Genomic DNA, 54,687 nt, shown 5'->3' on the forward strand with positions numbered 1-54,687 from the left:
AACCTGCACCACGCCGACCCGACCTGCGCCCGCCACGGTGTGCTCAAGGGCCAGATCGACATCTCCGCCCGGGTCATCTGGATGTTCGAGAAGTTCGGCTGGGCCACCAAGGTCCGCTGGCCCAAGAAGGAACGGCTCGCAGCCAAGCGGGTCAAGGCCGCCTAGAACGCAACCACCACCCGCCGATCCCTCCGATCGCCGGACAGGGCGGGATCGGCGCAATCCATTCCCGGGCCACCGTAAAGAGTCCTTGCTCACTCTAGGACTCTGACCTGGCTTTATCTTTGCCCTACACGCCCGAGTCGCATACATTTCGACGCGTGAACGTTACCTCTTTGATGCACAAAACCCGTTTCGCCGCGGTCAGCGGGCTTCTGATCGCCTCGGGGCTCGTCGTGGGGCCTGCGGCACCCGCCGCGGCCGCACCCGCCGACGAGACCCCGGACTGCACCGAGGACAAGTGTGTGGCACTGACCTTCGACGACGGCCCCGGCCAGTACACCGACGAGCTGCTCGACATGCTCGACGAGCACGACGCCAAGGCCACCTTCTACGTGCTGGGCTCCAACGTGGACAGCTTCACCGATGAGGTGGAGCGCATGGCCGAGGACGGCCACGAGGTCGGCAACCACACCTGGGACCACGCCGACCTGACCACGATCTCCGCCGAGGAGATCGAGGAGGACCTCGACCGCACCGACGAGGCCATCAGCGAGATCACCGGCGAGGACCCCGGCACCATGCGGCCGCCGTACGGGGCGCTCAACGACACCGCCCGCGACGCCATCGACCACCCCGTGCTGCTGTGGGACGTGGACACCTTGGACTGGCAGAGCCGCGACAGCGACAAGATCCTCGACGTCACCTTGGACGAGACCACCGACGGCAGTGTGGTCCTGTTCCACGACATCCACGAGACCAGCGTCGACGCCATCCCCGACGTCCTCGAGGAGCTGGAGGACGAGGACTACGAGTTCGTGACGGTCAGCGACCTGTTCGACGACGAACTCGAACCGGGCACGGCCTACACCGACGCCCGGTCCAAGTAGACAGAGTCCTGCAGGACCCCCGTCAGAGCATCTTCCGCAGGATCTTCTCCTTGACCTGGGTGATGGGTGCGTAGGCCACCCGCATGGTGTCCATCAGCAGGGACTTGTCCAGGACCGATTTGGTGTGGGAGAACGTGTCGATGGACGCCGCCGAGTGGTAGGCGCCCATGCCGCTCTCCCCCACCCCGCCGAAGGGCAGGTCCGGCACGGCCAGGTGGGCGATCGGCAGGCCGAAGCCCAGGCCGCCCGAGGAGGTCTCGGTGGTCAGCCGGCGCTTGGTGGCCTCGGAGTTGGTGAAGCCGTACAGGGCCAGGGGCTTGTCGCGCTCGTTGACGAACCTGATCGCCGCGTCCAGGTCCGGGACCCGCACGACCGGCAGGATCGGCCCGAAGATCTCCTCCGCCATCACCGGGGTGTCCGGCTGGACGTTGCCGAGCACGGTGGGCGCGATGTAGAGGTTCTCGCGGTTGGTCCGGCCGCCCGCGACCACGTCGCCACTGTCCAGTAGCGCGCTGAGCCGCTCGAAGTGGCGCTCGTTGATGATGCGCCCGTAGTCGGCACTCTGCGCGGGGTCGGAGCCGAACATCTCACTGATGGCTTCGGCCAGCTCCTTCTGGAGCTCCTCGGCGGTGTCCCCGACGGCGAGCACGTAGTCGGGCGCCACGCAGGTCTGGCCCGCGTTGGTGTACTTGCCCCAGGCGAGTCGGCGGGCCGTGGTGGCCAGGTCGACACCCGGTTCGACGACCGCCGGGCTTTTGCCGCCCAGTTCCAGGGTCACCGGCGTCAAGTGCTTGACCGCGGCGGACATGACGATGCGTGCCACCGCCGAGTTCCCGGTGTAGAAGATGTGGTCGAAGCGTTGCTCCAGCAGGGCGGTGCTTTCCGCGATGCCGCCCTCCACCACGGCGATCGCTTCACTGTCCAGGTAGCGCGGGATCAGGTCGGCCAGCGCGCTCGAGGTGGCCGGGGAGATCTCGCTGGGCTTGACGACGGCGCTGTTGCCAGCGGCGATCGCACCGACCAGAGGGGACAGGGCCAGGTTGATCGGGTAGTTCCAGGGGCTGACGATCAGCACGGTGCCCAGGGGTTCGCGCACTCGGCGGGCCTTGGCCGGGGCCAGGCTCATCGGCACGGACACGCGCTGCGGGCGCAACCAGGAGGCCAGGTTCTTGAGCGTGTGGTCGATCTCGTTGACCACGAACCCGATCTCGGTGGTGTGGGCCTCCACGGAGGATTTGCCCAGGTCGGTCTTGAGCGCGCTCTCCAGGGTGGTGCGCTCCTCGGTGAGCATGCGCCGTAGGGCGCGCAGCTGGGCGCGGCGCCAGGAGAGCGGCTTGGTGCGGCCGCTGTCGAAGGTGGCGCGCAGCTTCGCGACGATCGGCGGGATCTCGGTGGTCAGCGTCAGGGGTTCAGGAGTCTGGGTGTTGGCCATGCCACAATGCTAAACGAAAATGTTTCGTTTCCAATAGGTGAACTGGCATAAGATTCACCCATGACGACGGACCATCTGCCGGACACCACCGCAAAGGCACCCAACCGGGGCCGGCCGCGGGACGTGAGCCGGGACCGCGCGCTGATGGACGCGACCCTCGCCGAACTCCAGCTGCACGGATACAGCGGCCTGACCACCGCCGCCGTGGCCCGCCGGGCAGGGGTCTCCACAGCCACCCTCTACCGCCGCTGGCGGTCCAAGGAACACCTGGTCGTGGGGGCCGCACAGGCCTGGGCCGAGAACCTGGGCCCCGATGCCGACACCGGCTCCCTCCGCTCGGACCTGGGTAAACTCCTGCACGACAAGGCCACCGCGCTGGAAGGCTCTTCGGGCCGTCTACTGCGCGCCGTGCTCGGGGAAGCCGCCCACAACCGGGCGCTGGCCGACGTACTCTTCGAGCACTTCGTGCTCCCCCTGCAGGAACGGGTCCTCGCCCTGCTGGAGAGAGGTGTGCAGCGCGAGGAGATCCCGCCGGTGGACGATCCGCTGGTCGTGGCGGAGATGGTCATCGGCCCGATGGTCAGCCACACCTTCCTCGTCCCGCCGCAGGCAAGCGGCGATCCCGAGACCAGCCCGGGCAGCGATATCGCCGAACGACTGCTCCCCTACCTGCTGCGGGCTTTGGGGCACAGCTGAGCTGAGGTTGCCTCGACTGGATGGTGTGGCATGACTGGAACCGCTACCTTTACGACGTAGATTGTGTACGCCCGGCCAGGACCTGGATCCGCACGCGGAGCAGCCGTTGGAGCATGACCGGGTACACGTGCAGGAGGACCCCTAGGCCCACCAGCCACAGTGCACCCGCCCAGGAGCCCATGGATACGGCCGCCGCGGCCAGGACCGAGGCAACCACCAGGCACAGCAGGTGCCCGGCCTCCGAGCTCCGAGTGTGCTGGTCGAGGCCGGTCAACCCTGCCCGTGTGCCGTCGAACCCGCGGCCGCGCTCGACGACCCTGTTCCACCCGACCGCGTCCAGGGCCCGCCCGTACAACCGCGCGCCGAGCCTCCCGTACAGGGGGACTTCCCAGCGGCGTACTCGGAACCACGGGTGTTCGAGCGGCCTGCTGCGAGCGTCGAGGGCTACGGAGACCCCGGCCATCAGCACGAAGTGCGCGATCCAGGCGAAGACGAAGCCCGTCGGGCCGATCATGATCCACGCGGCGGCGACGGCGGCAGCGGTACTCCCAGCGGCGGCCACAGAGACCATGGCGGCCCGCGCCCGTGGCGGAGGCGCGACCGCCTCGTGCCCCGTGCCCTCGTCCCGCTCGTTATGCCCGCCACTCCCCCGTCGTGTCATCCGGAACACCCTACAGACCGGCCTGGTCAACGCGCCGACACCGGTCCCGTTGCAGGTATGGCGGGACCCGGACGTGGAGGATGGTGGATACACGAGGACGGACTGTCGGAGGGTGCCAGTATGGCCGAGCACAAACCGGAGCGCCCCCTGGTCATGCGGATCGGCCACCACGAACTGGTCATCCGGCAGCGCTACGAGGCGGTGAGCATCGCCAACGACATCCTTATCGCGCTGTGGTTCATCGCGGGCAGCATCCTGTTCTTCTTCCCGGACCAGATGACCCTCGGAACATGGTGCTTCCTGGCGGGCAGCGTGGAATTGCTCATCCGGCCCCTCATCCGGCTCAGCCGCCAGATCCACCTGCGGCGCATGCGCACGCGAGGACGGCTCCACGGACTGCCGCCGGAATCAGCGCTCGACTTCTGATCGCGGCGGCCAGCGAACCACAGCATCCGGAAGGAAACCTTTCGGTAAGGCTTGATCTGGAGCGCGCTCCATGTCCCAGACTCCCGTTCGAGGGGCCGCGAAGAGCGGCCCACCGACAGGAGGAACGCCATGCGATACCGCACCATCGGCACCGGCCCCACCACCCGCCGCGAGGTGAGCGTGCTGGCACTGGGCACCATGCTCATGGGGTGGCGGACCGACGAGGAGACCTCGTTCAGGATCCTCGACCGCTACGCGGAGGCGGGCGGAACGTTCGTCGACACGTCCAACAACTACGGCACCGACGGCGGTTGGAACGGGGAGAGCGAACACCTGGTGGGCCGCTGGCTGCGCAGCCGGGGCATAGGCGACGAACTCACCGTCGCCACCAAGCTGGGCGCCCGCCCGGCAGCCCCGGGCACCACGTACGTGGAGAACCGCGAAGGACTGTCGGCCAAGGTCGTCCGAGAGTCCACCGCGCGCAGCCTGGAAAGGCTCGGCCGGGACCGGATCGACCTCATGTACGCGCACATCGAGGACCCCGAAGGTTCCGCCCAGGAGACTGTGGCAGCTTTCAGCGACGAAGTCCGCAGCGGAACGGTAGGGCTGCTGGGCGTGAGCAACCACCCCGCCTGGCGGGTGGAGCGCGCCCGGGGCATCGCCGCCGCCTACGGTCTGCCCGGGTACGAGGTACTCCAGTACCAGCACAGCTACCTGCGTCCGCGCACCGACCTTGGCGACGCGGTCTGCCCGGACGGCAACATCGGCGGGGCCGGTCCGGACGTGCTGACCTACCTGCGGTTCAATGACGGCCTGGTGCTGGTGGCCTACACGCCGCTGCTCAGCGGTGCCTATGTCCGAAAGGACAAGCCCGCCCCGCACGACTACGAGCACCCGGGGACCGAGGCGCGCCTGCGCGTGCTCAGGGAGGTCGCCGAGGAGACGGGCGCGACCCCGAACCAGGTGGTGCTGGCCTGGCAGCTGGGCCACGACCTGCCGATCCTCCCGTTGGTGGGTGCCTCGTCCGTGGCGCAGCTGGAGGAGAGCCTGGCCGCCGTCGACCTGGAACTGACCGCCGACCAGCGGGCCCGGATGGACGCCGCGCGCTGACCGACGGGCGGGCCCGGAGGTCGGCCACGGCCCGGGAGGTGGGGCGCCCTCCCCGACCGAGTTCCGCGGTCGGGCTCCACTCCGTCCCGGGCACCTCCAACGCTCCCTAGGGTCGGGAACATGGCAACCACACAGTCCACCGAACAGATCCGGCGCATCGCCATGGAACTCACCGCACAATCGGAGTCGGGGCTCGCCTACTGCACCGACGGGTTCGACATCGAGCGCTTCCACCGCATCGGCGCACTGGCCCGCGACCTGATGCAGACGGTGGCGCGCGACGACCTCCCGGCCTACGAGCCCGACGTCGCCACCACCGCCGGCTACACCACCCCCAAACTCGACGTGCGCGCGGGTGTCTTCGACCCGTCCGGCCGGGTGCTCCTCGTCCGCGAGGTCTCCGACAGGGGCCGGTGGACCCTGCCCGGCGGCTGGTGCGACATCCTCGAGAGTCCCAGGGAGGCGATCGAGCGCGAGACCAAGGAGGAGGCCGGCCTGCCGGTGCGCGCGATCCATCTCGCGGGGGTCCTCGACCGCCACCGGTGGCCGCACGTACCCGTCTACGACCGGCACATCTACAAGCTCCTGTTCGTGTGCGAGCCCCTGGCCGAGCTCGATGCCGCCTTCACCAGCACCGAGACCAGCGAGGTGGGGTGGTTCGCCGTGGAAGACCTGCCGGAGTTGTCCGTGGCGCGGGTCCTGCCGGAGCAAATCGCCCTGCTGCACGAGCACTGGTCGTCGCCCGGCCCGGCGCACGTGGATTGACCGCGAAGAAGCCTTGGCCCCGCACTGACCAAGGGGAGCGCTACGCCGCCGAACGAGTCCGAGGCCGGTTCGCCGTCCAGGGCCCCTTCCAGGCTTCGGACGGCATCAACCGCCCGCCCGTGGACCGCCGGTGGGGGCCACCCGGGACGGGCGTTCGAGTTCGGCGTTGATCATCGCCCCGAGCAGCACGATGAGCGAAGACAACCACAGCCACAGCATCAGCACGATGACCCCGGCGATCGTTCCGTAGGTCGCCCCGAAGTCGCCGAACCGCTGCACGGAGAACGTGAAGAGCAGGGACCCGACCAACCACAGCAGCATGGCGATGAACGCACCCGGTGTGACCCAGCGGCCCGCCTGCCTCGCACGATGGGGCGCGACCCGGTAGACGACACCCAGTCCCACCACGGTCAGCAACGCGAGCAGGGGCCACTGGCCGATCCGGATCGCGAGCATCGCCGCGTCGCTCAGACCGACGTAGCCGAGCAGTAGCGGAAGCCCCGCCATGACCCCGACTCCGAAACAGACGAAGGTGCCCACACCCAAGGCCAGGAGCAGGGCGATGCCCCGCCTGACGGGGTAGGAACGACCGTCCACCACGTTGTAGGCCGCGTTACAGCCCTCCATCAGGCCGTACATGCCTCCGGACGCACTCCACAGGGCGATCAGCACAGAGGTCACGAACGTGAACCCGAGGGTGCCGGTCTCGGTCGCGGCGATGGTGGTGAGCTGCCCCTCGATCAGTGTCCTCACCTCGTCCGGGACGGCGACGAGCCAATCGCGGATCTGGTCGGTGAGGTCATCCGGATCGGCGACGATCCCGAAGAGGCTGACCGCGGCGAGCAGGGCCGGGAACAGTGCGAGCAACGCCCTGAACGCCATGCCCGCGGCGAGCAGACCGGCATGGCCCTTCTGGAACTCCAGCCAGACCCGTGCGGCGACGGCACGCCAGGCCGATGCGGGGGCCGGGGAGGGCAGCGGCGCTGCGGCGCCCGCACTGCGTCGTGTACCGTCCTGCCCGTCCTGTGCTCCCACCGTCCACCATCCGTCCATTGCGCTCACGGTGTCGGCGGGTCGCGCAACAGTAGCGGACCTTGATAGACACGGCGCCGGTCAAGACTCGGCTGCCCGCGACCAGACGCTTTCAACCATGGAGGACGCTCATTACGACAACCACGGTCGGCTCGCAGAGCCCTCACCGGGCTCACCCCCATTGTCCGCCACTAGCCGCCGGAGAACCACACGGCCGGGCCGAGGCCGGGCGTGCCCGGTCCTCGGAGCCCCCTCACAGTCGCACGCGCAGCTGAGCGGGCACCGGTCCCGCGCCCGACGGTGGTTTTCGGCCGCGCGCATGTCAGCCGCGGACCCCGCGCATAGCACGGCTACTCTGGTGCCCGCTGCGTGACCAGGAGGTATCCCCGCTCCGGCCGGGAGCACGACGGATCAACCCCCGGCACTCGGCGGCACCGATCCCGAGACAGGGGAATCCTCATGCGCTCACCGATCCTCGACTACCTCGACGGCATCATCGCCGGTACGGGCCACGTCGGCTCCGGCGCCCTGGCCGACTACATCCCCGAACTCGCTGCCGCGGACCCCGACCGGGCGGCGGTCGCGCTGTGCACCGTCAACGGCACCGTGTACGCGAGCGGGGACGCCGACCACCGGTTCAGCATCCAGTCGATGTCGAAGCCCTTCGCCTACGCGCTCGCGGTCGAGGACCGCGGACTCGACGACGTCCTGGACCGCATCGGCGTCGAGCCCAGCGGTGAGGCCTTCAACGAACTGTCGTTGGACCCGGAGACCGGCAAGCCCCGCAACCCCATGATCAACGCGGGTGCGATCGCCACGCACGCGCTGATCAGACGTGACGACCAGCCCGCTGTGGACCGCGTGCTCGCGCTGTTCTCCCAGCTCGCCCAGCGGCCGGTCGAGATCGACGAGGCGCTGGCCGCATCCGAGCTCGCCACCGGCGACCGCAACCTGGGACTCGCCTACCTGCTGCACGCCTCGGGGAGGCTGGACCACGACCCGGCCGCGGCAGTCGAGGGCTATATCCGCCAGTGCTCGGCGTCGGTGACCGTGCGCGACCTCGCGCTCATGGCCGCGACCCTGGCCAACGGCGGGGTCCAGCCCAACACCGGCCTTCGGCTGTTCAGCAGGCGCAACACCAGACACCTGCTCAGCGTGATGGCCTCGTGCGGTATGTACGACGCCGCCGGCGACTGGCTGACCAGCGTCGGCATCCCCGCCAAGAGCGGGGTCGCCGGGGGCATCATCGGGGTGCTTCCGGGCCAGGTGGGCGTGGCCGCGTTCTCGCCCCGCCTGGACGCCCACGGCAACAGCGCCCGGGGCGTGGCCATGATGGAGAAGCTCTCGGAAGATCTGGGCCTGCACCTGATGGAGGCGGGCCGGCCGGCGCGCTCGTCGCTGCGCGAGACCCGCACGGTGCGGGTCGAGGGCCGTCCCGCGACCGTCTACGTGCTCCAGGGCGACATGGTGCTCAGCAGTATCGAAGCGCTGACCCACGAGCTCATCGAGAACCCGCCCACCACCGACCTCGTGGTGTTCGACATGAGCCGCGTGGACGAGGTGCTGCAGGTGGCCCGCCGGACCTCGGCGGCAATGGCGGCCAAGCTCATCGACGCCGGACACCGGATCATCCTGGTCGACCCCGAAGAGACCGTGGCCGGTTTCCAGGACAGCCAGGGCCGCGCCGTGGAACGCTGGTCCAGTGAACGCCTGGGGCGCGGCCAAGACTCGTAGGCGGCCCCTTCCAGGGAGCTGCCCCTTCTGCGTCCGTCACCAGGACTCGATGAGGGGGTCACCGTGTTCGCTCCTCCGCCAGGACTCGGCGAAGCGCTCGAGCCTGTCCTGGGAGGCGACACCGACCACGTCCGTGATCTTTCCATCCCGGGCCACGAAGGCCACCACACCCAGGACCCGGTCCCCCAGGGCCGCGACCATGGCGGGGGATCCGTTGACCACGGCGGCGTGGATCGACGGGGAGCCGCCGACCAGTTTCCGCTTCGCGGGGGTGGGTTTGAAACCGGCCCGCAGGAAGGCGGCGGCCTTCTCCGCCCCCGAGCGCCGCCGCACTTTCCTATCGAGTCCCGCAGCGTCGCCGGTCACGGTGGCGTCATCGGTCAGCAGCGCCACCAGCCGTTCGGTCTGACCGGAGGAGGCAGCGTCGACGAACGCCTCCACCACGCGTCGGGCCGCAGCCTGGTCGGTCTTCCCGGACCTGCCGTCGGCCGCGACACGGCGCCGGGCACGGTGGGCGTGCTGCTGGCTGGCGGACTCGCTGATGTCGAGGATCTCGGCGACCTCGGCGTGCGTGTAGGAGAAGGCCTCCCGCAGAACGTAGACCGCCCGCTCCACCGGGGTCAGGCGTTCCATGAGCAGCAGCACCGCCAGGGTCACCGACTCGCGCTGTTCGACGGTCTCGGCCGGGCCGAGCATCGGGTCGCCGTCCAGGAGCGGTTCGGGAAGCCAGTCGCCGGCCGCGCGTTCGCGCCGCGCGGTCGCCGACCGCAGGCGGTCCAGGGCCAGGTTGGTGACCACCTTGGTCAGCCAGGCCTCGGGCACCTCGATGTGCCCGGGGTCGGCCGCCTGCCAGCGCAGGTAGGCGTCCTGCACCGTGTCCTCGGCGTCGGCGGCCGATCCGAGCAGGCGGTAGGCCAACGAGGCCAGCCGGTCCCGGTTGGCCTCGAAGCGCTCCACTGCGACGGTGTCCACGAAGGCCACGTTAGTCGGCGACCACCTTCCCGGTGCGGAAGGACTCGTCCGACAGGCGGCGCCTGCGCGTGGGCAGTCCGTAGGTTGGATGGCCCATGATCCAGGCGACGGTTCTGAGCACGAAGTTCTTGAAACGGGTGGCCGGCCAACCGCGCATCGCCCAGGACTTCGAGCGTGCCTGGCCGTCGACCACCTGCAAGAGCGCGTCCTTCTGTCCCAGGCTGACGCAGTTGCCGAAGTAGCCGAGCGAGACCTTGGCGGCCCGGTGGCCGGTCAGGTCACCGATGATCGCGGCGGTGGCCTGCAGCCTGGTGAACCCCGCCGAGGCGCAGGACATCGGTAGCGGCGCGCCGTTGTTCCCGATGGCGTGGGCGCTGTCGCCGGCGGCGTAGACCTGCGGGTGCGAGACCGAGCGCATCAGCCGGTCCACGGTGATCTGGCCGTTGCCCTCCACTTGGAGTCCGCTCGCGGCGGCGATGGGGTGGACGGCGAATCCGCCCGCCCACACCGTGACGCCGGTGTCGAGTACGTTGCCGTCGGCCGCGACGGCCTTGCCCTCTTCGACCCGTTCGATCCGGGCGTGCTCGTGGAGCTCGATGCCCAGCCGTTCGAAGGCTTTCAGCAGGTGGCGGCGGGCCTTCTCGCCCAGCCAGCCGCCCGCCTCGCCGCTGGTGGCGAGCGAGACCTGAAGGCCGGGCCGGGATTCGGCGATCTCGGTGGCGGCCTCGATACCGGTCAGGTTGCCGCCCACGACCAGGACCCGGCCCCGATCGTCCAGCTGGTCCAGGCGCTGCCGCAACCGCAGGGCGGCGGCCCGCTCGGCGATGTGGAAGGCGTGCTCGCGCACCCCCGGGACGCCGCCGTCCGCGGAGGTGCTGCCCAGCGTGTACAGCAGGGTGTCGTACTCCAGCCGTTCAATGCCCTGCTGCCCGTCGACGGTGACCACGCGTTGGTCGGCGTCGACCGCGCTGACCCGCGCGACCTTCAGCCGGATCCCGGTGCCCGCGAACATCTCCGCCAGCCCCATCCGTCGCAGTTTCTGTCCGGTGGCCAGCTGGTGCAGGCGCATCCGCTCCACGAAGTCGGGTTCGGCGTTGACGACGGTGATCTCGACGTCGCCGGGGTACAGGTGTCGAGCGAGGTATCCGGCCGCGGCGGCTCCGGCGTAGCCAGCCCCGAGGACGATGATGCGGTGCCGCATGTTCGTGCTCCTGTCCGTTTGCGTGACCTTTGAACGAGACAGCTCCCGGGTCCCTGACAGAACCTTGGTGTGACCTGGGTCACTAAGAACGGAACGGCCACCTTTACGACGTAGATTCTAGTGGAGGAGTCTAGGGTCTGGCCCGCTGCTAGCGGCTCACCATCTCGTTGCTCCAGACGGGGGCGAACGGGGACGTGCGTCCCCGTGCCTCTCTCACCGCGCGGACCTTGGCGTCGTCAAGTGCGGCCGACTCGGCCATGACCTCGTCCACCGTCGTCTCACTCATCCCGGCCTCCCCTCCCCCACTGTGTGGGGACCAACCTAAGCCGCGGCTCTGACAACCGTCCTCCGCCGCCCGGCGACATCCAAGGACGCGGCCATGCGTTCCAGCAACTCCGGGTCCAGGCCCTCCCTCGGGACATCCGGGTCGCTTACCCCGCGGACAGGCTTCTGCACTTCAGCGGGATCGGGGTGGCCGGAGGGTTCACTCACGTCGGGTGTCTTCCGTGTCGGCTCGTGTATGAGCTCTCCAGGCACCGAGCGGCACCGCCTGCCGCAGATGACGCAGGTACTACCGGGGGCGTTGCGCGTGGCGTCGTGCTCAGGGCAGGTGCGGTTGGCCCGCCCTTGGGAGTCCAACGGAAACTGCTCCGGCTGGGCGAACGCGTCGTCCCCGACCGGCACCGGCCACGAGGGCACAAGCGTGCCGGGTGCGTGGATGCCTCGGCCCAGCGAACCGTCGAGGAAGGCACGTGCGGCCCGCGGGCTGCGCAGCCGGTGCATCAGCGCGGGGAACGGGCGCCCGAGCCGCTCGATCCCTGAGAACAAGGTGCGGAGAGTGCCCGCACTCAGCCCTTGCCTGAGAAGGTTCTCCACAGCCCGCCCCAGGCGTTCCCGGTCCGTCTCCGGATCGGACAGGAATGCGTCAGGGATTCGATCGATAATCCCGAAAAGCCCGCTACGGAGCTTTTGCCGGTTTTTCTCACCTGTACTTGCGCTGCCACGGACGGAACCAGGGGCCTCGTCTTCAGAAGAGTATCCAGGGGAACAGTCTGTGGGCCGATCTGAGCTGGGGGTGGGCTCAGTGTGAGCTCGGGTCCAGCGCCGAGTCAGCGGGGGCCGGTTGTGCGCGTTGAGGGGTTCCTCCCCCAGCTCCGCGCGGCAGGCGTTGATCTCGGCGAGCACCAATTCGGGATAGTCCTCAGCTGGGACGAGGAGTTCCAGCACACACGGCAGCTGGTAAACGGAGCGGCCGCGGTTGATGTCCTCGGCGAAGAAGCCGAGGGTCTCCGAACGGGTCAGTTTGCGGACCACACCTGCCGCGGCCAGGTCGTCGATGGCGCGTTTGAGGCTGCTGACGCTGAGGGTTCCGCCGGAGCGTCCGGCCAGGTTCTCCAGGAGAAAGAAGCACCAGCGACCGTCCGCGTCGACCGCGTCGGAGATGGCCAAGAGCGCAGACAGGGAGCGCAGCGTGGGGAGCAGGCCAGCACGGTGCATCCGCTGCACCCAGATCGCCAGGATGAACCCGATCCCCTTGAACGCGCCCCGGGGGCGCTTGCGGGGCGGAGAGAACTTGGCCGGATTCGGGGTTTCGGATGTGTTGGATAGGTTCGAGGCGGTAGACTCCATGACGAGCCGCCCTTCTTGGTCTAGGGAGCGAGGTGGCTCAGTCGACAAACCTGTTTGTGCAGGCGTCGGCCACAACCCGGCCAGGTGTTCACGCACCCGGTCGGGTTTTTTCTTGTCGGGATTCAAGCTAGCGGAACGAACAGGAGTTCGTCGGGCTTTCCCGCAAATCCGCACATGAGTGAAAGCAACGGAACAACCCGCAGGCCTGAAATGAGAAAGTTCCCCCCTTTGTCCAATTTATGGGGACGCGCCAGTCAGCTCGGTCAGAGCCCCGAGCTGTTCGAGTACCTTGCCGAGCAGGCATTCGATGCCGACCGCGTGCGGATGGAGATGTTCAACGGGAAGGTCTCGGTCCGCAAAGGGACCGACGGAGCGCACGCTGGAATTCTCGCGTGGCTGATGCGCGAGTTCGTGGCGCATCGCCCCGACCTCGACCTGATCACCAGCGGGCTCGGGCTCAAAGTCGATAGCTACCGCACAGGGCGGTCCCGACCCGACGGTGTTCTCGCCCCGGTCGGCCATTTCGACGATGCGGGCGAGTGGGCCGACCCCGAACGCGTTCTCGCCGTCGTCGAAGTGACCTCGTGGGATGCCGACACCCACGCCCGGGACCGCGTTGAGAAACCCGCCGCCTTCGCGGCGACGGGCATCGGCGCCTACCTGCTCGTGGACCGCGACGCAAACGCGGTCGTGGTCCACAGCCGTCCCGTTCAGGGCCAGTACCTGGACCGCAGTACCCATCCCTACGGCGAGGCCGTCCCGGTCCCGGACACCGGGGTCGTTCTGGACACCGAGCCGCTCAAACGTTTCGCCCGCTGACGTCCGAGTGACGAAGCCTCACTCCTGAGGGCAGTAGCCGTGTTCGGCGAGCCACTTCCGGGCACGGCCCAGCGCACGTTCTTCGCCGAAGACCGTCCATGCGGACAACTGGTCCCCGCCCGCGTCGTGGATCGTGTCCTTGAACCTGCGGAACGCTCCTCGCCCGTCCAGTGCTCTGCGCAACCGCTCCCGCAGCTGAGGGTCCGCGACCGTCTCCGCGAAGTCCACCATGTCCAGGTAGGCCTCCCGACTTCCAGGAGCGATCTCGATCTGCCGCTCTTCGGCCGCCTCGTCGAGGCCCTCGTCCTCGAAGTCGCCGAAGGACAGTACCACCCCCAACAGGACGTCACCGGTCAGCGGGTCGAAGGAGCCCGCACCCTCGGCGGGGTCGGCGTCCAGGGCTTCGACGAGCATCTCCAAGTCCACGGGGGTGGGAACCAGTTCGCTCTCCCCTGGCCTGTCCCCCAGGGCCCATTCCAGCTCGTCGGCGAGGAAGTCGTCCCCGACCCAGTCACGTTGCCGCAGCCCGGCCGCGCAACGCCGCGCCAGTACGGTCAGCCCGGTCGAGCCGGAATGGAGCCCGCTGAGCACCGCGGCACCCGCCCGCTGCAACACCGGTTCAAGCGGCCGGTCTTCCAGCGAGTCGGCGAGGCCCTGACCACTGGATCGAAGCCGACGGTACTCCTCGGGCACCCACTGTGGGCGGGTCTCGTCACTTCCGATTACCGGATCCACCGATTCACCGAACCATTCCGTCAGCTTAGGGTGAACACGGCCCGGTAACACGGAGATGATCTCGTAGGTCGCCACCCCGTGGCGAACGAAGGGATCCTCTGCGGCGACCCGGTCAACACGGGCACGATCGCCCCGGGCCAGGATCACGCCGCCGTCCTCAACCGGTTCAGTCTGCCCTGAGAGCAAGAAGACACCATGGGAATGCTGGCGTTCCAGGTAGGCGACATGTCCGTCGACATGGGGCGTGACGTCGGTCGGCGAGCCGGAATAGCGCAATATCAGCACGTGCAGCATGCAAACCATCATCCCGCGCTTCACCGCGCTCCGAACACACAGCGGAGGGAACTCTCCAACGCTTGCCCAGTGCGGCGGCGCGGAGCGGTTGCGCCCCCACCAAACACGGGGATAATCGAAAGAACGTTCGATTCCAACTGCCAGGAGGGTCCACTCATGTCCATCCGCCGGGTCATGCCCGATATCCGTTCCGAGGCCATGGAGGAGAGCCAGGAGTTCTACGGCCTGCTGGGGTTCGAGACCGTCATGAACCTCGGGTGGGTCATGACTCTCGCCTCTCCCTCCAATCCCACAGCGCAGGTCACGTTCATGGGCGAGGACAAGTCCGCCCCTGTCGTGCCCGATATGAGCGTCGAGGTTGACGACGTGGACGCCGTCTACGCGGTCATGCGGGAGAAGGGTGCGGATATCGTGCACCCGTTGCAGGACGAGGAGTGGGGCGTGCGCAGGTTCTTCGTGCGCGACCCCAACGGGAAAGTGGTCAACGTACTGAGCCACCGGTAAGCCCTTCCGGGTACCGATACAGGACAACGGCCACGTCCTGAGGCTCCATGGTGTCGATACTCCAGAGCCCGGGGGCTGGGATCACCCTTCCAGCCAGGCATTTATCACTGGGGAGTCCGACGTTTAAGGTCGCCCCATGAGCGACGTCGAACACCCGATACGCACGGCCGCACCTGGCGACGTATCAGCGTAGGGCGCCTGAGTTCGGTCAATCCGCTGTGTCCGACGGTGTGCGGAATTGGAGAGCATGCGCGTGGTGCCCGAAGCGCGCGGCGGCGGGGTGGGTTCAGCACTGGTCCGCCGCTTCCTGGGCTAGGCGGCCGGGCGCGGCGCGAACGAGGTGCGGGTGCGGGCGTTCGCGGCCAACACCCGGGCCCTGGACTTCTACCACCGGGGGGTTCGTCTCTACCCACATGGACCTGGCCCTCCGTTCCGGGGTCCTGCGCGGGGCCGCTGTGCCCCAGCGCTTCTGAGAATCCCCGCGAAAAACTCTCCCGGAGCTTCTGGGTAGCGGGATTTCCCGGACCGAGCCAGCCAACGGCCGGCCTCAGGTCACGGCACAGAAGAAAAGAAACTGTATGATGGGATCGCGAACTATTGAGCTCGATATCGTCGTCTCCCGACCTGCTCGGCGCGCCACCCCCGCCTGGGATATAATTACCCTGACCCGTAACTCATTCGAGAGTCGCCTGAACGATCAGTGATTCCCGCCGGCACAGAAAACCCCAGAACACAGAGAACGGAACTATCTTGGACCGAGAAGACCGCCTGTCGCGACTGATCGACTACATTGTCGCGGAGGGTTCGGTGAGAATCGAGGAGATCACCGAGAAGTTCGGTGTCTCCATGCCCACCGCCAGGAGGGACCTGGATGCGCTCGCTTCCCAGCAGCTCATCGTGCGGACCCGCGGCGGGGCGATGGCCAACAGCAGCTCCGGCGATATCCCGTTGCGTTATCGCACCTCACGCCAGTGGCGCGAAAAGAACACGATCGCCCGCAAGGTCGCGGAGATGGTCGAGCCGGGCAGCGTCATCGCGTTCAACGGCGGCACCACGACCACGGCCGCCGCGTTCGAGGTGGGGATCCGCGCGGCCGCCGAGGACCGGTTCGCGGATTCGGAGACGACCGTGGTCACCAACGCGGTCAATATCGCCAACGACCTCATCGTGCGACCTCAATTGCGCATCGTGGTACTCGGCGGAGTGGCCAGAATGCGTTCCTACGAGCTCATCGGACCACTGACCTCCCTCATTCTTCCGGAAATCACGATCAACACGCTTTTTCTCGGGGTCACCTCGATCGACCTAAAGAACGGCTTGTTCACCCATGACGAAGGCGAGGCCGCGATCAACGCCGCCCTGGCGAAAACAGCCCGGCGCGTGATCGTGGTCGCGGATTCGACGAAGTTTCACACCACGTCCTTCGCGAGGATCTGTGAGCTCGACACCGTCGATGCTCTGGTCACTGACTCCGGTGTGGAATCCGCAACCGTGCGGGAACTCGAAAAGCGCGGCATCGAAGTCGTCACCGCTTGAGCGGTCAGGTCCACTCCCCCTCGTCCGCGGCGATGACCCGCAGCATCCGCTCGGTGGCCGCCGTCATCGCGGCCCGTCCCGCCCCGAGGTACTTGCGCGGGTCGACCAGGTCCGGGTCTTCGCGCAGCCGCTCACGGACCGCTCCGGTGAAAGCGCCGTTGAGGTACGTGGAGACGTTCACCTTGACGATCCCCGACCGGATCGCGTCGCGGATACCCCGGTCCGGCACCCCGGATGAACCGTGGAGGACCAGCGGTACCGGCACCGACTCGCGAAGTTCTCCGATGAGCTCGTTGTCGAGCGCGGCCTCGCGCCGGGTCATCGCATGGGCGGAGCCGACCGCCACTGCCAGGGCGTCCACTCCGGTTTCACGCACGAAATCGGCCGCCTCGCCGGGGTCGGTGCGCACCCCCGGTATGTGGGCACCGTTCTTGCCGCCGATCTCCCCGAGTTCGGCCTCGACGACGGCGCCCGACCGGTGCGCGTACTCCACCACGTCCCGTGTGGTGGCCACGTTCTCCTTGTAGGGCAGGGCCGCGCCGTCGTACATGACCGAACCGAACCCGATGTCGACCGCGGCGCGTGCGAGTTCGGTGTCCTCGGCGTGGTCGAGGTGGAGGGCGAGGGTCGCGGTCGAACCCTCTGCGAGCTTGGCGACCGCTGCGGCCAGCGGCTCCAGGCGGCCTTGGTGGTAGGTGACGCAGTTCTGGGAGATCTGGAGGATGAGGGGGAGGGCGCTCGACTCCGCGGCGCTGACGAGAGCATGCGCCGTCTCCACATTGAGGACGTTGAAGGCCCCCACGCCGACGCCGCGGCTACCGGCGTCAGCGAGGAGGTGGGCGGTCGGGGAAAGTGGCACGGGTCCCTCTTTTCAGATCTCGGAGACGACGACCTCGTGGCGGAGGTCCGGGTAGCTCTCGTGGAGTGTTCCGGCGAGCGGGGCGAGCACCGCGGCGGCGGACCAAGCGACCGCGCGGCGCAGCACCTCGGGCAGTTCTGCGCGGGTGCCGCCGGTCGCGAGGGCGGCGACGGCGGCGTCACCCGCTCCGGTGGGGTTTCCTTGCAGGGTCCGTCCCAGGCGGGCGTGCAGTACGGCGGCGGCCCGGTCGGCGGGAACCGCGAGCATCCCTTCCTCGCCGAGCGAGACGATCACGAGGCCCGCGCCCTCGCGCTGCAGGGTTCGGGCGCCCGTGACCGGGTCGGTGGCCCCGGTCGCCGCGCGCAGCTCGTCGAGGTTCGGTTTGAGGGTGTGCGCTCCGGCACGGGCTGCCGACACGAGGGCGCGGCCGTTGACGTCGGCGATGACTCGGGCACCCGCACCATGTCCGAGGCCGACGATCTCGGAGACGAGGTTCCCGGGATGTGCGGGCGGGAGCGACCCGCTCAGCACGAGGGTGTCCGCCTTGTGGGCGTTCCGCTTGACCAGGTCGATGAACTGCCGCCACTCGGCGTCCGTTCGCTCGGGCCCGGATTCCGTGACCATGGAGGTGCGCCCGGTTTCGGATTCCACGAGGGCGTAGGTGCGCCTCGTGGCCCCCGCGCACGGCAGGAGATCGGTCTCCGCTCCCTGGCCGAGGTCGGCGGCGAACCAGGCGGCATCGTCGTGGCCGACGGGGGCGATGGCCCGGGTAGTGAACCCGGTCTGGGAGAGGACCCGCGCCACGTTCAGGCCCTTGCCGCCCGCGCGCTGGTGTGCCGGTGGCACCACGTGGGTGGTTCCGGGAGCGAACACCGGTGTGGTGATGGTGAGGTCGATCGCCGGGTTGGGGGTGATGGTGAGGATCATCCGTGTGGCCCGCCCGCCTGTTCCACGCTGTGGAGATCGCCTTCCCTCGCGCCGACGGCGGCGCCGATGACGCCGGCGTCCTCGCCGAGGAACGCTCGCAGGAGCGGGGTGGGCCGGAGCCGGAAGCGCTCGTTCAGGCGTTCCTGGAGGGGCACGAACAGGGCGTCGCCCGCTTCGGAGAGGCCGCCGCCGATGACGATCGCCTGCGGCGCGATCACGGCGCTGAGGTGCGATATTCCCAAGGCGAGGGCGTCGATGGCCGACGACCAGATCCTCTGTGCCGTTGGGTCGCCGGACTGGGCGCGTTCGAGGACGTCCCTGGCGCCTGTGACGGGGGTTCCGGACGCGTCGCCGTAGCGGCGTGCGATCGCGGCCGCGGACGCTGTGGCCTCCAGGCAACCGCGGTTCCCGCACAGGCAGGGCTCCCCGGCAGGGTCGACGACGGCGTGGCCGATCTCCCCGGCGTATCCGCCGGAGACACGGGGTGTGCCGTCGACGATGACCGCGGCGGCGATGCCGGTCCCCAGGGTGATGACGGCGACGTCACGCAGGCCGGTGGCCGCGCCGAGGCGAAGTTCGGCCAGGGCCGCCGCGCGTACGTCATGGGACACGGTGCTCGGGAGCTGGAGGCGTTCCGGCACGAGGGACCGGAAGTCGACGTCGTGCCAGTCCAGGTTCTCCGACCAGACCCCGATCCCGCGCTCTTCGTCGAAGATCCCGGGCAGGGCCACCCCGGCTGCCGCCACCCGGTCGGCACCCGGGATGTTCGAGGCCGTGGCGGAGATGGCGTCCAGGATGTCCCTCGGGGTGTCGGGGGTTCCCGACGGGGTCCGGATGCGCACGGGTGGGGAGACGCGGCCGGTCTCGTCCACCACGCTGACCTTCGTGACGGTCCCGCCCACATCGGCCGCCAGGACCGGTGCGCCTTCCCCGAGGGTGACGTGGTTCGCCATGGGTCACTGCTCGGTGAGGACGACGGAGCGGGTGAGCCCCCGGGGATGGTCGGGGTCGAGTCCGTTGCGTTTGGCGAGGGCCACGGCGAAGCGCTGTGCGACGATCAGGCTCGCCATCGCGTCGAATCCGTGGTGGACGAAGGTCGCGCCGGTGCCGGACACCTCGTCCGCGAGTCCTGCGGGGGTTTCGCCGAGCGCCCACACGAGTCGGCCCGGCTGGGCGATGGCGACGGGGCCGTGGCGGTAGTCCATGGCCGGGTAGGACTCGGCCCAGAACTGGGCGGCCTCGCGGGTCTTCAGCGCGGCTTCGGAGGCCAGGCCGACGCTCCAGCCGCGGCCCAGGAAGGTGACCTGATCGGCGTCCAGGAGCGGGGACAGGTCGGTTTCCAGGGCGCGCCGTCCGTCTTCGGCCACCTCGTCGATGTCCTCGCCGAGGTGGCTTCTGAGCAGTGCCAGCGTCGACGTCGCGAAGCGCGTCTGCACGACGGACTGCTCGTCGGCGAACGACAGCACGATCGTCTCGTCGGCCAGGCGTGCGGCGGGAGAGTCGTGGACGCCGGTGATGAGCAGTGTGGGGACCCCGTCGAGAGCGCGGAGGAGGTCGATGACCTCCGTGGTCGTTCCGGACCGCGAGATCGCCACGACCCCGTCGTAGCGGCGCCCGGTGGGAAATTCTGAGGCCGCGAAGGAGTCGGTGACCCCTGCACCGCGCGCTTCGCGCAACGCCGCATAGCTCTGGGCGACGAACCAGCTCGTGCCGCAGCCGACGGCGGCGATGCGGTGCCCGCTTCGGGGGAGTCGGCCCTCGACCTCCGGGAGGAGCGCGGAGGCTCGCTGCCATAGCTCGGGCTGGGACGCGATCTCTACATCGACGAAGGTGCCTGGCATGGATCCCACTTCTCTCGACAGCACGACGCCACCAGCAGATGACGCTATCTGACTCTAATGCAGAAAACCAATCAAAATCAATCACTAAGCTGGGCCTGTAGCCATGACCGTCGCGCAGCAGCAGCTCAGCGACGGCACACAGGGCTTCGACCAACCCGAGAAGGGGTGGCCCGGAAGCGGACGATGTACTCGCTCGGGGTCATGCCGAAGTGGCCTTTGAACACCCGGCGGAACGCGCTGGTGTTGGTGTAGCCCACCCGGCTCGCCACGGCGTCGAGGGTGGTGTGCGACCGCAGCAGGATGCCCGCCGCCTCCATCCGGTTGCGAATCCGCCACTGGCGGAGCGTCATGCCGGTCTCGGCGAGGAAGGCCCGTTCGATCGTGCGCGCGGAGGCGTGCGCCGACGCGGCGAGTTCGTCCACGCCGCGGTCGTCGCCGGGGTTGAACCGCAGGGACTCGGCGACGACCAGGGCCGACACGGTCGTCGGCAGCGGTAGCGCCGTGACCAGGACCGGGCGTTCCTCGATCAGGGCGAGGATCTGACGGGCGATGTTGATGTTGGGCTGGATGCGGCTGTAGGTCGCCTGGACGAACCCGAGGAAGAGCGTGCGCAGGCCGCGGTCGACGGTGATGACGGTGGGCCCCCGCAGCGTGGTGACGGTCAGCGCGACCTCGAAGAACATCGGCAGCAGCACCGAGTTCGGGTGCACGGTGAAGGCGTGCGGTGCTCCGGCCGGGACCCAGATCGCCTGTCCGGTCTTGAGTGCGTAGGGCTCCCCGCCGACGGTGAAGTCCGCTTCGCCGCGGGCCTGCCACAGCAGCAGGTGTTTGTCGTCCTCGCGGAGTCCGTCCAGGGAGACGGACGGCAGGTAGACGTTCCAGGGCGAGCCCGCGTCCGGCTCCGCCCCTCGTGTTCGTGGTTTCGGCATGGCTCCCACCTCGGTCAGTGGCGGCACCGGCGGGGACTCCTTGCCGGAAACTGCACCCCAATGAAGGCTAGGTTTACCTAACCTAATGTGGAGCGGTATCCCACTCGGCCACATCCCCCTCCCTGGCCTGGAGCGTCCGCATCCCGAACCTGAGAGGAACCCATGACCGCCACCATGCCCGGACTCCGGAGACCGCGGGCGCTCACCGCGATCGCGGTGGCCGCCCTGATCGCCCTGGCCGGCTGCGGCTCACCGGACGACTCGACCACCGAGGCCTCCGCCGCATCGGACCCCGGGAGTCTGCTTCCCGCCGCCGAAGGCACCACCGAGTACCCGCTCACACTGACGACCTGGGCCGGTGAGTCGGTCCTGGAGGAGCGCCCCGAACGGGTCGCCGTGATCGGTTTCTCCCCCAACCTGGACGCTGTGGAGGCGATGGGCGCGACCCCGGTCTACACCCAGAGCGACGAGGACTGGGAGTGGCGGGACGAGGACTGGGTGTCCGAGATCGAGTCCGTGGATTCCGCCACCCGCCGGGACCCGATCAACTTCGAGGGGATCGCCGCGTCCGACCCCGACCTGATCATCGCGACCAACTTCATCCTCGAAGAGGAGGACTTCGCGAAGCTCACCGACATCGCCCCGGTTCTGGAGAACGAGGAGCAGATCCCCGGTGACCACATCGACTGGCGGGAGAACCAGCGGCTGATCGGCCGGACCCTGGACCTCGGCGAGGCCGCCGAGGCAGCGGTCGACGCGGCCGAGGAGGAGATCGGCACCGCGGCTGAGTCACTTGAAGACTTCTCCGGCAGCACCATCACCATCGCCTACGACTACGACGAAGTCAGCATGGACTACTACACCGTGACCGGCGGTACCGCGGAGGACGTCGTCGGGCAGCTGGGCTTCGCACCGAACCCGCTCGCGGAGAACTTCGTCGACGAGGCAAGTGTCTCCGACGAGCAGATCGGCTTGTTGGACGCCGACGTGCTCGTCATGTTCTACAGCGACGAGGCCGACCGGGACGCCCGCGAGGAGACCGACCTCTTCCAGACGCTGCCGCCGGTCGCCGAGGACCGTTACGTCTCCGTCGTCGCAGGCGAGGAAGGATCCGGGGGCAACGCCTCCTGGGTGCTGCGCCGCGGGGCCAGCGCCCTGAGCCTGCCGTGGGCCGTGGACGTGATCGTCGACTGGATGGACGAGGTGGAGCCCTCCTGAGCGGGGGCCGGGACATCTGATGCCAGTACTTCCCATGCCTCGGGCCGTCCCGGAGAAGGCGGACCCCAACGGGCACACACCGCGTTCCAAGCGGGCGCTGGGCCTGCTGCTGTTCCTGGCCGCGCTGGTCGCCTCGGGGTTGGCGAGCCTGGCGTTCGGCGCCAACCCCCTGGCCTTGGACCAGGTGTGGTGGGGGCTGTGGCGGCGGGACGGCTCGGAGGCGTCACTCATCGTGTGGACGCTCCGCGTCCCCCGCACCGTGGTGGGCCTGCTGACGGGCGCGGCCTTCGGGGTGGCGGGCGCGCTGATCCAGGCGCTCACCCGCAACCCGCTGGCCGACCCGGGCATCCTCGGGGTGAACGCGGGGGCGGGGTTCGCGGTCACCCTCGGGGTCGGCCTCTTCGGCCTGACCGGTATCACCGGCTACGTCTGGTTCGCCTTCGGCGGTGCGGCCGCCGCCACGGTTCTGGTGTACCTGATCGGCTCGGCTGGAAAGGGCCCGGCCGCCCCGGTCACCATCGTGCTCGCCGGGGTAGCCCTGGGCGCGGTGCTGACGGGCTTCTCGACCTTCCTCACCCTGATCGACGAGGACACCTTCCGCTCGGTCCGCAACTGGGGGCTGGGCTCGGTCGAACGGGTGGATCTCGACGACACCCTCGCGGTGCTGCCGTTCCTGCTCCTGGGTCTGCTCATCGCCCTGGCGCTGGCCAGGTCCCTGAACTCGATCGCGCTCGGTGACGACCTGGCCGCCTCGCTGGGCGCCGGAGTGGCCCGCACCCGGGTTCTCGGGATCGTCGCGGTGACGCTGCTGGCCGGTGGGGCGACGGCACTGACCGGGGGGATCGCGTTCGTAGGGCTGATGGTGCCGCACGTGGTGCGCTGGTTCGTGGGCCCGGACCAGCGGTGGATCATCGCTTACTCGGCCCTGGCGGCGGCGGTACTGGTGCTGGCCGCCGACGTTCTGGGGCGGGTGATCGTGCGTCCGGCCGAGATCGAGGTCGGCGTTGTCACCGCGGTGATCGGGGCTCCGGCACTGATCGCACTGGTGCGGCGGAGGAAGGCGAGCGGACTGTGACCACCATGACCGAACCCCGCACCCACCGCCCGCCGACCCGGGTGGACTTCGGCTACGCCACCCGCACGGTGCGCACCCGGTTCTTCTCCGTACGGGTCCCGGTCCGGCCGCTGGCTGTCTCGGTGACCTTGTTCGCCGTCGCCACCGGGATCGCGGTGGGGGCGATCGGGATCGGGGACTACCCCCTGACCGTGCGCGAGGTCGTCGCGGCGCTCATCGGCGGTGGGGAGGCCTTCCAGCGGATCATCGTGGTCGAGTGGCGCCTGCCCGCGGCCATTGCGGTCGTGGTCTTCGGCGCGCTCCTGGGCACCGGCGGGGCGATCTTCCAGTCCCTGACACGCAACCCGCTCGGTTCTCCGGACGTGATCGGCTTCGACGCCGGCTCCTATACCGCCGTCGTGGTCACCGTCCTCATCGTGGGTTCGAGCGGCTACTGGTCCATAGCTTCGGCAGCGATCATCGGCGGGCTGGCCACGGCGTTCACCGTCTACGTGCTCGCCTACCGGCGGGGTGTCCAGGGGTTCCGCCTGATCATCGTCGGGATCGGCGTCTCCGCGATGCTGGGTTCGGTCAACGCCTACCTCATCACCCGCGCCGACATCGACGACGCGATGACGGTCGGGTTCTGGGGGGCGGGCTCCGTGACCCGGGTGACGTGGGACGGGATGCTGCCCTCGCTGGTGCTCGCGGCCGCCGTCGTCATCGCGGCGGCAGCAATGGCACCGGCACTGCGAAGGCTGGAGCTGGGCGACGACACCGCCGTGACCCAAGGGACCAGGACAGGACCGGCACGCCTGGGCCTGCTGGTGACGGGTGTGGCCACCACCGCCCTGGTGACTGCGGCAGCGGGACCGATCGGGTTCGTCGCGCTGGTGGCCCCGCAGCTGGCCCGACGCCTCACCCGCGCGCCGGGGGTGGGCCTGTTGTCGGCCGCAGCGATGGGCGCCGCGCTGCTCGCGGGCGCGCACCTGCTCTCACTGGTGCTCTCCCAGGTGTTCCGTCCCGTCCCGGTCGGTCTGATCACCGTGTGCCTGGGTGGCCTCTACCTGATCTGGCTTCTGGTCCGCGAGGCCCGGAAATAGGCGGTGCAACCGCCGTGGAACGGGGCGAAGGTCGAGGTGGTCGGGAATGGGCGAGTGGACTGCTCAGTGACTCAGTGAGTAGTGCGAGCCCCAGGCGATGACGAGGAAGGACAGCAGGGGGACCACGAACGCCGCCAGGTCGTACCTGGTCCGTTCGGGAGGCGGCTCCTCCTCCGGCGGCGGGCGGCGGTGCCCCTCGGCGAGGACCTGGTTCATCGCCCGCAGGGCACGCTGAGCGGACGTGCCGTACACCGCGCGGGCCAGCTTGGTGTCGGGGACATTGGTGAAGCCGGGGACGGTGCGGCGCCGGCCGTCCGTGAGCGCCAGTTGGATCCGGTGCTCGGTCTCGATCTCCGCCACCCGGTGGTAGGGCACCACCGCTTCGGTGAGGAAACCCCGCAACACGAAGCCCCGCGGGGTGAGGGCGACCGCAAGGCGGGACAGTTTGAAGGCGGCCCAGAAGCACAGGGCCGCGCCCAACGACACCGACGAGTAGAACAACGGTCCCACCTCGCCCTGCTGGGCGCGTGCGGCGAAGACCACCAGGACGAACAGCACGAGCGCGAACATCATGATCAGCCCGCGGTCGGTGATGTACGACTCCTTGAGTTCGACCGTGTCGGACACGGCGGGCCCCTTCCTGTCGGCCGTCTCCACCCCGAGCCTTCCCGCGGGCGGCCCCGTCATGCGGGTGGTCCAGGTGACCCGGGTGGCGGCCCCGGCGTGTGGCACCAACGAGCACGCCGCCCCGGATCGCTGGGGTTCGCGGGCCGCACCGCCGCCCGCTTCTCCTATGTGGCCGGGAGGATTCTTCCGGTGACCTCGCCGAAGTCGATCCGCGCGCCGTCCGGCCCCGGCGCGGTCGCCGAGATGGTGACCTCGTCGCCGTCCTCCAGGAAGGTGCGCTCGGTGCCGTCGGGCAGCTTGATCGGTTCCTTCCCGGCCCAGGTCAGTTCCAGGAAGCAGCCCCGCTGGCCCGGCTCCGCGCCGCTCACGGTGCCCGACGCGTACACGTCGCCGGTGCGCAGGGAGGCGCCGTTGACGGTCATGTGCGCGAGCTGCTGCGCCGCCGTCCAGTACATCTGGTCGAAGGGCGGGCTGGCGACCAGGTGCCCGTTGAGCCGGACCTCCAGGCGCAGATCCAGGCCCCACCGCTGTGTGCCCCGGAGGTAGGGCAGCGGCTCGGGGTCCTGGGCGGGCTGCTCGACGCGGGCCTGTTCCAATGCGGAGACGGGAACGATCCACGGCGAGACGGATGTGGCGAACGACTTTCCGAGGAACGGGCCGAGCGGCACGTACTCCCAGGCCTGGAGGTCCCGCGAGGACCAGTCGTTGAGCAGGAACACCCCGAACACGTGGTCGGCGAAGTCGTCCACCGCCACGCGGTCGCCCATGGCGCTGGGCGTGCCCACGACGAAACCGACCTCGGCCTCGATGTCCAGGCGCGCGGAGGGTCCGAAGACGGGCGTGGACTCCGCCGGGGGTTTGCGCTGGCCGGTGGGGCGGACGATGTCGGTGCCCGAGGCCACGACAGTGCCCGAGCGGCCGTGGTAGCCGATGGGCAGGTGTTTCCAGTTGGGGGTGAGCGGCTCCTGGTCGGGGCGGAACATGCGGCCGACGTTCGTGGCGTGGTGCTCCGAGGAGTAGAAGTCCACGTAGTCGGCCACGGTGAACGGCAGGTGCAGCGACACCGAGGCGCGGTCCACCAGGTGGGGGCGGACGGCCTCCTCGTGGGCGGGGTCGGTGAACCAGGACGTGAGCGCCGCGCGGACCTGGTCCCATACGGGCCGTCCGGCCGCCAAGAGGCCGTCCAGGTTGGGCCCGGAGACGGCCTCGGCGAACGGCGCGCCGAGGGCGCGGGCGGCCGCGCCCAGGTCCAGAACGCGGTCGCCGATGGCCACACCGGTGCGGGTGGCGGGGTCGGCCTCGGTGGAGAACACCCCGTAGGGCAGGGTGGCCGGGCCGAACTGCGTGTCCGGGGCGATGTCGAGCCAGCTGTCGGGCATGGAGTGGAGCTTTCTGCGAGTGGGTTGCGCGTGCGTGCGGTCAAACGGGGAGCGCCCCGAGGACAACGAGGTCCTCCAGGGGCTCGACGATGCTGCAGGTACCGAAGGAGCGGAAGCGCGACCGGATCCCGTCCGCCTCGGTGGCGGTGAGTGCCGCTGCGCGGGCCGCCAAGGCGCGGCCGTCGCGGTCGGCGAGCACGTCGGCGGCGTCCGCGGCCCCGCCCCCGGTGGTCAGGGTGTGTGTGGCCAGCAGCACGTTGAGGAAACCGTGCTGTTCGAAGCCCTCGGCCGTGGTGTGGCGGATGGCGTGGTGCAGTCCGGCCGTGCACTTGAAGGGCACCTTGGACCCGACCGCGGCGGCGAGGAGGGAGGCGAGTTCGGTTTCGGAGGGGTGGGCCTCGGCCCGTACCCCGCCGGTGCGGAACTTGGCGCTGGCACCGGTCCCGGCCAGGGCCTCGATGTCCGAGTCGGCCCGTTGCCCGCGGGTGACCTCCACGTAGGCGTCGGTACCTTCCGGGAGGGTTTTCGCGAGGACGGCAGCGGTCCCGGCGGTCTGTCCGGGTGGGGCGGCCACCTCGACCCCGGACAGGCTCAGCGCGGGGTCGGCGCGGACCGCGTCCACCGCCGGGGCGACACCGTCCGGCCCGCCGGGGACGGTGACCACCAGGGGCAGCGGGGTCCGGCCCTTGGTCGGGTCCACTCCCCCGCTCCGGTCGCCGTGTTCGCGGGACGGCACGGCACCCTCCTCACGGGACAGCAGGGCGCGTAGCTCGCCCAGTCGGCCGTCGGAGACCAGGAACGGTCCCACGTAGGGCGCGCGGTTCGACGCGCGGTGGGCCCGGTGGGCGGGCACGGCCTCGCCCATGGGCGCGTTGCCGGGCGGGAACAGCGCGGCGTCGTCGAACAGCTGGCGGTAGAGGACGCCGCTCACACCTGCCCCTGTCCCTTGGCCCAGGTCCAGGCGTACGAGCCGTCGTCGCTGGCGGTGCCGCCCTCGCCCAGGTCGAGCGGGCGGAAGGTGTCGACCATGACGGCGAGCTCGTCGAAGGCCTCGGCGCCCACGCTGCGCTCGTAGGCTCCGGGCTGGGGGCCGTGCGAGTGGCCGCCGGGGTGCAGGGAGATGGAGCCCTGTCCGATGCCCGATCCCTTGCGCGCCTCGTAGTCGCCGCCGCAGTAGAACATGACCTCGTCCGAGTCCACGTTGGAGTGGTAGTACGGCACCGGGATGGCGCTGGGGTGGTAGTCGACCTTGCGCGGTACGAAGTTGCAGATGACGAAGTTGTGGCCCTCGAAAACCTGGTGGACGGGCGGCGGCTGGTGGACGCGGCCGGTGATGGGCTGGAAGTCGTCGATGTTGAAGGCGTAGGGGTACAGGCAGCCGTCCCAGCCCACCACGTCGAAGGGGTGCGTGGGGTAGGTGTAGCGGGTGCCGGAGATCCCGCCGGGGCCGTCGCCGCGGTGCTTGATCAGCACGTCCACGTTCTCGCCCTCGACGAGCAGGGGCTCGGTGGGGCCGCGCAGGTCGCGCTCGCAGTAGGGGGCGTGCTCCAGGAGCTGCCCGTAGCGGGACAGGTAGCGCTTGGGCGGCGCGATGTGGCTGTTGGCCTCCATCGCGTAGGCGCGCAGGGGCTCGTCGCCGGTGGGCACCCAGCGGTGGGTGGTGGCGCGCGGCAGGATGACGTAGTCGCCGCGGCCCACTTCCAGCGCCCCGAAGACCGTCTCCACTCGGGCGGTTCCGGACTCGATGTAGACGCACTCGTCGCCGAGGCCGTTGCGGTACAGCTCCGAGGGCGCTCCGGCCACGACGTAGGAGATGCGTACGTCGTCGTTGCCGAGCACGAGGCGGCGCGACTCGACGACGTCGTTGGCCTTCCACTCCTGGCCCTGGAACAGGTCGTGGAGCTTGAGGTGGCGCGGCACCATCGGGGCGTTGCGCTTGCGGGACTGGTCGGGGACCTCCCACTCGGCGGCGTCGACGATCGCCGAAGGGATCGCGCGGTGGTAGAGCAGCGAGGAATCGGAGGAGAAGCCCTCCTCCCCCATCAGCTCCTCGTAGTAGAGGCCGCCTTCGGGGTTGTGGTGCTGGGTGTGGCGGGTGCGGGGCACCTCGCCGACCTGGCGGTAGTAGGCCATGTCCGGGTCCTCCTTGGTGGTCGGGTCAGGCTGGAACGGTGCTGGCTGTGTCGGTGGCCGGGTGGCCGAGGGCGGCGCGGACCGCCCTGCGGACGGCACCCGGGTCGCTGCCGGGGACGACGGCGGCGACGTGGGCGTCGGGGCGTACCAGCCAGACCTGGCCGGGTTCCGGGGTCAGGGCGCGGCGCAGGGCACCGGTCGCGTCGATCTCGTCGATGTGGAGGGTGGTGACGGGGGCCGGTGTGGCCTCGGTGGCGGCGGTGTGCACGGCGTCGCGGAGCAGTGCGGCGTCGGTGCCCTCGGGGGCGGCGCCCACCAGCAGCGTCATGCCCTCGCGCAGCAGCGGCCGGAGCCGGTCCAGGTCGGGGCGGTGGGGCAGGGCGACGGGCGCGTCGGGCAGGATCACGCCGGGGCAGGGCGCGGGGGCCTGTCCGCGCGGTGGGCGGCCGCCGAAGGGGCGTTCCGGGCAGGCGGTGGTGAGCGCGGACTCGGTATACCAGAAGGGTTCGGCCAGGCGCCCGGAGTCGACGTGCGGGTGTGCTTCGGCTTCGCCGACGGCCCGTTCCAGGACGCTGATCCGCCGCTCGTGCTCGGCCTCGTCCCGCGGGACCAGGAAGCGCATGGTGGCGCTGGTGATCTCGGCGTTCTCCAGAGCGGCCGCGTGGCGCTCGGTGTGGTAGCTCTCCAGGAGCTCGCCCCCGGCCCAGCCGCCTCGGACGTAGGCGAGCTTCCAGGCCGCGTTCTCGGCGTCCTGGACCCCGGAGTTGAGTCCGCGGGCGCCGAAGGGCGCGACCAGGTGGGCGTTGTCCCCGGCGAGCAGGACCCGGCCGGAGCGCATACGGTCGGCCACGCGGGTGTGGAAGCGGTACACCGAGTGCCAGGCGATCTCGTAGGGGGTGTCCCCGATGATCTGGCGGATGCGCGCGTCCAGGCGGCCGCTGGCTTCTTCGGCTTCGAGGTCGAAGTCCGAGGGGACCTGCCAGTCGATCCGGAAGACCGAGTCGGGGCAGGGGTGGATGAGGACCTGGCGGCCCGGGTTCCACTCGGGGTCGAAGTAGAAGCGGCGCTCCCGTTCCCAGTCGCCGAGGTCGGCTCGGATGTCGCAGATGAGGAAGCGGTCGTCGAAGCTGGTGCCGGAGAAGTCGACGCCCAGGGCGTCGCGGACGACGCCGCCGTGCGCGCCCAGGCAGGACAGGGCGTGGGAGCCGCGCAGGCGCACCGGGCCGCTGGGGGTGGCGCACTCGACGGTGACGCCTTCGGCGTCCTGGTCGATGCCGGTGACCTCGTGGCCCCAGCTGATCGCCACGCCCGCCTCGACGAGGAGTTCGTCGAGGACCTCCTCGGTGCGCGACTGGGAGAGGTTGACGAAGGAGGGCAGGGACGAGGCCCCGGGGTCGGGGAGGCGGACGCTGAAGAGTTCGTGCCCGCGGTAGAAGGTGCGGGCGGTGTCCCAGGTCAGCCCCTCCGACACGATCGCGCCGCCGCCGAGCCATTCCCACACGTCGAGGACGTCGCGTTGCTGGCAGATGGCCTTGGAGCCGACGGCGTCGCGTTCGGGGCGGCCGTCCACGACCAGTACGGGGACCCCACGGCGGGCCAGCAGCAGGGCCGCGGTCTGGCCGACCGGTCCCGCGCCGAGCACCAGGACGGGGTCGGCGGACGGGTCGGCTGGGGTGCGTGGCGCTGGGGGACGCATGGTGGGCTCCGTTCGTGGGGCGCCCCGTACGGGCGCGGTGGGGCGGTGGAAAGGGGACGGCCCTCCGGCGGGGTCAGCTCTGCAGCTGGTCCCAGACCTCGCGGTCGCGCTCCGCGGTCCAGATGACGGGGCGCTCGATACCGCTGAACTCGTCCCAGAGGCGGGAGACGTCGAAGGGCAGGCAGTGCTCGAAGATCGGCCAGTGGCCGTAGTCTCCGACCAGCGCGGCGTGCGTGGCGGTGAAGGCCTCCTTGAGGGTGCCGCCGCGCTCGTGGACGGCGCCGACCTCGCGGATCATCACGTCGAGGAAGTTGCGGGTCTGCTCGATGGCGGCGTCGACCTCCGTGCGGCCCCGGCTGACGGCGCCGCGGCCGCCGACGAGCATCTCCGCCTCCAGGGCCTTGACGCTGTCGAGGGTGGGTCCGGCCCAGTCCTTGTGGAAGGCGTCGCCGGTGTACAGGGCGGCCTGGGCCTCGACGAGGTCGCCCGCGAAGAGGATCTTCTGCTTGGGCAGCCAGGCGACGATGTCGCCCTCGGTGTGGCCGCGGCCGAAGTACTCGAGGACCAGTTCGCCGCGGTCGCCGCCGAGGTCGATGGTGGTGCGGTCGGCGAAGGTCTGGGTGGGCCAGGTCAGGCCGGGGACGGAGTCGGCGTCCTTGGCCAGGCGGGGCATGCGGCCGAACTCGCTGGCCCAGTCCTCCTTGCCGCGCTCGCGGATGAGCTCGTGGGTCTTCTCGTGGGTGAGGATGACGGTGGCGTCGAAGGCGCTGGCGCCCAGGACGCGGACCGCGTGGTAGTGCGAGAGCACCAGGTAGCGGATGGGTTTGTCGGTGTGCTCGCGGAGCTGGGCGAGCCACTCCTTGGCGGCGGTGGGGGTGGCCAGGGCCTCGAAGGCCACGACGAAGTCCTCGCCCTCGATGGCGCCCACGTTGGGGTCGCCCTCTGCGGTGAGCGCGTAGACGCCGTCGGCCAGGACTTCGAGGGTCTGCTCCTTGGCCTCGGTGTCGGCGGATGAGGCGAACGGCTTGGCTGCCATGGTCAGGCCCTTCACGTGTCGCGGGCGGCTGTCGCCACCCAATTGATCAAACGTTTGATGAATCTGACTCTAACGTGCCCTACGCCACAGAGCCAAGAGGTCCACGACCGACAGACACGTGATGCAGATCACACAGGAAGGTTACCCATGGAACCGTGGAACGACCGCGAGGCAAAGACGCGCCGAACGACGAACACATCCGGGCACTAGGCTGGTTCCGTGACTCACAACGCCGCACCCCCCAGCGATCTCACCTTCTGGTCATTCGTGGACTACGCGGTGCAGAAGGCCGAAAGGGAGCTACCTTCGGTCAACGCCGAGGCCATGCGCATGGTCCTGACCCTCAACCGGGCGACGAGCATGGTCATCTACGACCTGGAGTCCTCCGTCCACCGACCCCGGGGTTGGACCTGGCCGGGCTTCCGCGTGCTCTTCGCGCTCTGGCTGGCCGGCCCCATGGAGGCCAAGACCACCGCCGAGATCTCCGGCATGAGCCGCGCCGCCCTGTCCGCGCTGCTCAACACCCTCGAACGCGACGGCCTGCTCACCCGCGAACGCGCCACGCACGACCGCCGGGCCCTCCAGCTCAGCCTCACCGAGGCCGGATACGGCGCCATCCTGGGTGTCTTCCGCGCACACAACCGCCGCGAGAGCGCGTGGGCGGAGTCCCTCGAACCCGAGGAGCGCCGCGAACTGGTCCGCCTGCTCAACAAGCTGATGGCCGGATCCACCGACGCCAAGGCCAAGTTCCGCAGTTGAGCGCCGGGGCGGCTGACGGAATTGGATCCCACCCGCCGCCCGGAATGGACCTTGAGCGGGACCCGCCCACCTGTAAGCATCGGCGCATGGACGACACCGGCCGCACCCGCCTGCGCGCAGCACAGAGCCAGTTCTCCGCCGAGAACACCTACCTCAACACCGCCACGCACGGCCTGCTACCGGCGCGGGCCCGCCAGGCCCTGGAACAGCACACGCACGAGATCGCCACCGGGAACTTCTCCCCCGGCGCGGTCGACGGCCTCGTCGATCAGGCCCGGGCCGCGTACGCGAAGCTTGCCGGGGTCACCGCCGACCGGGTCGCGGTGGGCACGCACACCGCACAGTTCGTCGGGACGATCGCCGCGAGTCTGCCGCCCGGATCCGAGGTCCTTCTCGCCGAGGGCGAGTTCGCCTCCGTGTCCTTTCCCTTCCTGGCCCGTCAGGCGCACGGGGTCCGGGTGCGGCAGGTCCCTCTCGAACGCCTGCCCGAGGAGGTCGGCCCGGCCACCACGCTGGTCGCGGTGGCGGCCGCCCAGTCGGCCACCGGGGCGCTCGCCCCCGTCGAGGACCTGGTAACGGCCTGCGCCGACCACGGCGCCCGCCTCATGCTGGACACCAGCCAGTCGGCGGGCTGGTTCCCGCTGCCGGCGGACCGCGTGGACTTTCTCGTGTGCAGCACGTACAAGTGGCTGTTGGGCCCCCGAGGGGCGGCCTTCCTGACCGGGAGCGCGGAGGCCCTGGCCACGCTCGCGCCCCTCGCCCCCAACTGGTACGCGGACGCCGAACCGTGGGACGCGCTCTACAGCGGCCGGCTGCGCCTGGCCGAGGGGCCGCGCCGCCTGGACCTGGCACCCGTGTGGCCCGCCTGGATCGGCTTGGCGCCCGGACTGGACCTGCTGAACGAGGTCGGGGTGGCGACCGTCCACGCCCACGACGTCGCCTTGGGCGCACGGTTCCGCGCCGCGATGGAGCTCGCCGAGACGGGCTCGGCGATCGCTTCGGTCTCCGCCACCGAGGGCATCGCCGAGCGCCTGGCCGAAACGGGGATCGCCGCCTCCGTCCGCGACGGACGGCTGCGGGTCAGCTTCCACCTGTACAACACCGAAGAGGACGTGGACCGCCTGGTCAAGGCCCTGCGGACCTGAGTCGGCCACCCCGACCCGACCCCGTGCCCGGGTACCGCACCGGCGTCAGCGCTCCCAGTCCGCACCCTCGGGCAGGGGATGCCCCTCCTCGCGCATGCTCCGCAACACGCCCAGGAGCCGCGCGGCGGCGGGGCTCGTGGGCCGGTTCTCGGGGACCACCACGCTGATGCCTCGCTCCGTCGCGGGGGACTCCAGCGGCACCCGGACGTGCTCGGCGAAACCCAACAGGGGCAGGGCCAGCGCAGGCAGCGCCGAGACCCCGATCCCGGCGGAAACCAGCCCCCCGACCGTCGATATGTTCCTCGCCTGGATGAGGTGCGGGTCGAGGACGCCCGCGTCGCGCAGGGCGTCCTCGACGGCCATGCGGACGCTGGAGTCCCCGCCGGTGACCACGAAGGGCTCGGCGGCCAGGGCGGACCAGGTCAGAACGGCCTGGTCGGCGAGGACGTGTTCCGGGGGCAGGACCGCCAGGAACCGGTCCCTGGCCAGCGGCGCCGAGCGTGTACCGGGGCGGGGGCGGCCGACCGCCACCAGGGCCAGGTCGCACTCCCCCGCCGCCAACCGGTCCAGCGCGGCCTCGGACATGCCGTCCAGGACGTGCACGTCGATCCCGGGAACCTCCCGGCGCAGGCGGACGATGGCCGGGGGAAGCAGGGTCGCGGCCAGTGAGGGCAGCGTCGCCACGGTCACCGTGCCCCGGTCGCCGCGCAGATAGCGCTCCAGGCCGTTCATCTCCGCCCGGTGCTGGGACAGCAGGCGTTCGGCCACCGCGAGCACCTCCGTCCCCTCCGGCGTGCAGCGCACCCGCCTGGTCGTGCGCTCCAGCAGAGGCACACCCAGCGTGCGCTCCATCGAGATGACGGTACGGCTCAAGGACGACTGGGCGACATGGAGCTGATCGGCCGCCCCGGTGAAACTTCCTTGGCGGGCGACGGCCGCGAAGACCTGGAGCTGCCTCAGGGTGAGATCCATGCCTCCAGAGCATAGGTGCTTGCCGATTCCATGCTGGACATGCACGGAAACTCGGGGGAAACATGGGGCACATGTGGCCCATCCCACGCTCACCCCCCAGACCTGAGGAGCCCTCCGCATGCTGACCGCCATGGGATTCGCGACGATCTCCGTCGTTCTCGTGCTGTTGCTGTCCAACCGCGTGGGCGCGGTGGTCGCCCTGATCGGCGTCCCCGTCGCGGCGGCCTTCCTCATGGGGTTCGGCCCCGGCGAGGTCGCCGCCTTCGCCAGCGAAGGCATCAACGGGGTGGCCGCCACCACGGCGATGTTCGTGTTCGCCATCCTGTATTTCGGGGTGATGCGCGACGCCGGGCTCTTCGACCCGATCGTGCGCCGGGTGCTGCGGTTCGCGGGCAACAACCCGGTGACTATCGCGGTGGCCACGGTGGTCCTGGCGATGGTGGCCCACCTCGACGGCGCAGGCGCGACCACATTCCTCATCACCATCCCGGCAATGCTGCCGCTGTACGACGCACTGGGTATGCGCAGGCTGGTCCTGGCGGCGCTCACCGGCCTGGGCGCGGGGATCATGAACCTCGTCCCCTGGGGAGGACCGACCGCGCGGGCCGCGACGACCACCGGGATTCCCGCCAACGACCTGTGGGTGCCGCTCATCCCCGCGCAGGTGATCGGCATGGTCACCTGCGTGGCTATCGCCTACTACCTGGGCGTTCGCGAGCGCAACCGGCTCAACACCCCCACGGAGGAGCACCGGATCCCGTCCCAGGGCGGAGGGGGCGGCCATTCAGCGGACGGCCCCGGGGAGGGACCGGACCAGGACCGGGGCCAGGGTCCGGACTACGAATCCGAGAGCCCCGAGTTGCTGCGCCCACGGCTGTACTGGGTCAACGCGGTCCTGACCCTGGCCACCATCGGTGTGCTGATCTCGGGCATCATGCCGCCTGAACTGGTGTTCATGCTGGCCCTGGTAATCGCCCTGGCCCTGAACTACCCCGGCATGAAGGAACAGACGGCCCGGATCGATTCCCACGCCAGAGGGGCGATCCTCATGGCCAGCACGCTGCTCGCCGCCGGCGTCTTCCTCGGTGTGATGGAGGAGAGCGGCATGATCCAGGCCATGGCCGAATCCATGACCGGTGCGATGCCCGCTTCCCTCGGCCCGGGGCTGCCCCTGCTCATCGGGGTGCTCGCGGTACCGATGAGCCTGATCTTCGGGCCGGACGCCTACTACTTCGCGGTGATGCCGGTCCTGATCGCCGTCGGTGAGAGCTTCGGTGTGCCGCCGATCGACGTGGCCCAGGCCTCCATCACCGGTCAGGAGACTGTGGGCTTCCCGATCAGCCCGATGACCGGTTCCTTCTACCTCCTGGTGGGGCTCACCGGCGTCCCCATCGGTTCGCACATCCGGTTCCTCTTCCCGTGGGTGTGGCTGGTGAGCCTGGTGGTCTTCGGCTCCGCTGTGGCGATGGGTGTCATCCCGCTCTGGGTCTCTTGATCCTGAACGCAATCCGCATACGAAATGTGAGGAGATCACGTGCCCCAAGGTGTCCGCATCGGCTGTGGAGCGGGGTTCGCGGGCGACCGCCTCGAACCCGCCGTCGACCTGGTGGAGCGGGGAGCTCTCGACACCCTCGTCTTGGAGTGCCTGGGTGAGCGGACGGTGTCGCTGGCCTCCCTGCGCGCCACCGACGGCTCCGGCCCCGGCTACGACCCGCTGCTGCGCCGACGGCTGGCCCTGCTGCTGGAACCGCTGGCCCACCGGGGCACCCGGTTGGTGACCAACGCGGGGGCGGCCGACCCGGTCGGGGCCGCGCGGACGGTCCACGAACTCGCCCGCGAACTGGAGGTGTCCCCCCGGATCGCCGCGGTGACCGGTGACGACGTCCTGGACCGGATCGACCGGTCGGCCCCGGCTTGGGAGGACGGCCGACCGCTGGAGTCCCACGGCGAACTGGTCTCGGCCAACGCCTACCTGGGCGCCGAGGCCCTACTGCCAGCCCTGGCCGACGGCGCGGACATCGTCATCGCGGGGCGGGCGGCCGACCCCTCGCTGTTCCTGGCCCCGCTGCTCGACACCCTGGGCTGGGATCCGCGGAACGAAGGGCTGCTCGCGGCGGGCAGTCTGATCGGGCACCTGTTGGAGTGCGCCGGTCAGGTCACCGGCGGCTACTTCGCCGACCCCGGACTCAAGGACGTCCCGGACCTGGCGAACCTGGGGTTCCCCTTGGCCGAGGTCGCACCGGACGGTTCCGCGGTCCTCACCAAGAACCCGGGCACCGGCGGGCGGGTGGACCGGATGACGGTCACCGAGCAGCTGACCTACGAGGTCACCGATCCAGCCGCCTACCTGACTCCGGACGTGACCCTGGACATGACCGGGGTGCGCTTGGCCGAGGCGGGCGCGGACCGGGTGCGGGTCTCGGGGGCGCGCGGTCGCGCGCGACCGGACCGGCTCAAGGCGAGCGTCGGCTACCGGGCCGGTTTCCGCGGCGAGGGCGAGATCTCCTACGCGGGGCCCGGCGCGCGGGCCCGTGCCCGGCTGGCCGGCGAGGTGGTCCGCGAACGCCTGGCCGGTCGCGTGCCGGTGCGGGTGGACGTCATCGGCGGCGCGGACACCCCCGACGAGGTCGGCGAGTGCCGACTGCGAGTGGCGGGCGCCGCCCCGGACCGGGTCGGCGCGGAGGCGGTCGAGGAGGAGGTCGGCGCACTGTACACGTGCGGTCCGGCCGGGGGCGGCGGTGTGCGCACCCGCAGCACCGAGGTCATCGGGATCCTGTCGACCACCGTGGGGCGCGATCTGGTCGAGCCCCGCACCACCTACTTCGGGGAGGCAGCCAAGTGAGTCGTCCGGAAAGGGACGGCGGGAGCGTCCGTCTGCACCAGATCGCCCACGCCAGGGCCGGGGACAAGGGCAACCTCAACACGCTCTCCGTCATCGCCCGCGAGGAACGCTGGTACCCGGTACTGTGCGCGGAGCTGACCCCCGAGCGGGTCGGGGAGGCTCTGGCGGAACGGGTGCGCGGTCCGGTGGAGGTGCACCGGATGGACCGCGTGCGGGCGCTGGTGATCGTGTGCGCCCGAGCATCCGATGACACGGTGACCACGTCGTTGCACCTGGACGCCCACGGTAAGACGTTGGCGTCGGTGCTCCTGGGCACGGAGGTTCCCGTCCCGCCGGAGTCCGGGGTACCCGACAGCTAACGGGACGTACTGCGGTCCCGACGCGCCGTGGCCCCCAGCCCCGGGCCAGGTCAGTCCTTCTTGCTGGCGACGAAGACCGGGATGTGCCGGTCGGTCTTGCGGTCGTAGTCGGCGTAGGGCGGGAACGCCTCCACGGCGCGGTCCCACCACGCCTGCCGCTCCTCGCCCTCGATCTCCCGGACCCGGGCGGCGAAGGGCTCGGGGCCGTCCTGGATGGCCACCTCGTCGGGGGCCGCGCGCAGGTTGTGCACCCAGACGGGGTCCTTGGGCGCGCCGCCCACGGACCCCACCAGCGCGTACTCTCCGTTGTGCTCGACCCGCATGAGGGCGACCTTGCGGACATTGCCGCTGCTGCGGCCCCGCATGGTCACGATGACGACCGGCATCCCGGTGTCCAGCAGGGTGTTGCCCTCGCGGCCGCCGGTGCGCTCGTACAGATCCACCTGGTCGCGGACCCACTTCGACGCACTCGGCACGTACTCGCCCTGCAACACGTCGCTCACGTTCACCACTCTCCTCGGTGCTCGGCTAAGGGAACCACCACGATGGTGCCATGGCGGCCCTCGGCTAGAAGATGACGCCGCAGAAGGGCGCGTCGAAACGGTGCAGGGCGGTGTCGATGCGGGTGACCGTGCCCGGGGTGTGCTCGGTGACCAGGCCCGAATGCAGGAAACCGGTGAGCGGAGTCTGACCGAGGTGGGCGGCGCCGAGGTGGAACGTGTCCAGGGACAGGTCAGGTGCCGCCTCGGTGCGCTCCACCCGGGCCCCCTCGGAGTCGGCTTTGACCCGCCAGCGTCCGGCGTTCCACGGTGCGTACCGGTCGGTGACGTCCACGACCGCCTCGAAGGGCATCGCGTAGGGCCGCTCGGACAGGGCTCCGGGCAGGTCCACCAGCCGCAGCCACAGGGAGGGGAAGTACTGGAGCGCGGCCCGGCCGCGGTCGGTGAGCAGGTGGTGCAGGGGGCAGTCCGCCGGGAGGAAGCCGAATACCACCCGGTTGGTCAGATCGCGGCTGAACAGGTGCTCGAACAGGGCGGTCCAGGCTGCGGGGGCCGTCGCGGTGATCTCCCGGACGTGCACCTCGCCGCGGGCGCCGTCGTCCGCCCAGTCGCCCTTGGTCCGGTAGAGGGCGTAGCCGAGCGGCCCGTCGGGGCCGCGTACGACCGCGGCCATCAGCTGCCCCTGTTCCCCGCGCTGTACTGGGCCGTCGCGCAGGGCGCGGTCCCACCAGGGTTCGGTGCGGCGGATCTGGCCCATCTGGGTCCGGGCGACTTCGTCGTGCACCCGCTCGAGGTCGGCGCGGACCTGCTCCGGTTCGCCCAGGACGGTCCGCAGGTCCGGGTCGCGGGGCGCGTCGGCGCGCAGCACGGTGTGCGGTCGGCCGATACTGGTCTGCAGTTCCGCGAAAGCGTTGCCGTAGCCGAAACGCTCGTAGATGGAGCCCTCCGAGGCCCACAGGGCGGCGTAGCGCACCCCGGACTCGTGGATGTCGGCGAGCTGGCGGCGCATGAGCGCGCTCAGTACCCCTTGGCGGCGGTGGGTGGGCCACACGCCGACCCCGGTGACCCCGGCGACGGGGGCGGGGCCGCCCGGCATGGTCATGTCGAGGGGGAAGTAGTTGGTGGATCCGATGACCCCGTCGTCGCCGTCCCGGTCGTCGACGGCGACCAGGAGGCGCTCGTAGCCCATGGCGTCGTGGAGCGGGCGCGCCAGCTCGACCAAGGTCTCCGGGCTGTCGGGGAACAGGAGGGCCTGACCGACCACCCGCATCGCCTCGGTGAACTCGTCGCGGTCGCTGTGGCGCACGGTCCAACCCGGGTCCGGGACGGTGCGGCCGACCTTCTCGTTTTCGCCCATGGATAAGGCATATCAGCGGTCCCTCTGGAGCGGCCACAGGTTTTGTGACCGGCGCGCCCGTGACCGGACACCGGTAGATCTAGAAGTTGAGCCCGCAGTAGGCCGCGCGCGGCAGGTGCAGGGCGGTGTCGAGGCGGGTAGCGGCGCCGGGGGTGTGCTCGGTGACGAGTCCGGCGTCGACCAGGGCCGTCAGCGAGCGCTGGCCGAGGTAGACCGATCCCAGGTGGGCGGTGTCCAGGGTGAGGTCGGCGCCCTGGGACGCGCGTTCACATGTGGCGCCGTCGAGCCCGGTGCGCAGGTGCCAGGTGCCGTCGTTCCAGGGTGCGTGGACGTCCCGCACCGCCAGGGTCACATCGACCGGGGCCGCGTAGGGGCGGTCGGCGAGGGCCCGGGGCAGGTCGACCAGGCGGATCCGCAGGGACTCCTGGGCCGTTTCGACCAGCCGGTCGCGGTCGGCGATCAGGTTGGTGAGCGGGTCGTCGGCCGGAAGGGAGCGGAAGGAGATCCGGGTGACCAGGTCACGGGAGAAGACGTGGTGGTACAGGGCGACGCGCGCCGCGGGGGTGGTGGAGACGATTTCCCTGACGTCGACCCTGGCGTCGGTGCCGTCAGCGGCCCGGTAGTTGGTGGTGGAGTAGAGGGCGTATCCCTGGGGGCCGTCGGGGCCGCTGACCACGGCCGCCCAAGGGGCACCGGTCTTGAGGATGCGCCCCCACCAGGAATCGCTGCGTGCGAACTGGCCCACGCGGGCGGTGACGGTCTCGCGGTGGAGCCGGTCGAGGGCCGGTCGGGCCTCGGCGGCGGGCAGCAGTTCCACGGAGAGCGCGGCGTCGCCGGGGGCGTCGGAGCGCAGCACTGCGTAGGGTCGGCGGATCCGGGCGGAGAGTTCGAAGGCGGCCAGACCGTAGCCGTACCGGCCGTAGATGGCGTCCTCGGACGAGTAGAGCGCTGCGACCGCCTCTCCGCGGGCGTGGATGTCGGAGAGTTGGCGGCGCATGAGGGCGGTGAGGACGCCGCGGCGACGGTGGGTGGGCCACACGCCGACCCCGGTGACCCCGGCGACCGCGCGCGGACCTCCCGGGAGGGTCATGTCCAGGGTGTAGGCGGCGGTGGTGCCGACCATGCGGTCACCGTCCGTGGCGACGAGGATGCGGTCGTGTTCGGCGACCGGGTGTTCGCGTTCGGCCTCGAGCTCGTCGTCGGCGGCGACGAGCATCGGCTCGGCGTAGACGCCGACCACGGAGGGGAACTCCTCAGGGTCGACGCCTCGGACGGTCCAGGGTGTGCCTTCGGTGTGTCCAGTGCGGGGGATGTGCTGCGCGTCCATACCCGCCACCCTTGCAGCGCAGGGGTGACCCGGGCCACCCCTTTTCGACGACCCCGACCAGCATTTCCGGACTCTTTCCCGTGGACCCGGGTCTTGGTCGTGCGCGCTTCGTCAGGCCTTGGCCGTGCGCGCCTCCAGGGATGCCCGGATCCGTTCGGTCCCGGCGAGGGCCCCGAAGGCGACGACCCGGATGAGGTCGGCGTCGTCCCCGCCGAACCGGCGCCACTGACCCACATGGGCGTCGGAGATCCGGTACGGGGTGACCGCCGCCCTGAGGGCCAGCCCGGCGTTGGCCCGGTCGCGCTCGGAGAGCCCGGCCAGCGCTTCCTCGGGCCAGGTGCTGTACACGGGTGGCGGGGTGCCGTCCCAGGCGGCGGTCTCCTCCTGCACCAGCACGCGCACCGCCTCGGACAGGTCGGCCCCGTCGACGGCCTCGCTCAGCGCGGTGTAGGCGGTACCGATCGGTCCGGTCCCCGCCCACGTGGGGGCTTCCCTGCTGACCTCGGGCAGCAGGTCGAGCGAGCGGCCGGGTGGGATCGGGGCGCTCTTGCGGACGAACCTGCCCATCAGCCTGCGGACGGCCTTCGACCGGTGGACGCCGGGACCCACACGCTCCTCCAAGAGCGAGGAGACGATCCGGGTGATGAAGTGTGTGGCCAGCGCGGTGCCCACGAAGACCGGAGCGTGTTCGGCGGGGAAGGGTGCCACAGGCAGCCGCTCCCCCGGCCGGGCGGAGGCCGCGGCCCAGTCAGCGAGCGCGGCCAGGGCAGGGTCGCTGGGGCGGCCTCCCCCGTGGAGGCTCTCGGCGGCGGAGTGCTCGCCGACGGAGTGGCCCAGCGCGGTGTGCGCGTCGAGGCAGAAAGGGCAGTCGTTGGCGGCGGAGACCGCGACGGCGACGACCTCCCGGTCGGCCCGGGAGACGGGGCCGGCGATCTCGGCCTCGCGGAGCAGCGCCCAGGTCGGCGCGAGGATCTCAGGCGCGCGCGACAGGGTCATCAACGGCCCATCGGCCAGGAGGAAGTCCTCTCTGATTTGGGCGTAGACCGCGGCCACCGTCCCGGTGGCCCCGTCCTTGGGTACGGGCGTGGTGTAGCGGTAGATCGTGGACACGGTCGCGTCACTCCTCGGGTAGGGCGGGCCGATCCGATATCGCAACTTTTTGTTGCGATATCTTCAGTATGCGGGCCCCTCCCCGGGGCCGCAAGGGATATCTCCGGTGGGAAGGCCACCGGTGGAACGGAGGATCCGCGTGGTTGAGGCACCGCGTTCGCGCACCGGCCAGGTCGGCCGGGGCGCCAAGGTTCGAACCGCAGTCACCGAGGCGGCCTTGGCGGAGCTGGGCGAGAAGGGGTACGCCGGACTCTCCGTAGAGTCCGTGGCTCTGCGCGCGGGGGTGCACAAGACCACGGTCTACCGGCGCTGGGGCGACCGGCAGGAGCTCGTGGCGGACGCGCTGAGCGGTTTCGTCGCCGCCGACGTACCCATACCGGACACCGGGTCCCTGGACGGCGACTTGCGGGCGATGGCCTCCGCGCTGGTCGGCATGCTCGCCTCGCCCGCCGGGTCCGTCGTCGCCGCGATGCTCGCCGACGCCGTGCGCATCCCCGAGGTCGCCCTGGTGCGGGACCGGATGTTCGCCGACCGGATCGAGCGGGCCAAGCCCGTGGTGGAGCGTGCCGTGGCCCGCGGGGAACTCCCTCAAGGAACCGAACCGGCCCTGCTGGTGCGCGCACTGGCCGCCCCGCTGTACCTGCGCCTCCTGGTCACCGGTGACCCCTTGGACGATGAGGCCGTCAGGGAGGCCCTCCGGTCCGCGCTCGCGCTGGCCCGCGTCGAGGGCGAGTAACCCGCACACCGGCGGGGCACGTTTCGGATGTGACGACACGAGAGACGCCCCCTCCCCCCGCCGGCCCCGCCCTCGTCGTGGGGGTGGACGCCGGGGGCACCACCACCCGGGCGCTGGTGACCACCCTGGGCGGTGAACGCCTCGGCGAAGGCTGGGCCGGAGGTGCCAACCCCAACACGCACGGAGCCGAGCGGGCGGGCGAGCAACTGACCGAGGCGGTCGGCACTGCCTTGGACCGGGCCGGGCCCTGGGCTCGGGAGGCCGTGGCGGCGGGCGTGATCGGGCTGGCCGGCGTTTCGGCCCTGCGCGACGACACCGTCCGGGCCCGCTTGGAAAGCGCCCTGGCCAAGGCCGGACTGGAGCCGAGCGGGAAGGAGTTCACCGGGGACGACACGGTCGCCTTCGCCTCGGGCACCCTGGAACGTGACGGCACCGTCCTCATCGCCGGGACCGGAGCGATCGCCACCCGGGTCGAGGGGCGGCGCCGCGGCAGGTCCGCGGACGGCATGGGCTGGCTGATCGGCGACGAGGGGTCGGCCTTCTGGATCGGCCACCAAGCGGCCAAGGAGACCGCCCGCCAGCTCAGCCTGGGCGGGGAGCTCAGCCCGCTGGCCCGTACCGTTGCCAAGCGGGTCATCCCCGGTCAGCGGCCAAACGACACGGACCGGTGGCCCGAGGAGCACGCGCGCAATTTCGCCCGCACCCTCACCTCCGGCCCGCCGATCGGCCTGGCCGAACTCGCCCCGCTGGTCACCGACGCCCACGCGCTCCACGACGGGGCGGCCGAGGTGATCGTGAACGCCGCGGCGGGCCACCTGGCCCAGTCGGTGCACCAGGTGCGCGTGCCCGGCGAACACCTGCCCGTGGTCCTGGCCGGATCCGTCCTCGCGCGCTCCGCCCCGGTACGCGAAGCCCTGACCCACAAGCTCACCATGGGCACCGGATCGCGGGTGATGCTGGCCGGGTGCACGTCCGGCGGCGCGGCGTGGCTGGCGGCTGTGCGCGCGGGGGCCGACGAGCGGGATGTCGACCTGCACGACGCCTTCACCGGGGCCGACCGCACCGAGCCGCACGCGAAGACCCACTGAGAACCCTCGCCCCTGGGGTCTGCCCGCCTCCGGCGTGCCCGGTTCCAGTTTGCCCACCGCCGAGGCGACCCCTAAGGTAGGCATGGTTAGGCTTACCTAACCCAACGAGAGGGGGCGCCGTGACGGAGCGGCGAGCACGGCCGAAGGCGACCGTACACACCGGCCGGGTCGAGCGGGTGGAGCGGTTGACCCCGCACATGGTCCGGGTCGTCCTGGGCGGTGAGGGGCTCTCGGAGTTCGCCACCGGCGGCGCCACCGACAGCTACGTCAAGCTGCTGTTCCCGCCGCCCGCACCGGACGAGCCCGAGCATTACGACCTCGAAGCGGTCCGGGCCGAACTCCCCCGCTCGGAGTGGCCGGTCACCCGCACCTACACCGTGCGCACCTGGGATCCCGGCACCCGGGAACTCACCATCGACTTCGTCCACCACGGCGAGGTCGGTCTGGCCGGGGTCTGGGCGGCCGGAGCCAAGCCCGGGGACCGGCTCCGCTTCCTCGGCCCCGGCGGCGGCTACGCCCCCAGCCCCGGGGCCGACTAGCACCTGCTGGCCGGGGACGAGAGCGCCCTGCCCGCCATCGCCGCCGCCCTCGAAGCGCTGCCGGAGGCTAGCCCGGCGCACGTGTTCGTTGAGGTAGACAACGCCGCCGAGGAACAGCCCCTAGCGGTCCGGGAGGGCGTCCACGTCCGCTGGCTGTACCGTGAGGGCGGTGTCGTGGGGTCCAAGCTCGTCCCGGCCTTGCGCGCACTGGAGTTCCCCGCCGGTGACGGGCAGGCCTTCGTCCACGGCGAGGCCAACTTCGTCCGCGACCTGCGCCGGCTTCTCCGCGTGGAACACGCTCTCCCCGAGGAGCGCCTGTCGGTCTCCGGCTACTGGCGCCTCGGCCGCGACGAGGACGCCTGGCAGGCCTCCAAGGCAGAGTGGAACAAGAGCGTGGAAGCCGAGGAGGCCGCAGCGCTCCAAGGCTGAGTCGGCGGGCACACCGCCGGGCGGACGGGTCTCACACGTCCAAGGCCTCCAAAGCGTTCAGGTAGCCCTCGTTGAAGGTGGGGAACTGCGGGATCGAGTCGCGTAGGGCGGCGATCGGCAGGCCCATGCGGATCGCGAGCGCGGCGGTGTGGATCCACTCCGAGGCCATGGGGCCGAAGGCCCAGGCCCCCACCAGCACCCCGTGATCGCGGTCGGCGATGAGGCCCAGGGTGCCGCTCGGGTCCGTCTCCATGGTCCAAGGGCGGGCCAAGGCCGCGGTCAGGTCCGTCTCGGCGGTGGTCACATCGATACCGCGCGCACCCGCCTGCTCCTCGGTCAGACCCACCGCGGCGATCTCCGGGTCGGAGAACACCACCCGCGGAACGGCTGTGTAGTCGGCCACACGCTCGGCGCCGAGGATGTTGTCGGCGGCCACCTTGCCCTGGTACTTGGCCACGTGCGTGAACATCGACCTGGCGGTGACGTCCCCGATGCCCCACAGCCCGGGTGCGGCCCGGCAGTGGTCGTCGACGGGCAGCGCACCATCCTCCACTTCCACGCCGAGCTCCGCCAGTCCCAGTTCCCCGGCTCGGGGAACGCGCCCGCTGGCCAGAACGACCACGTCCGCCCGGAGCCGCTCTCCGCCGGAGAGGGCGGCGACGACCTCACCGTCCTCCCACCGGACCGAGGCGACCTCGCTGCCGGTGTGGACGGTGATCCCGTCCCGGTGGAACTGGTCGCCGACCAGTTCGCACAACCGGGGATCCTCGCGGTCCAGGAGCCGGGGGCCGCGCTGGACGATGGTGACGCGCGTGCCCATCCGGGCGAGGAACTGGCCCAGTTCGACGCCGACGGCGCTGCCCCCGACCACTACAGCGCGTCCGGGGATCTCGGTGAGGGTGGTCGCCTCGCGGTTGGTCCACACCACGTCCGAGCCCAGGTCCGCCAGTCCCTCGATCGGCGGGACCAGGGGGCCCGACCCCGTGGCCACCACGACATGGTCCGCAGTGTGCTCGGTGTCGCCGACCGCCACCCGCCACGGGTCCCGGCCCACGATCCGCGCGGCGCCCCGCAACGTCAGGGCCCCGCGCTCCCGGTAGTTCTCGACCTGCTTGGAGTCGTCCAGGTGACGGATCATCTGGTCGCGGTAGTCGCGCAGCCCGGGCCAGTCCAGACCGGGCGTACCGACCCCGGCGGCGCCAACCGCCTCCTGGCGCACTTCCGGCGACCGCAGCAGGACCTTCGTGGGGATACAGGCCCAGTAGCCGCACTCGCCGCCGACGAGTTCGCGTTCGACCACCGCCACCCGCTTTCCCTCGGTGAGCAGGCGGTCGGCGACCGTCTCACCGCCCGGACCCATACCGATGATGATTGCGTCCAGGTGTCCCATGTGCCTCGCTCCGCCCGCGGTCCGGTGGTTTACCCCGATGGTGTCCCCGAAAGCACGGCACGGGAAGACCCGACACGCGCGCGGGGTCGGTCAGGGCTCGCACCTGGTCCCCGCCCGGACCCCGGCGACCGGGTCCACCGGCCCGAACACACGCTGGCCCCGTCACGAGCGCCCGTCCCGTCACGGCCGGAAGGTACACAACGTGTGCCCCGGCCCTCCAACGCCGGTCTCACCGCTATCGGGCCAATGCGGCCTCGATCACGTCACGGCTCGGTGCGTGCAGTGCCTCGGCAGCGCTCTGGCCGGTCGCGGAGAGGTAGGCGTCGACCAGGCGGTTCCCGACGGCGTAGCCGGCACCCATCGGAAGGCCGACCGGTTCGGCGCCGAAACGCCTGGCGGATTCGTCGCCGAGGACCCACGCCGTGAAGTTCTCCATCCCACCGACCTCCAGCCCGGCGACGACCTTGGCGAACACAGCGTCGTCGTGCAGGTGAGGCAGCCCGAAGGAGGTATATCCGGCATCGCCGTGCAGTTGTCGGGCGAAGGCATCGGCGAGACCTTCGGAGACGACGTGCTCACCCACCACGACGGTCGCCGGGTCCCAGGCCACACCACCCGGGGCATAGCGCAGGTTGTGGTTCAACTCGTGCGTCGCCAAGGCCTCCAATCGGGCCAGGTTCTCCTCAGTGGGCCACAGGTTCAGGGAGATATAACCGGAAAACCCACCGCTGCCAGCGAAACCCCGTGCCGGACCCATGAAGTACTCGTCGCCGACGTCTCCGAGCATGAGCAGAACGCTGATGTCCGGCACCTGGAGGCCCGGGGTCGCCCGGAGCTGCACGTCGACGGCGTCGGCAAGTGCACGCTCGATGCGACCCCACGCATCCGCGGCGCGCAGTCGTTCCAGTGCCTCGCGGGTCTCCTCCTCATCGCGGTCGAGCGGGAAGCCGAGGAGGCCCATCGCGTGCATCTGCAGCATGTCGACCTCACCTGGGACGTAGCGGAACATGCCCTCCATCGGCGCCAGTACGTCACGGAGCGCGTCCCGACGCCGTTCGCCGTGTGCCTCCAGTACCGCGGCGATTCCAGCATCGGTATCAAGAACGTTGATCGTCATGGCGCTGACGCTAGAGCCTCACGTCGCGTCAGGGTCCAGCTGGCGGTTGCAACCGGGCGCTGATGCGCTACCGCAGACCCGTCACAGGAGATGACCTATGAGCCGGGTTACCCCCGCGAGCTGCTGAGAACTCAGTCATGGGGCGTGTCAGCGAACGCGTCCGGAGCGGTCCGAATGAGCGCGGCGGCGTCGGCAAGCACGGGTTCACCGTGCCCGAATCCGGCGATTCCAGCACCGGTTTCCGCGATCCGCAGTGCGGAGCGCCGTGTCTCAGCTCGGTCCACGTGGAAGGCACCGAGCACCACGTGTCCGTTGAACTCCGCGAGCGTGTCACCGGTCAGTACCACGCCAAGGTCCGGGATATGCAGCGCGACGCTCCCATGTGTGTGCCCTGGTGTATGCAGCACACGCGCTCCACCACCGAAATCGATGGTGTCGCCATCAGTCAGCTCGACGTCCACCCGGCAGGCCGCGGCCCTCGGCGGCTCTGCCGGTTCACCGCGAAGAGCACGCTCCGCGTCGGTGAAATAGGGCATTGGCCCGTCCGCCGCTCCGCGGACGACCGGAGCCTCGGGCGCTCCCGCGGCCACTTCAGCGTTGGACCACTCGGAAATCTCCGCCGCGGCCCCAGCGTGGTCCTCATGGAAATGGCTCAGGACGACGCTCTCGACGTCCCTTCGGCCGCGCCCCAGGGATCGAAGCGCGGATTCGATGAGGGGTGCGCTGTCAGACCATCCGGTATCGAACAGTGTGACGCCTCTGGGACCCAGCCAGATGTAGGAGTTGAGCAGATGTGCTTGTTCGCCGGGCAGACGCAACCGATAGAGAGCTGGGGCGATCTCCAACAAGTCAGGGTCATCCATGGACCGACACTACCGGGCGCCAACCAGCGCAGGCTCTTCGTCGATCCGGGCAACGAGCTCTCACCGGAGGACGACGGTGAGGCGCCCCGCGGGCCGACCGTGGGGCGCCTCACAGCGCTGACATGCGGGAACCGGGCGAATCCGTGCTGTACTTCTTGGTTGGCCCTCGGTCCGAACCGGAAGGAAGCGCCACACCCGGCGCAGGCTCATGTCCACGCAAGACATCATCCTGATCCTCGACCTCGCAGGGGTCTTCGCCTTCGCTCTGGACGGGGCCCTGACGGCCATCCGCAGCGCACGTGTGGACATCGTCGGCGTGATGTCGCTCGGTGTGGTGACCGCCATCGGCGGCGGCATCATCCGCGACGTCCTGCTCGGCGAGACCCCGGCGACCTTCCAGGACTGGAGGTACCTGGTGACCGCGCTGACCGGGGCCACGCTGGCGTTCTTCCTCAGCCGCCAGCTCAGGCACCTGGCCAAGCCGATCCTGCTCTTCGACGCCGCGGGGCTGAGCCTGTTCGCGGTGATCGGAGCGACCAAGGCGCTGGAACACGGGTTCGGTCCGCTCCAAGCGGTGATCCTCGGCGTCATCACCGGGGTGGGCGGCGGCACGATCCGCGACACCCTCCTCAACCGGGTACCCACCGTGCTCAGCGCCGACTCACGGCTGTACGCCATCCCGGCGATGCTCGGAGCGGGGTTCGTGGTGCTCGTGGACCTGACCGGGTTCGGCGCGGGGTGGATTGCCGTGTTCGGCGCGCTCCTGTGCTTCACGGTGCGCGTGCTGTCCCTGCGCTACCGGTGGAACGCGCCGCTGCCGCCCGGAACCCCGCCGGTGTAGGACGGGGCGCCGGGCGGACCGTGATGGTGCCGGCCAGGGACGGTTCCGGTCAGGGGAAGGACGGCGGTTGGACGATGACCTGCCACAGGTGGCCGTCCAGGTCGGCGCAGACCCCCGAGTAACCCCACGGGTGCTGCTGGGGTTCGGTCACGACCTCTCCCCCGGCGTTCCTGGCGCGTTCCATTACGTCGGCGACGCCGCCCTCCTCGGGGACGGCCATGCTCAGCAGGCACTCGCTGGTGCCGGGCGGTGCGACCCGGCGATCCCCGCCCACGACCCAGCCGAAGCCTCCGGTGGGAACGAGCATCAGCAGGGCCTGGTCGTTGAGCTTGAACTGCAGCGGCTCGGGCACGCCGTCCTCGGCCGGTTCACCCACGGGTTCGAAGCCGAAGGCGTCACGGTAGAAGACCATCGAACGCCAGCGGTCGGCGGTCGGCAGACTGACGACGAGCGGTCCAGCGGGTGCGGCCATGGTGGGCTCCGTTCTCCGGGGTGCACGGCATCCTGTCCCGTACCGACCTCGGATGTCGCCCGGACTCATCGCGTGTCCTGCCTGCTTCCCGGTTCGTTCCGGTCACCCGGTTCCTTCCGGCTGCTGAGGGCGTGGGCGGTGCGCCGCAGGGTCGCGACCATGGCCGGGACCGGCTCGGGCGGTCGGCGGCGGTGCACGGTGTAGATCTCGCGGGCCAGGTGGGTACCGCGCAGGGGTCGGCTGACCCATCCGCCGCCCCGGGCCGCGCCCAGAATGCTCTGGGGAATGAGCGCCACGCCGACCCCCGCCTTGATGAGGGCGAGAGCGACCTCGTAGTCCTGGGTCTCGTAGGCCACGGTCAGGCGCACCCCGGCGGCCGCGGCGGCGGTGTCCAGGCTGACCCGGTTGTGGATGCCGGGCGCCCCGCAGATCCACTCCTCGTCTGCCAGGTCCGCCAAGGAAAGGTCGCCGTCGGCGATGGGGTGGCCGGTGGGGGCCACCACCATGAGCGGGTCCACCAGGAGGCGTTCCCGGTGCAGGCCTCCTGTTCGGGGCAGCGGCACGCCCGGGTAGCGGTGGGTGACGAGCAGGTCGAGGTCCCCGGCGGTGACCAGGCCGTGCCCGCCGGGCGGTTCGATGTCGGAAAGGGACAGGCGTACGTGCGGGTGTTCGTGGCCGAACACCGCGAGCGCCTCGGGCAGCAGCACCTTGCCCGCGCTGGCGAAGGCCCCCAGGGACAGGCGGCCCGGGCGCTCCCCGGCCACGGCGCGAACGGCGGCCTCGGCGTCGCGCAGCTCCCCGAGGACCCGTTCGCCGTGTTCGAGGAGGACGAGCCCGGCCCCGGTGAGGGTCGCCCCGGTGCGGCCGCGCTCGACGAGCACGCACCCGACCTCCCGTTCCAGCTTGGTGAGCTGCTGCGAGAGCGCGGGCGGGGTGAAGGAGAGGCGTTCGGCCGCGGCGGCGATGGATCCGGCGTGCGCGATCTCCACCAGTACCCTCAGCCGGTTGGCGTCCAGCACGGCACCTCCCCTTTCGCTCGGTCCTCACTCTTCCCCTATCAGCAAGAACAAGGCATGACACAAAGTCTTGCTTACTATTATTTAGCAGACCCAACTTTAAGTTAATGGACAGTAGGGGCAGGGTGGGAGCATGAGCACCACGACCGCACCCGCCGTGCCCACGGCCATCGACGTCCGCGCCGCAGCCGAGCGGATCGCCCCGCACTCCCGCCGCACACCGGTGATACACACCGAGGTCGACGGGCGTCCGGTCAGCCTGAAGCTGGAGCACCTCCAGCGCACGGGTGCGTTCAAGCTCCGCGGTGCCCTCAACGCGCTGCTCGGCGGCGCGCCCACCAGCCGGGTGATCACCGCCTCGGGCGGCAACCACGGCCTGGGCGTGGCCACGGCGGCGCGGATCCTGGGTGTGCACGCCACGGTGTACGTCCCCGAGACGGTGCCCGAGGCCAAGGCCGCGCCCCTGGAGGCCACCGGTGCCGAGATCGTCCGGGTCGGCGAGCACTACGCCGTGGCCGCCGAGGCCGCCCTGGAACAGGCCGAGTCCGAGGGTGTGCGGTACCTGCACGCCTTCGACGACTCCCTCGTGGTCGCCGGCCAGGGCACCATCGGCCTGGAGGTCGCGGCCGACGCGCCCGAGTGCGATTCCATCGTCGTCGCCGTGGGCGGCGGCGGCCTGGCCGCCGGTGTGCGCTTGGGTGCCGAGGGCCGCAGTGTCGTGGCGGTGGAGCCCGAGGGGTGCCGGAGCATGCACGAGGCGATGGCGGTCGGCCACCCGGTCCAGACCGAGGTGAATTCGGTCGCCTCGTCCGCGCTGGGCGCAGCCACCCTGGGTCAGGTGCCCTTCGAGGTGCTCCGCGCCAACCCGGTCACGCCCGCGCTGGTCAGCGATGCCGAGATCATCAGTGCCCAGACCCGCCTCTGGGAGGAGTTCCGCATCGCCACCGAACCCGCGGCCGCCGTCCCCTTCGCCGCATGGCTGGCCGGGCGCGTTCCGGGCGAGAACCCCTGCCTGGTCGTGTGCGGGGCCAACGCCGACTGGCGGCTGTCGAGCTGATTCCGACTCTTCCGCACTGATTCTCCCGGTTCGCCCGGTAGGTGACGTGGCGCACTCCGCACCCCCGAAGCCATTGTTACCGACCGGTCACCGTTACATTGTTGTCGGCGCTGTCCGACAAGAAAAAGGGAGACCACGTGCTCTACGGTGCGTTGCGGCAGACGGCTTCGGTCCTGGCCCGGACGCTGTGCCGACCCACCATCGAGGGCCGTGAGAACGTCCCCATGACCGGCCCGGTCCTGCTCGCCAGCAACCACCTGTCCTTCGTGGACAGCGTCGTCATCCCGCTGTCGGTGGTCCAGCGCCCGGTGCGCTTCCTGGCCAAGTCCGACTACTTCGAGACGCCCGGTGTCAAAGGGCGGATCACCAAGACCGTGTTCAGCTCCCTGGGCGCCATGCCGGTCCGGCGCGGCAACGCCCGCGACGCCATGATGTCGTTGGAGATGATGCTGGACCGGCTCAACGACGGTGAGGCCTGCGTGGTCTACCCGGAGGGCACCCGTTCCCGCGACGGCCGCCTCTACCGGGGCCGTACCGGCGTCGCCCACCTGGCCATCGAGTCCAAGGCCCCGATCGTGCCCGTCGCGGTCTCCGGAACCCAACAGGTCCAGCCCATCGGCGCCAACATGCCGCGCCCCCACCCCTTCACGGTGCGCTTCGGCGAGCCCATGGATTTCTCCAGCGGCTTCGACAGTATGGCCCCGGGCAAAGCCCGCCGGGTCATCACCGACCGGGTCATGGACGCCATCCACGGCCTCTCCGGCCAGGAACGCGCGAACGAGTACAACACCTTCGGCGCCGACGAGTAAGCCGACGAGCAACCCGCGGGTTCGAGAGCTCGCAAGCGCCCGGCCGCGGGACACGGCACGGGGTGGGCACTCACCCCGGGGTCACCCCGCCTCGGGCAGCCGGTAGGTCGACACGTGCGAGCGGGACTCCCCGGTGAACCCGGCCCCCTTCCAGTCGGCGTGCCGTGACTCCAGCTCGAACCCGGCGATCCGCGCCATGAGGTCGAGTTCGGCGGGCCAGATGTACCTCTGCTTCACCCGTCCCACCCGTGCCTCGCGGCCCTTGCCGAACTTGAAGTGGTGGGAGACGAGGTGCTGGAGTACGACGTCGTAGGTGTCCAGGCCGACATAACCGGTCTTGGCGGAGAACAGCAGTCCGTCCTGGCCGGGTGGCAGGCGCCGCAGTTCGGGGACCCCCAGCTCCACGACGAACCGCCCTCCGGGGGACAGGTGCCTGGCCGCGTTGTGGAAGCACTCGACCTGCTCCTCCTGGGTCAGCAGGTTCGAGATCGTGTTGTAGACCAGGTACACGAGCGAGAACTCGCCCGGCACGGAGACGGTGGCCATGTCACCGACCGTCACGGGGATCTCCGCTTCGTCGGCCTTCGTCCGCAGCCGGGCGAGCATCGCCTCGGAGAGTTCGACCCCCGTGACCGGCACACCCCGCCTAGCGAGCGGCACCGTGACCCGGCCCGTACCGGCGGCGAACTCGAGCGCCGCACCGCCGCCCGCCAGTTCGGCCAGGCGGTCCACGGCCGGATCGAGCTCCTCGGGCGCGAACATCCCCTCACCCGGGGTGTCGTAGTTCTGCGCGGTCTCGGTGTCCCACACCTGCTCTGACTCAACATCGCTCATCCGGGCAACCTAGTGCCCGGAATCGCCCGCCGCCACGGGTTTTCCGGCGCGGCGGCGGGCTGGCAGCAGGTGACAGCGGACTCTAGGTGGCGAAGACCTGGGAGTCGTCGGCGAAGGCCTTGAACTCCAGGGCGTTGCCCGCCGGGTCGAGCAGGAACATGGTCCACTGCTCCCCGGGCTCACCCTCGAAGCGCACGTAGGGCTCGATGACGAACTCGGTGCCGGCCGTGCGCAGGCGCTCGGCCAGCTTCTGGAACCGCTCCACCGTGAGGATGAGGCCGAAGTGCGGGACCGGCACGTCGTGGCCGTCGACGGGGTTGTGCACGCGGCGCTGGCGCTCGGGGGCCAGGTGGGTCACGAACTGGTGCCCCTCGAGGTTCCAGTCGATCCAGCTGTCGGAGCTGCGCCCTTGGGACAGGCCGAGCACGTCGCCGTAGAAGCCGCGGGCGGCCGCCAGGTCGTCGACCGGGACGGCCAGGTGGAAGCGCGGGATGGGAGAGTCCAGCACGGTCATCGCGCACCCTTTCAGAGAGGAGTTCGGGCCACTTGTCGCAATGTTAACATTAGGACGTTCGGAGGTGAGGTGTCCATGAGCCGCGATCGTCCCCAGGTCGCCCCCGCCCGCCGCCGCGGCCTGGCCGACGAGGCGGCCGACCGCATCCGCGAGGCGGTCTTCGACGGGACCTACCCGCCCGGAGGCCAGCTGCGCGAGTCCGAGCTGTCACGGGCACTGGAGGTGAGCCGCGGCCCGGTTCGCGAAGCGCTCCTGCGACTGGAGGTCGAAGGCCTGGTCAGCAGCGCCTGGCACCGCGGCGCCACCGTCACCGAGCTGACCGCCGGCGACATCGCCGAACTCGACAGCCTGCGCGGCGCCCTGGAACAGCTGGCGGTACGGGAGGCCGTAGCCCGGGCCGACGATACGGCGCTCGCGGAGATCGAGCGGACCGCCGAGAACATGGAGCGAACCGCGGACGCCCACACGCTGGTCTCGCTGGACATCGCCTTCCACGACGCCGTGTACGCCGCCAGCGGCCACCGGCGCCTCCTGGAGGCCTGGCAGGCGATCCGCTGCCAGGTGCGGCTCTTCCTGGTCAACCGGGTCCGGGTCAGTTCCCAGGACTACGTGGCCCACATCCCCGGCGAGCACCGCGAACTCGCGCGGGCTCTGCGCTCCGGCGACACCGAAGCGGCGCTGTCCCTGTTCGCCACCCACCGCCAGCACGCCCTGGACATCCTCACCGGGGACGGCAACGGGAGCAGTGCGGAGCCCGGAGATGAGTAGCCGCACTCACGCGTGACCGGTCCCGGGCCGCCAGCATGGGGTCATGGACACGTTGACCGCACGGGCTCCCCGTTCCCCGAAACCCTCCTCGGGCCCAACCTCGGTCCTCTCGTACGGCATCTCCCCGGGCCTCCCCTCCGGCCTCGTCTCCGCAGCGCAGGCGGGTGCACTCCTGGCCTCCTCGGCGATCGCGACCTGGTGGGTGACCCGCACCCCGCCGGAGGAGGAGGCCGCCGCCGAGGGCTTCCACCTCAGCGAGGCCGAGTACGCGATCGAGCCGGTCGCCCTGCCCCACTGGGGCGAGGCCGTGATCGGCGCCGGCGCGCTCGTCCTGGTCCCGTTGCTGGCGGTGCTGCTGATCCGCGGCGTGGCTGCCGGACACATCCCGCCGCGGTGGGGCGGCGTGGTCCTGATCCTGTTTCCGGTCGCGGTGATGGCGGGTCTGT

General features: G+C 70.4%; 56 protein-coding genes and 3 pseudogenes (1 of these 59 only partly in view). 27 read left to right on the forward strand and 32 right to left on the reverse strand.

Going from position 1 to position 54,687, the window contains the following annotated elements; all coding sequences use genetic code 11:
* Nucleotides 1-165: pseudogene (locus ACYVDG_RS02805) on the forward strand (acyl-CoA desaturase); the annotation flags it as partial.
* Between the two features lie 155 nt (nucleotides 166-320).
* Nucleotides 321-1,049, forward strand: coding sequence for a polysaccharide deacetylase family protein (locus ACYVDG_RS02810; protein WP_460746658.1), 729 nt, complete (start codon nucleotides 321-323; stop codon nucleotides 1,047-1,049).
* A gap of 22 nt (nucleotides 1,050-1,071) precedes the next feature.
* Here ACYVDG_RS02810 and ACYVDG_RS02815 read toward each other — a convergent pair whose 3' ends face one another.
* On the reverse strand, nucleotides 1,072-2,481 hold the full coding sequence (locus ACYVDG_RS02815) for an aldehyde dehydrogenase family protein (RefSeq protein WP_460746659.1): 1,410 nt from the start codon (nucleotides 2,479-2,481) through the stop codon (nucleotides 1,072-1,074).
* 60 nt (nucleotides 2,482-2,541) lie between these two features.
* On the opposite strand from ACYVDG_RS02815, the gene ACYVDG_RS02820 reads away from it, so the two are divergent.
* On the forward strand, nucleotides 2,542-3,177 hold the full coding sequence (locus tag ACYVDG_RS02820) for a TetR/AcrR family transcriptional regulator (RefSeq protein ID WP_460746660.1): 636 nt from the start codon (nucleotides 2,542-2,544) through the stop codon (nucleotides 3,175-3,177).
* Nucleotides 3,178-3,226: 49 nt separating this feature from the next.
* Here the strand turns inward: ACYVDG_RS02820 and ACYVDG_RS02825 are convergent, their stop codons facing one another.
* Nucleotides 3,227-3,838 carry a glycosyl-4,4'-diaponeurosporenoate acyltransferase CrtO family protein gene (locus ACYVDG_RS02825; RefSeq protein WP_460746661.1) on the reverse strand — a complete coding sequence of 204 codons (612 nt, stop codon included), beginning with the start codon at nucleotides 3,836-3,838 and terminating at the stop codon, nucleotides 3,227-3,229.
* A gap of 120 nt (nucleotides 3,839-3,958) precedes the next feature.
* Here ACYVDG_RS02825 and ACYVDG_RS02830 point away from each other — a divergent pair, with 120 nt between their 5' ends.
* From ACYVDG_RS02830 to ACYVDG_RS02840, 3 genes are all read left to right on the forward strand, one after another.
* On the forward strand, nucleotides 3,959-4,264 hold the full coding sequence (locus tag ACYVDG_RS02830; protein ID WP_460746662.1) for a YrhK family protein: 306 nt from the start codon (nucleotides 3,959-3,961) through the stop codon (nucleotides 4,262-4,264).
* A gap of 129 nt (nucleotides 4,265-4,393) precedes the next feature.
* Complete coding sequence (locus tag ACYVDG_RS02835) at nucleotides 4,394-5,374, forward strand: aldo/keto reductase (RefSeq protein ID WP_460746663.1); 981 nt, start codon at nucleotides 4,394-4,396, stop codon at nucleotides 5,372-5,374.
* Nucleotides 5,375-5,494: 120 nt separating this feature from the next.
* Nucleotides 5,495-6,139, forward strand: coding sequence for an NUDIX hydrolase (locus ACYVDG_RS02840; protein WP_460746664.1), 645 nt, complete (start codon nucleotides 5,495-5,497; stop codon nucleotides 6,137-6,139).
* 105 nt (nucleotides 6,140-6,244) lie between these two features.
* Here the strand turns inward: ACYVDG_RS02840 and ACYVDG_RS02845 are convergent, their stop codons facing one another.
* A complete protein-coding gene (locus tag ACYVDG_RS02845) occupies nucleotides 6,245-7,192 on the reverse strand; it encodes a YihY/virulence factor BrkB family protein (protein WP_460746665.1) in 948 nt (315 codons plus the stop codon).
* Between the two features lie 438 nt (nucleotides 7,193-7,630).
* Here ACYVDG_RS02845 and glsA point away from each other — a divergent pair, with 438 nt between their 5' ends.
* On the forward strand, nucleotides 7,631-8,905 hold the full coding sequence (gene glsA / locus ACYVDG_RS02850) for a glutaminase A (protein ID WP_460746666.1): 1,275 nt from the start codon (nucleotides 7,631-7,633) through the stop codon (nucleotides 8,903-8,905).
* Nucleotides 8,906-8,941: 36 nt separating this feature from the next.
* On the opposite strand, the gene ACYVDG_RS02855 is transcribed toward glsA, so the two are convergent.
* From ACYVDG_RS02855 to ACYVDG_RS02870, 4 genes are all read right to left on the reverse strand, one after another.
* Entirely contained in the window at nucleotides 8,942-9,877 is a 936-nt protein-coding gene (locus tag ACYVDG_RS02855) for a sigma-70 family RNA polymerase sigma factor (RefSeq protein WP_460746667.1), read from the reverse strand.
* A 10-nt stretch (nucleotides 9,878-9,887) separates the two neighbouring features.
* A complete protein-coding gene (locus ACYVDG_RS02860; RefSeq protein ID WP_460746668.1) occupies nucleotides 9,888-11,078 on the reverse strand; it encodes an NAD(P)/FAD-dependent oxidoreductase in 1,191 nt (396 codons plus the stop codon).
* A 148-nt stretch (nucleotides 11,079-11,226) separates the two neighbouring features.
* Nucleotides 11,227-11,364, reverse strand: a complete 138-nt coding sequence (locus ACYVDG_RS02865) for a hypothetical protein (protein WP_460746669.1) — start codon at nucleotides 11,362-11,364, stop codon at nucleotides 11,227-11,229.
* Between the two features lie 35 nt (nucleotides 11,365-11,399).
* The gene (locus ACYVDG_RS02870; protein WP_460746670.1) at nucleotides 11,400-12,707 is read right to left on the reverse strand and encodes a hypothetical protein; all 1,308 of its coding nucleotides are present in this window, start codon (nucleotides 12,705-12,707) and stop codon (nucleotides 11,400-11,402) included.
* A gap of 228 nt (nucleotides 12,708-12,935) precedes the next feature.
* Between ACYVDG_RS02870 and ACYVDG_RS02875 the strand changes: the two genes are divergently transcribed.
* Nucleotides 12,936-13,526, forward strand: a complete 591-nt coding sequence (locus ACYVDG_RS02875; RefSeq protein ID WP_460746671.1) for a Uma2 family endonuclease — start codon at nucleotides 12,936-12,938, stop codon at nucleotides 13,524-13,526.
* 18 nt (nucleotides 13,527-13,544) lie between these two features.
* Here ACYVDG_RS02875 and ACYVDG_RS02880 read toward each other — a convergent pair whose 3' ends face one another.
* Both ACYVDG_RS02880 and ACYVDG_RS02885 read right to left on the reverse strand, forming a co-directional pair.
* Nucleotides 13,545-14,261: a hypothetical protein gene (locus ACYVDG_RS02880; protein WP_460746843.1), complete on the reverse strand. Its 717-nt coding sequence runs from the start codon at nucleotides 14,259-14,261 to the stop codon at nucleotides 13,545-13,547.
* 114 nt (nucleotides 14,262-14,375) lie between these two features.
* Nucleotides 14,376-14,567, reverse strand: a pseudogene (locus tag ACYVDG_RS02885) (YciI family protein); the annotation flags it as partial.
* A gap of 144 nt (nucleotides 14,568-14,711) precedes the next feature.
* On the opposite strand from ACYVDG_RS02885, the gene ACYVDG_RS02890 reads away from it, so the two are divergent.
* From ACYVDG_RS02890 to ACYVDG_RS02900, 3 genes are all read left to right on the forward strand, one after another.
* The gene (locus tag ACYVDG_RS02890; protein WP_460746672.1) at nucleotides 14,712-15,059 is read left to right on the forward strand and encodes a VOC family protein; all 348 of its coding nucleotides are present in this window, start codon (nucleotides 14,712-14,714) and stop codon (nucleotides 15,057-15,059) included.
* Between the two features lie 238 nt (nucleotides 15,060-15,297).
* Nucleotides 15,298-15,375, forward strand: coding sequence for a hypothetical protein (locus ACYVDG_RS02895; RefSeq protein ID WP_460746833.1), 78 nt, complete (start codon nucleotides 15,298-15,300; stop codon nucleotides 15,373-15,375).
* Between the two features lie 434 nt (nucleotides 15,376-15,809).
* Nucleotides 15,810-16,595, forward strand: coding sequence for a DeoR/GlpR family DNA-binding transcription regulator (locus tag ACYVDG_RS02900; protein ID WP_460746673.1), 786 nt, complete (start codon nucleotides 15,810-15,812; stop codon nucleotides 16,593-16,595).
* Between the two features lie 4 nt (nucleotides 16,596-16,599).
* On the opposite strand, the gene ACYVDG_RS02905 is transcribed toward ACYVDG_RS02900, so the two are convergent.
* From ACYVDG_RS02905 to ACYVDG_RS02925, 5 genes are all read right to left on the reverse strand, one after another.
* The gene (locus ACYVDG_RS02905) at nucleotides 16,600-17,454 is read right to left on the reverse strand and encodes a class II fructose-bisphosphate aldolase (RefSeq protein WP_460746674.1); all 855 of its coding nucleotides are present in this window, start codon (nucleotides 17,452-17,454) and stop codon (nucleotides 16,600-16,602) included.
* A gap of 12 nt (nucleotides 17,455-17,466) precedes the next feature.
* Nucleotides 17,467-18,381: a 1-phosphofructokinase family hexose kinase gene (locus ACYVDG_RS02910; protein ID WP_460746675.1), complete on the reverse strand. Its 915-nt coding sequence runs from the start codon at nucleotides 18,379-18,381 to the stop codon at nucleotides 17,467-17,469.
* A complete protein-coding gene (locus ACYVDG_RS02915) occupies nucleotides 18,378-19,334 on the reverse strand; it encodes an ROK family protein (RefSeq protein WP_460746676.1) in 957 nt (318 codons plus the stop codon). Before ACYVDG_RS02915 ends, ACYVDG_RS02910 begins: the two co-directional genes overlap by 4 nt.
* 3 nt (nucleotides 19,335-19,337) lie before the next feature.
* Nucleotides 19,338-20,222: an SIS domain-containing protein gene (locus ACYVDG_RS02920; RefSeq protein WP_460746677.1), complete on the reverse strand. Its 885-nt coding sequence runs from the start codon at nucleotides 20,220-20,222 to the stop codon at nucleotides 19,338-19,340.
* 125 nt (nucleotides 20,223-20,347) lie between these two features.
* On the reverse strand, nucleotides 20,348-21,151 hold the full coding sequence (locus ACYVDG_RS02925; protein WP_460746678.1) for a helix-turn-helix domain-containing protein: 804 nt from the start codon (nucleotides 21,149-21,151) through the stop codon (nucleotides 20,348-20,350).
* A gap of 162 nt (nucleotides 21,152-21,313) precedes the next feature.
* Here ACYVDG_RS02925 and ACYVDG_RS02930 point away from each other — a divergent pair, with 162 nt between their 5' ends.
* The 3 genes from ACYVDG_RS02930 to ACYVDG_RS02940 are packed head-to-tail and all read left to right on the forward strand — an operon-like array spanning nucleotide 21,314 to nucleotide 24,526.
* Nucleotides 21,314-22,369 carry an ABC transporter substrate-binding protein gene (locus tag ACYVDG_RS02930; RefSeq protein ID WP_460746679.1) on the forward strand — a complete coding sequence of 352 codons (1,056 nt, stop codon included), beginning with the start codon at nucleotides 21,314-21,316 and terminating at the stop codon, nucleotides 22,367-22,369.
* A 19-nt stretch (nucleotides 22,370-22,388) separates the two neighbouring features.
* Nucleotides 22,389-23,444 (forward strand): FecCD family ABC transporter permease, encoded by a 1,056-nt coding sequence (locus ACYVDG_RS02935; RefSeq protein WP_460746680.1) that lies wholly within the window; start codon nucleotides 22,389-22,391, stop codon nucleotides 23,442-23,444.
* 5 nt (nucleotides 23,445-23,449) lie between these two features.
* Complete coding sequence (locus tag ACYVDG_RS02940; protein WP_460746681.1) at nucleotides 23,450-24,526, forward strand: FecCD family ABC transporter permease; 1,077 nt, start codon at nucleotides 23,450-23,452, stop codon at nucleotides 24,524-24,526.
* 63 nt (nucleotides 24,527-24,589) lie between these two features.
* Here ACYVDG_RS02940 and ACYVDG_RS02945 read toward each other — a convergent pair whose 3' ends face one another.
* From ACYVDG_RS02945 to ACYVDG_RS02970, 6 genes are all read right to left on the reverse strand, one after another.
* Nucleotides 24,590-25,153 (reverse strand): hypothetical protein, encoded by a 564-nt coding sequence (locus ACYVDG_RS02945; protein WP_460746682.1) that lies wholly within the window; start codon nucleotides 25,151-25,153, stop codon nucleotides 24,590-24,592.
* A gap of 164 nt (nucleotides 25,154-25,317) precedes the next feature.
* A complete protein-coding gene (fahA, locus tag ACYVDG_RS02950; protein ID WP_460746683.1) occupies nucleotides 25,318-26,532 on the reverse strand; it encodes a fumarylacetoacetase in 1,215 nt (404 codons plus the stop codon).
* A gap of 40 nt (nucleotides 26,533-26,572) precedes the next feature.
* Nucleotides 26,573-27,463: a hypothetical protein gene (locus tag ACYVDG_RS02955; RefSeq protein WP_460746684.1), complete on the reverse strand. Its 891-nt coding sequence runs from the start codon at nucleotides 27,461-27,463 to the stop codon at nucleotides 26,573-26,575.
* Nucleotides 27,460-28,665 carry a cupin domain-containing protein gene (locus tag ACYVDG_RS02960; RefSeq protein ID WP_460746685.1) on the reverse strand — a complete coding sequence of 402 codons (1,206 nt, stop codon included), beginning with the start codon at nucleotides 28,663-28,665 and terminating at the stop codon, nucleotides 27,460-27,462. Before ACYVDG_RS02960 ends, ACYVDG_RS02955 begins: the two co-directional genes overlap by 4 nt.
* Nucleotides 28,666-28,690: 25 nt before the next feature.
* Complete coding sequence (locus tag ACYVDG_RS02965) at nucleotides 28,691-30,361, reverse strand: FAD-dependent monooxygenase (protein WP_460746686.1); 1,671 nt, start codon at nucleotides 30,359-30,361, stop codon at nucleotides 28,691-28,693.
* 73 nt (nucleotides 30,362-30,434) lie between these two features.
* The gene (locus ACYVDG_RS02970; protein WP_460746687.1) at nucleotides 30,435-31,397 is read right to left on the reverse strand and encodes an MBL fold metallo-hydrolase; all 963 of its coding nucleotides are present in this window, start codon (nucleotides 31,395-31,397) and stop codon (nucleotides 30,435-30,437) included.
* A 219-nt stretch (nucleotides 31,398-31,616) separates the two neighbouring features.
* Between ACYVDG_RS02970 and ACYVDG_RS02975 the strand changes: the two genes are divergently transcribed.
* Together ACYVDG_RS02975 and ACYVDG_RS02980 are read left to right on the forward strand one after the other, a co-directional pair.
* Nucleotides 31,617-32,156: a MarR family winged helix-turn-helix transcriptional regulator gene (locus ACYVDG_RS02975; protein WP_460746688.1), complete on the forward strand. Its 540-nt coding sequence runs from the start codon at nucleotides 31,617-31,619 to the stop codon at nucleotides 32,154-32,156.
* Nucleotides 32,157-32,242: 86 nt separating this feature from the next.
* Nucleotides 32,243-33,301, forward strand: a complete 1,059-nt coding sequence (locus tag ACYVDG_RS02980; RefSeq protein WP_460746689.1) for an aminotransferase class V-fold PLP-dependent enzyme — start codon at nucleotides 32,243-32,245, stop codon at nucleotides 33,299-33,301.
* A 45-nt stretch (nucleotides 33,302-33,346) separates the two neighbouring features.
* Here the strand turns inward: ACYVDG_RS02980 and ACYVDG_RS02985 are convergent, their stop codons facing one another.
* Nucleotides 33,347-34,273, reverse strand: a complete 927-nt coding sequence (locus ACYVDG_RS02985) for a LysR family transcriptional regulator (protein WP_460746690.1) — start codon at nucleotides 34,271-34,273, stop codon at nucleotides 33,347-33,349.
* A 118-nt stretch (nucleotides 34,274-34,391) separates the two neighbouring features.
* On the opposite strand from ACYVDG_RS02985, the gene ACYVDG_RS02990 reads away from it, so the two are divergent.
* From ACYVDG_RS02990 to ACYVDG_RS03000, 3 genes are read left to right on the forward strand one after another with little or no spacing between them, the layout of a single operon-like run.
* The gene (locus ACYVDG_RS02990; RefSeq protein ID WP_460746691.1) at nucleotides 34,392-35,768 is read left to right on the forward strand and encodes a CitMHS family transporter; all 1,377 of its coding nucleotides are present in this window, start codon (nucleotides 34,392-34,394) and stop codon (nucleotides 35,766-35,768) included.
* 39 nt (nucleotides 35,769-35,807) lie between these two features.
* Nucleotides 35,808-37,115, forward strand: a complete 1,308-nt coding sequence (locus ACYVDG_RS02995; protein WP_460746692.1) for an acyclic terpene utilization AtuA family protein — start codon at nucleotides 35,808-35,810, stop codon at nucleotides 37,113-37,115.
* Nucleotides 37,112-37,474 carry an AtuA-related protein gene (locus tag ACYVDG_RS03000; RefSeq protein WP_460746693.1) on the forward strand — a complete coding sequence of 121 codons (363 nt, stop codon included), beginning with the start codon at nucleotides 37,112-37,114 and terminating at the stop codon, nucleotides 37,472-37,474. Before ACYVDG_RS02995 ends, ACYVDG_RS03000 begins: the two co-directional genes overlap by 4 nt.
* A 50-nt stretch (nucleotides 37,475-37,524) precedes the next feature.
* On the opposite strand, the gene ACYVDG_RS03005 is transcribed toward ACYVDG_RS03000, so the two are convergent.
* The 4 genes from ACYVDG_RS03005 to ACYVDG_RS03020 form a co-directional block, all read right to left on the reverse strand.
* The gene (locus ACYVDG_RS03005; protein ID WP_460746694.1) at nucleotides 37,525-37,983 is read right to left on the reverse strand and encodes a nitroreductase family deazaflavin-dependent oxidoreductase; all 459 of its coding nucleotides are present in this window, start codon (nucleotides 37,981-37,983) and stop codon (nucleotides 37,525-37,527) included.
* Nucleotides 37,984-38,041: 58 nt separating this feature from the next.
* Nucleotides 38,042-39,331, reverse strand: coding sequence for a GNAT family N-acetyltransferase (locus tag ACYVDG_RS03010; RefSeq protein WP_460746695.1), 1,290 nt, complete (start codon nucleotides 39,329-39,331; stop codon nucleotides 38,042-38,044).
* 79 nt (nucleotides 39,332-39,410) lie between these two features.
* Nucleotides 39,411-40,658: a GNAT family N-acetyltransferase gene (locus ACYVDG_RS03015; protein ID WP_460746696.1), complete on the reverse strand. Its 1,248-nt coding sequence runs from the start codon at nucleotides 40,656-40,658 to the stop codon at nucleotides 39,411-39,413.
* 111 nt (nucleotides 40,659-40,769) lie between these two features.
* Nucleotides 40,770-41,768 carry a carboxymuconolactone decarboxylase family protein gene (locus ACYVDG_RS03020; protein WP_460746697.1) on the reverse strand — a complete coding sequence of 333 codons (999 nt, stop codon included), beginning with the start codon at nucleotides 41,766-41,768 and terminating at the stop codon, nucleotides 40,770-40,772.
* 139 nt (nucleotides 41,769-41,907) lie between these two features.
* Between ACYVDG_RS03020 and ACYVDG_RS03025 the strand changes: the two genes are divergently transcribed.
* The 3 genes and pseudogenes from ACYVDG_RS03025 to ACYVDG_RS03035 all read left to right on the forward strand — a co-directional run bounded on the left by ACYVDG_RS03025 (nucleotide 41,908) and on the right by ACYVDG_RS03035 (nucleotide 44,560).
* Nucleotides 41,908-42,504 carry a TetR/AcrR family transcriptional regulator gene (locus ACYVDG_RS03025; protein WP_460746698.1) on the forward strand — a complete coding sequence of 199 codons (597 nt, stop codon included), beginning with the start codon at nucleotides 41,908-41,910 and terminating at the stop codon, nucleotides 42,502-42,504.
* 83 nt (nucleotides 42,505-42,587) lie between these two features.
* Entirely contained in the window at nucleotides 42,588-43,592 is a 1,005-nt protein-coding gene (locus ACYVDG_RS03030; protein ID WP_460746834.1) for an N-acetylglucosamine kinase, read from the forward strand.
* 119 nt (nucleotides 43,593-43,711) lie between these two features.
* Nucleotides 43,712-44,560 (forward strand): annotated as a pseudogene (locus ACYVDG_RS03035) (siderophore-interacting protein).
* Between the two features lie 31 nt (nucleotides 44,561-44,591).
* Here ACYVDG_RS03035 and ACYVDG_RS03040 read toward each other — a convergent pair.
* From ACYVDG_RS03040 to ACYVDG_RS03050, 3 genes are all read right to left on the reverse strand, one after another.
* A complete protein-coding gene (locus ACYVDG_RS03040; protein ID WP_460746699.1) occupies nucleotides 44,592-45,950 on the reverse strand; it encodes a dihydrolipoyl dehydrogenase family protein in 1,359 nt (452 codons plus the stop codon).
* Nucleotides 45,951-46,185: 235 nt separating this feature from the next.
* Entirely contained in the window at nucleotides 46,186-47,067 is an 882-nt protein-coding gene (locus tag ACYVDG_RS03045) for a DUF2268 domain-containing putative Zn-dependent protease (protein ID WP_460746700.1), read from the reverse strand.
* A gap of 131 nt (nucleotides 47,068-47,198) precedes the next feature.
* Nucleotides 47,199-47,930: an MBL fold metallo-hydrolase gene (locus tag ACYVDG_RS03050; RefSeq protein ID WP_460746701.1), complete on the reverse strand. Its 732-nt coding sequence runs from the start codon at nucleotides 47,928-47,930 to the stop codon at nucleotides 47,199-47,201.
* A gap of 208 nt (nucleotides 47,931-48,138) precedes the next feature.
* Here ACYVDG_RS03050 and ACYVDG_RS03055 point away from each other — a divergent pair, with 208 nt between their 5' ends.
* A complete protein-coding gene (locus ACYVDG_RS03055; RefSeq protein ID WP_460746702.1) occupies nucleotides 48,139-48,771 on the forward strand; it encodes a trimeric intracellular cation channel family protein in 633 nt (210 codons plus the stop codon).
* Between the two features lie 49 nt (nucleotides 48,772-48,820).
* Here the strand turns inward: ACYVDG_RS03055 and ACYVDG_RS03060 are convergent, their stop codons facing one another.
* Both ACYVDG_RS03060 and ACYVDG_RS03065 read right to left on the reverse strand, forming a co-directional pair.
* Nucleotides 48,821-49,243, reverse strand: a complete 423-nt coding sequence (locus ACYVDG_RS03060) for a VOC family protein (RefSeq protein WP_460746703.1) — start codon at nucleotides 49,241-49,243, stop codon at nucleotides 48,821-48,823.
* Between the two features lie 65 nt (nucleotides 49,244-49,308).
* A complete protein-coding gene (locus ACYVDG_RS03065; RefSeq protein WP_460746704.1) occupies nucleotides 49,309-50,262 on the reverse strand; it encodes a LysR family transcriptional regulator in 954 nt (317 codons plus the stop codon).
* A 130-nt stretch (nucleotides 50,263-50,392) separates the two neighbouring features.
* Here ACYVDG_RS03065 and ACYVDG_RS03070 point away from each other — a divergent pair, with 130 nt between their 5' ends.
* Together ACYVDG_RS03070 and ACYVDG_RS03075 are read left to right on the forward strand one after the other, a co-directional pair.
* Nucleotides 50,393-51,316, forward strand: a complete 924-nt coding sequence (locus tag ACYVDG_RS03070; RefSeq protein WP_460746705.1) for a threonine/serine dehydratase — start codon at nucleotides 50,393-50,395, stop codon at nucleotides 51,314-51,316.
* Nucleotides 51,317-51,453: 137 nt separating this feature from the next.
* Nucleotides 51,454-52,125 carry a lysophospholipid acyltransferase family protein gene (locus tag ACYVDG_RS03075; RefSeq protein WP_460746835.1) on the forward strand — a complete coding sequence of 224 codons (672 nt, stop codon included), beginning with the start codon at nucleotides 51,454-51,456 and terminating at the stop codon, nucleotides 52,123-52,125.
* A gap of 81 nt (nucleotides 52,126-52,206) precedes the next feature.
* On the opposite strand, the gene ACYVDG_RS03080 is transcribed toward ACYVDG_RS03075, so the two are convergent.
* Complete coding sequence (locus ACYVDG_RS03080; RefSeq protein ID WP_460746706.1) at nucleotides 52,207-52,959, reverse strand: class I SAM-dependent methyltransferase; 753 nt, start codon at nucleotides 52,957-52,959, stop codon at nucleotides 52,207-52,209.
* Between the two features lie 82 nt (nucleotides 52,960-53,041).
* Complete coding sequence (locus ACYVDG_RS03085; protein ID WP_460746707.1) at nucleotides 53,042-53,473, reverse strand: VOC family protein; 432 nt, start codon at nucleotides 53,471-53,473, stop codon at nucleotides 53,042-53,044.
* Between the two features lie 75 nt (nucleotides 53,474-53,548).
* On the opposite strand from ACYVDG_RS03085, the gene ACYVDG_RS03090 reads away from it, so the two are divergent.
* On the forward strand, nucleotides 53,549-54,241 hold the full coding sequence (locus tag ACYVDG_RS03090; RefSeq protein WP_460746708.1) for a GntR family transcriptional regulator: 693 nt from the start codon (nucleotides 53,549-53,551) through the stop codon (nucleotides 54,239-54,241).
* Between the two features lie 43 nt (nucleotides 54,242-54,284).
* Nucleotides 54,285-54,687 carry the 5' portion of a hypothetical protein gene (locus ACYVDG_RS03095; RefSeq protein WP_460746709.1) on the forward strand. It continues 137 nt past the right edge of the window, so 403 of the gene's 540 nt are visible here — the first part of the coding sequence; it begins with the start codon at nucleotides 54,285-54,287; its stop codon lies beyond the right edge, outside the window.

It is taken from the genome of Nocardiopsis oceani (assembly GCF_054777395.1).

Coding starts and splice junctions, on each gene's coding strand:
- ACYVDG_RS03085 (WP_460746707.1), bottom strand. CDS start 53,473: ATGACCGTGCTGGACTCTCCCATCCCGCGCTTCCACCTGGCCGTCCCG.
- ACYVDG_RS02990 (WP_460746691.1), top strand. CDS start 34,392: ATGCTGACCGCCATGGGATTCGCGACGATCTCCGTCGTTCTCGTGCTG.
- ACYVDG_RS03090 (WP_460746708.1), top strand. CDS start 53,549: ATGAGCCGCGATCGTCCCCAGGTCGCCCCCGCCCGCCGCCGCGGCCTG.
- ACYVDG_RS02890 (WP_460746672.1), top strand. CDS start 14,712: ATGTCCATCCGCCGGGTCATGCCCGATATCCGTTCCGAGGCCATGGAG.
- glsA (WP_460746666.1), top strand. CDS start 7,631: ATGCGCTCACCGATCCTCGACTACCTCGACGGCATCATCGCCGGTACG.
- ACYVDG_RS02965 (WP_460746686.1), bottom strand. CDS start 30,361: ATGCGTCCCCCAGCGCCACGCACCCCAGCCGACCCGTCCGCCGACCCC.
- ACYVDG_RS02980 (WP_460746689.1), top strand. CDS start 32,243: ATGGACGACACCGGCCGCACCCGCCTGCGCGCAGCACAGAGCCAGTTC.
- ACYVDG_RS03070 (WP_460746705.1), top strand. CDS start 50,393: ATGAGCACCACGACCGCACCCGCCGTGCCCACGGCCATCGACGTCCGC.
- ACYVDG_RS02920 (WP_460746677.1), bottom strand. CDS start 20,222: ATGCCAGGCACCTTCGTCGATGTAGAGATCGCGTCCCAGCCCGAGCTA.
- ACYVDG_RS02820 (WP_460746660.1), top strand. CDS start 2,542: ATGACGACGGACCATCTGCCGGACACCACCGCAAAGGCACCCAACCGG.
- ACYVDG_RS02910 (WP_460746675.1), bottom strand. CDS start 18,381: ATGATCCTCACCATCACCCCCAACCCGGCGATCGACCTCACCATCACC.
- ACYVDG_RS02830 (WP_460746662.1), top strand. CDS start 3,959: ATGGCCGAGCACAAACCGGAGCGCCCCCTGGTCATGCGGATCGGCCAC.
- ACYVDG_RS02970 (WP_460746687.1), bottom strand. CDS start 31,397: ATGGCAGCCAAGCCGTTCGCCTCATCCGCCGACACCGAGGCCAAGGAG.
- ACYVDG_RS02815 (WP_460746659.1), bottom strand. CDS start 2,481: ATGGCCAACACCCAGACTCCTGAACCCCTGACGCTGACCACCGAGATC.
- ACYVDG_RS02865 (WP_460746669.1), bottom strand. CDS start 11,364: ATGAGTGAGACGACGGTGGACGAGGTCATGGCCGAGTCGGCCGCACTT.
- ACYVDG_RS02925 (WP_460746678.1), bottom strand. CDS start 21,151: ATGCCGAAACCACGAACACGAGGGGCGGAGCCGGACGCGGGCTCGCCC.
- ACYVDG_RS03080 (WP_460746706.1), bottom strand. CDS start 52,959: ATGAGCGATGTTGAGTCAGAGCAGGTGTGGGACACCGAGACCGCGCAG.
- ACYVDG_RS03055 (WP_460746702.1), top strand. CDS start 48,139: ATGTCCACGCAAGACATCATCCTGATCCTCGACCTCGCAGGGGTCTTC.
- ACYVDG_RS02935 (WP_460746680.1), top strand. CDS start 22,389: ATGCCAGTACTTCCCATGCCTCGGGCCGTCCCGGAGAAGGCGGACCCC.
- ACYVDG_RS03040 (WP_460746699.1), bottom strand. CDS start 45,950: ATGGGACACCTGGACGCAATCATCATCGGTATGGGTCCGGGCGGTGAG.
- ACYVDG_RS03010 (WP_460746695.1), bottom strand. CDS start 39,331: ATGGGCGAAAACGAGAAGGTCGGCCGCACCGTCCCGGACCCGGGTTGG.
- ACYVDG_RS02940 (WP_460746681.1), top strand. CDS start 23,450: ATGACCGAACCCCGCACCCACCGCCCGCCGACCCGGGTGGACTTCGGC.
- ACYVDG_RS02985 (WP_460746690.1), bottom strand. CDS start 34,273: ATGGATCTCACCCTGAGGCAGCTCCAGGTCTTCGCGGCCGTCGCCCGC.
- ACYVDG_RS02840 (WP_460746664.1), top strand. CDS start 5,495: ATGGCAACCACACAGTCCACCGAACAGATCCGGCGCATCGCCATGGAA.
- ACYVDG_RS02860 (WP_460746668.1), bottom strand. CDS start 11,078: ATGCGGCACCGCATCATCGTCCTCGGGGCTGGCTACGCCGGAGCCGCC.
- ACYVDG_RS02825 (WP_460746661.1), bottom strand. CDS start 3,838: ATGACACGACGGGGGAGTGGCGGGCATAACGAGCGGGACGAGGGCACG.
- ACYVDG_RS02845 (WP_460746665.1), bottom strand. CDS start 7,192: ATGGACGGATGGTGGACGGTGGGAGCACAGGACGGGCAGGACGGTACA.
- ACYVDG_RS02930 (WP_460746679.1), top strand. CDS start 21,314: ATGACCGCCACCATGCCCGGACTCCGGAGACCGCGGGCGCTCACCGCG.
- fahA (WP_460746683.1), bottom strand. CDS start 26,532: ATGCCCGACAGCTGGCTCGACATCGCCCCGGACACGCAGTTCGGCCCG.
- ACYVDG_RS02870 (WP_460746670.1), bottom strand. CDS start 12,707: ATGGAGTCTACCGCCTCGAACCTATCCAACACATCCGAAACCCCGAAT.
- ACYVDG_RS03015 (WP_460746696.1), bottom strand. CDS start 40,658: ATGGACGCGCAGCACATCCCCCGCACTGGACACACCGAAGGCACACCC.
- ACYVDG_RS02915 (WP_460746676.1), bottom strand. CDS start 19,334: ATGGCGAACCACGTCACCCTCGGGGAAGGCGCACCGGTCCTGGCGGCC.
- ACYVDG_RS03050 (WP_460746701.1), bottom strand. CDS start 47,930: ATGGATGACCCTGACTTGTTGGAGATCGCCCCAGCTCTCTATCGGTTG.
- ACYVDG_RS02960 (WP_460746685.1), bottom strand. CDS start 28,665: ATGGCCTACTACCGCCAGGTCGGCGAGGTGCCCCGCACCCGCCACACC.
- ACYVDG_RS03060 (WP_460746703.1), bottom strand. CDS start 49,243: ATGGCCGCACCCGCTGGACCGCTCGTCGTCAGTCTGCCGACCGCCGAC.
- ACYVDG_RS03045 (WP_460746700.1), bottom strand. CDS start 47,067: ATGACGATCAACGTTCTTGATACCGATGCTGGAATCGCCGCGGTACTG.
- ACYVDG_RS02835 (WP_460746663.1), top strand. CDS start 4,394: ATGCGATACCGCACCATCGGCACCGGCCCCACCACCCGCCGCGAGGTG.